57 protein-coding genes and 3 pseudogenes (1 of these 60 running past the window's edge) are annotated in these 55,624 nt (G+C 65.9%); 39 read left to right on the forward strand and 21 right to left on the reverse strand.

From position 1 onward, the window contains the following. Both CDN38_RS17760 and CDN38_RS17765 read left to right on the forward strand, forming a co-directional pair. Positions 1-368 (forward strand): integrase core domain-containing protein (locus tag CDN38_RS17760; protein ID WP_142361360.1); only part of this gene is annotated, 368 nt, incomplete at its 5' end. A 69-nt stretch (positions 369-437) separates the two neighbouring features. Continuing rightward, positions 438-1,472 carry an RDD family protein gene (locus CDN38_RS17765; protein WP_082277264.1) on the forward strand — a complete coding sequence of 345 codons (1,035 nt, stop codon included), beginning with the start codon at positions 438-440 and terminating at the stop codon, positions 1,470-1,472. Positions 1,473-1,490: 18 nt separating this feature from the next. On the opposite strand, the gene CDN38_RS17770 is transcribed toward CDN38_RS17765, so the two are convergent. Both CDN38_RS17770 and CDN38_RS17775 read right to left on the reverse strand, forming a co-directional pair. Next, a complete protein-coding gene (locus tag CDN38_RS17770) occupies positions 1,491-1,811 on the reverse strand; it encodes a DUF4286 family protein (protein WP_075512011.1) in 321 nt (106 codons plus the stop codon). A gap of 20 nt (positions 1,812-1,831) precedes the next feature. Next, the gene (locus tag CDN38_RS17775; protein ID WP_036408797.1) at positions 1,832-2,113 is read right to left on the reverse strand and encodes a 2Fe-2S iron-sulfur cluster-binding protein; all 282 of its coding nucleotides are present in this window, start codon (positions 2,111-2,113) and stop codon (positions 1,832-1,834) included. A gap of 109 nt (positions 2,114-2,222) precedes the next feature. Here CDN38_RS17775 and CDN38_RS17780 point away from each other — a divergent pair, with 109 nt between their 5' ends. Genes CDN38_RS17780 through CDN38_RS17795 form a run of 4 tightly spaced genes read left to right on the forward strand, consistent with a single transcriptional unit; the run spans position 2,223 to position 6,364 of the window. Beyond that, positions 2,223-3,635 (forward strand): class I adenylate-forming enzyme family protein, encoded by a 1,413-nt coding sequence (locus CDN38_RS17780; protein WP_099319099.1) that lies wholly within the window; start codon positions 2,223-2,225, stop codon positions 3,633-3,635. After that, positions 3,613-4,521, forward strand: a complete 909-nt coding sequence (locus CDN38_RS17785) for an acyl-CoA dehydrogenase family protein (RefSeq protein WP_075512132.1) — start codon at positions 3,613-3,615, stop codon at positions 4,519-4,521. The genes CDN38_RS17780 and CDN38_RS17785 overlap by 23 nt, the downstream gene beginning before the upstream one ends. Further along, on the forward strand, positions 4,508-5,596 hold the full coding sequence (locus CDN38_RS17790) for an acyl-CoA dehydrogenase family protein (protein WP_075512013.1): 1,089 nt from the start codon (positions 4,508-4,510) through the stop codon (positions 5,594-5,596). Before CDN38_RS17785 ends, CDN38_RS17790 begins: the two co-directional genes overlap by 14 nt. Next, positions 5,597-6,364: an enoyl-CoA hydratase/isomerase family protein gene (locus CDN38_RS17795; protein ID WP_075512014.1), complete on the forward strand. Its 768-nt coding sequence runs from the start codon at positions 5,597-5,599 to the stop codon at positions 6,362-6,364. A gap of 47 nt (positions 6,365-6,411) precedes the next feature. On the opposite strand, the gene CDN38_RS17800 is transcribed toward CDN38_RS17795, so the two are convergent. Next, entirely contained in the window at positions 6,412-7,290 is an 879-nt protein-coding gene (locus tag CDN38_RS17800) for a proline iminopeptidase-family hydrolase (protein ID WP_180276427.1), read from the reverse strand. 444 nt (positions 7,291-7,734) lie between these two features. Here CDN38_RS17800 and CDN38_RS17805 point away from each other — a divergent pair, with 444 nt between their 5' ends. Then, positions 7,735-8,136, forward strand: a complete 402-nt coding sequence (locus CDN38_RS17805; protein ID WP_075512016.1) for a DUF732 domain-containing protein — start codon at positions 7,735-7,737, stop codon at positions 8,134-8,136. Positions 8,137-8,453: 317 nt separating this feature from the next. On the opposite strand, the gene CDN38_RS17810 is transcribed toward CDN38_RS17805, so the two are convergent. Both CDN38_RS17810 and CDN38_RS17815 read right to left on the reverse strand, forming a co-directional pair. Beyond that, positions 8,454-8,720 (reverse strand): hypothetical protein, encoded by a 267-nt coding sequence (locus CDN38_RS17810; protein WP_075512017.1) that lies wholly within the window; start codon positions 8,718-8,720, stop codon positions 8,454-8,456. A 212-nt stretch (positions 8,721-8,932) separates the two neighbouring features. After that, positions 8,933-9,310, reverse strand: a complete 378-nt coding sequence (locus CDN38_RS17815) for a hypothetical protein (protein WP_075512018.1) — start codon at positions 9,308-9,310, stop codon at positions 8,933-8,935. A gap of 193 nt (positions 9,311-9,503) precedes the next feature. Between CDN38_RS17815 and CDN38_RS17820 the strand changes: the two genes are divergently transcribed. From CDN38_RS17820 to CDN38_RS17850, 7 genes and pseudogenes are all read left to right on the forward strand, one after another. Continuing rightward, complete coding sequence (locus CDN38_RS17820; RefSeq protein ID WP_075512019.1) at positions 9,504-10,655, forward strand: thiolase family protein; 1,152 nt, start codon at positions 9,504-9,506, stop codon at positions 10,653-10,655. 23 nt (positions 10,656-10,678) lie between these two features. Further along, positions 10,679-11,563, forward strand: coding sequence for a methylmalonyl Co-A mutase-associated GTPase MeaB (meaB, locus tag CDN38_RS17825; protein ID WP_075512020.1), 885 nt, complete (start codon positions 10,679-10,681; stop codon positions 11,561-11,563). Between the two features lie 136 nt (positions 11,564-11,699). Next, positions 11,700-11,999 carry a PE family protein gene (locus tag CDN38_RS17830; protein ID WP_075512021.1) on the forward strand — a complete coding sequence of 100 codons (300 nt, stop codon included), beginning with the start codon at positions 11,700-11,702 and terminating at the stop codon, positions 11,997-11,999. 18 nt (positions 12,000-12,017) lie between these two features. Beyond that, positions 12,018-12,131, forward strand: a pseudogene (locus CDN38_RS17835) (PPE domain-containing protein); the annotation flags it as partial. A gap of 65 nt (positions 12,132-12,196) precedes the next feature. After that, a complete protein-coding gene (locus tag CDN38_RS17840) occupies positions 12,197-12,505 on the forward strand; it encodes a PE/PPE C-terminal domain-containing protein (protein ID WP_161951667.1) in 309 nt (102 codons plus the stop codon). Positions 12,506-12,519: 14 nt separating this feature from the next. Continuing rightward, positions 12,520-13,842: an MFS transporter gene (locus CDN38_RS17845; RefSeq protein ID WP_082277267.1), complete on the forward strand. Its 1,323-nt coding sequence runs from the start codon at positions 12,520-12,522 to the stop codon at positions 13,840-13,842. A 139-nt stretch (positions 13,843-13,981) separates the two neighbouring features. Continuing rightward, on the forward strand, positions 13,982-15,202 hold the full coding sequence (locus tag CDN38_RS17850) for a sensor histidine kinase (RefSeq protein ID WP_075512133.1): 1,221 nt from the start codon (positions 13,982-13,984) through the stop codon (positions 15,200-15,202). 46 nt (positions 15,203-15,248) lie between these two features. On the opposite strand, the gene narL is transcribed toward CDN38_RS17850, so the two are convergent. Then, complete coding sequence (gene narL, locus CDN38_RS17855) at positions 15,249-15,893, reverse strand: two-component system response regulator NarL (RefSeq protein ID WP_023367793.1); 645 nt, start codon at positions 15,891-15,893, stop codon at positions 15,249-15,251. A 280-nt stretch (positions 15,894-16,173) separates the two neighbouring features. On the opposite strand from narL, the gene CDN38_RS17860 reads away from it, so the two are divergent. Next, entirely contained in the window at positions 16,174-17,343 is a 1,170-nt protein-coding gene (locus CDN38_RS17860) for a sensor histidine kinase (RefSeq protein WP_201258293.1), read from the forward strand. A gap of 8 nt (positions 17,344-17,351) precedes the next feature. Here the strand turns inward: CDN38_RS17860 and CDN38_RS17865 are convergent, their stop codons facing one another. Next, positions 17,352-18,968 (reverse strand): FAD-dependent oxidoreductase, encoded by a 1,617-nt coding sequence (locus CDN38_RS17865; RefSeq protein WP_075512024.1) that lies wholly within the window; start codon positions 18,966-18,968, stop codon positions 17,352-17,354. A 13-nt stretch (positions 18,969-18,981) separates the two neighbouring features. Then, positions 18,982-19,647, reverse strand: a complete 666-nt coding sequence (locus CDN38_RS17870) for an IclR family transcriptional regulator (RefSeq protein ID WP_036416161.1) — start codon at positions 19,645-19,647, stop codon at positions 18,982-18,984. A gap of 116 nt (positions 19,648-19,763) precedes the next feature. On the opposite strand from CDN38_RS17870, the gene CDN38_RS17875 reads away from it, so the two are divergent. Genes CDN38_RS17875 through CDN38_RS17910 form a run of 8 tightly spaced genes read left to right on the forward strand, consistent with a single transcriptional unit; the run spans position 19,764 to position 28,893 of the window. After that, positions 19,764-20,630, forward strand: coding sequence for an alpha/beta fold hydrolase (locus CDN38_RS17875; RefSeq protein WP_075512025.1), 867 nt, complete (start codon positions 19,764-19,766; stop codon positions 20,628-20,630). Beyond that, the gene (locus tag CDN38_RS17880; protein ID WP_075512026.1) at positions 20,627-22,324 is read left to right on the forward strand and encodes a bifunctional 3-(3-hydroxy-phenyl)propionate/3-hydroxycinnamic acid hydroxylase; all 1,698 of its coding nucleotides are present in this window, start codon (positions 20,627-20,629) and stop codon (positions 22,322-22,324) included. The genes CDN38_RS17875 and CDN38_RS17880 overlap by 4 nt, the downstream gene beginning before the upstream one ends. Then, positions 22,272-23,192 carry a 3-carboxyethylcatechol 2,3-dioxygenase gene (locus tag CDN38_RS17885; protein WP_075512027.1) on the forward strand — a complete coding sequence of 307 codons (921 nt, stop codon included), beginning with the start codon at positions 22,272-22,274 and terminating at the stop codon, positions 23,190-23,192. Before CDN38_RS17880 ends, CDN38_RS17885 begins: the two co-directional genes overlap by 53 nt. Next, positions 23,189-24,919: an FAD-binding protein gene (locus tag CDN38_RS17890; protein ID WP_075512028.1), complete on the forward strand. Its 1,731-nt coding sequence runs from the start codon at positions 23,189-23,191 to the stop codon at positions 24,917-24,919. Before CDN38_RS17885 ends, CDN38_RS17890 begins: the two co-directional genes overlap by 4 nt. A 2-nt stretch (positions 24,920-24,921) precedes the next feature. Next, entirely contained in the window at positions 24,922-26,232 is a 1,311-nt protein-coding gene (locus CDN38_RS17895; protein WP_075512029.1) for an LLM class flavin-dependent oxidoreductase, read from the forward strand. A gap of 20 nt (positions 26,233-26,252) precedes the next feature. Further along, complete coding sequence (locus CDN38_RS17900; RefSeq protein ID WP_075512030.1) at positions 26,253-27,077, forward strand: coniferyl-alcohol dehydrogenase; 825 nt, start codon at positions 26,253-26,255, stop codon at positions 27,075-27,077. After that, positions 27,065-28,054 (forward strand): cyclase family protein, encoded by a 990-nt coding sequence (locus tag CDN38_RS17905; protein ID WP_075512031.1) that lies wholly within the window; start codon positions 27,065-27,067, stop codon positions 28,052-28,054. Before CDN38_RS17900 ends, CDN38_RS17905 begins: the two co-directional genes overlap by 13 nt. Beyond that, positions 28,054-28,893, forward strand: coding sequence for an alpha/beta fold hydrolase (locus CDN38_RS17910; RefSeq protein ID WP_075512032.1), 840 nt, complete (start codon positions 28,054-28,056; stop codon positions 28,891-28,893). The genes CDN38_RS17905 and CDN38_RS17910 overlap by 1 nt, the downstream gene beginning before the upstream one ends. Here the strand turns inward: CDN38_RS17910 and CDN38_RS17915 are convergent. After that, positions 28,881-30,503 carry a multicopper oxidase family protein gene (locus tag CDN38_RS17915; protein ID WP_099319100.1) on the reverse strand — a complete coding sequence of 541 codons (1,623 nt, stop codon included), beginning with the start codon at positions 30,501-30,503 and terminating at the stop codon, positions 28,881-28,883. The two genes, CDN38_RS17910 and CDN38_RS17915, sit on opposite strands and share 13 nt — an antisense overlap. A gap of 432 nt (positions 30,504-30,935) precedes the next feature. Between CDN38_RS17915 and CDN38_RS17920 the strand changes: the two genes are divergently transcribed. Then, entirely contained in the window at positions 30,936-31,847 is a 912-nt protein-coding gene (locus CDN38_RS17920; RefSeq protein ID WP_082277269.1) for a PPE family protein, read from the forward strand. A gap of 32 nt (positions 31,848-31,879) precedes the next feature. After that, entirely contained in the window at positions 31,880-32,689 is an 810-nt protein-coding gene (locus tag CDN38_RS17925) for an SDR family NAD(P)-dependent oxidoreductase (protein ID WP_075512035.1), read from the forward strand. Between the two features lie 33 nt (positions 32,690-32,722). Here the strand turns inward: CDN38_RS17925 and CDN38_RS33080 are convergent. Next, positions 32,723-32,869, reverse strand: a pseudogene (locus CDN38_RS33080) (LuxR C-terminal-related transcriptional regulator); the annotation flags it as partial. 404 nt (positions 32,870-33,273) lie between these two features. Here CDN38_RS33080 and CDN38_RS17935 point away from each other — a divergent pair. Next, positions 33,274-33,480 carry a CopG family transcriptional regulator gene (locus tag CDN38_RS17935; RefSeq protein ID WP_075512037.1) on the forward strand — a complete coding sequence of 69 codons (207 nt, stop codon included), beginning with the start codon at positions 33,274-33,276 and terminating at the stop codon, positions 33,478-33,480. Beyond that, positions 33,477-33,860: a type II toxin-antitoxin system death-on-curing family toxin gene (locus CDN38_RS17940; RefSeq protein WP_075512038.1), complete on the forward strand. Its 384-nt coding sequence runs from the start codon at positions 33,477-33,479 to the stop codon at positions 33,858-33,860. The genes CDN38_RS17935 and CDN38_RS17940 overlap by 4 nt, the downstream gene beginning before the upstream one ends. A gap of 1 nt (position 33,861) precedes the next feature. Here the strand turns inward: CDN38_RS17940 and CDN38_RS33085 are convergent. Beyond that, positions 33,862-34,109 (reverse strand): annotated as a pseudogene (locus tag CDN38_RS33085) (response regulator transcription factor); the annotation flags it as partial. 159 nt (positions 34,110-34,268) lie between these two features. Here CDN38_RS33085 and CDN38_RS17950 point away from each other — a divergent pair. The 9 genes from CDN38_RS17950 to CDN38_RS17990 all read left to right on the forward strand — a co-directional run bounded on the left by CDN38_RS17950 (position 34,269) and on the right by CDN38_RS17990 (position 44,120). Further along, complete coding sequence (locus CDN38_RS17950) at positions 34,269-34,925, forward strand: TetR/AcrR family transcriptional regulator (RefSeq protein WP_075512039.1); 657 nt, start codon at positions 34,269-34,271, stop codon at positions 34,923-34,925. A gap of 11 nt (positions 34,926-34,936) precedes the next feature. Further along, positions 34,937-35,131, forward strand: coding sequence for a ferredoxin (locus tag CDN38_RS17955; RefSeq protein WP_075512134.1), 195 nt, complete (start codon positions 34,937-34,939; stop codon positions 35,129-35,131). A 2-nt stretch (positions 35,132-35,133) separates the two neighbouring features. Continuing rightward, positions 35,134-36,387 carry a cytochrome P450 gene (locus CDN38_RS17960; RefSeq protein WP_075512135.1) on the forward strand — a complete coding sequence of 418 codons (1,254 nt, stop codon included), beginning with the start codon at positions 35,134-35,136 and terminating at the stop codon, positions 36,385-36,387. Positions 36,388-36,530: 143 nt separating this feature from the next. Continuing rightward, positions 36,531-37,592: an amidohydrolase family protein gene (locus tag CDN38_RS17965; protein WP_180276429.1), complete on the forward strand. Its 1,062-nt coding sequence runs from the start codon at positions 36,531-36,533 to the stop codon at positions 37,590-37,592. Positions 37,593-37,645: 53 nt separating this feature from the next. After that, positions 37,646-38,815, forward strand: a complete 1,170-nt coding sequence (locus CDN38_RS17970) for a M24 family metallopeptidase (RefSeq protein WP_082277282.1) — start codon at positions 37,646-37,648, stop codon at positions 38,813-38,815. Next, on the forward strand, positions 38,805-39,914 hold the full coding sequence (locus tag CDN38_RS17975; protein ID WP_036416134.1) for a M24 family metallopeptidase: 1,110 nt from the start codon (positions 38,805-38,807) through the stop codon (positions 39,912-39,914). Before CDN38_RS17970 ends, CDN38_RS17975 begins: the two co-directional genes overlap by 11 nt. A gap of 2 nt (positions 39,915-39,916) precedes the next feature. Beyond that, the gene (locus tag CDN38_RS17980) at positions 39,917-40,885 is read left to right on the forward strand and encodes an enoyl-CoA hydratase/isomerase family protein (protein WP_036416132.1); all 969 of its coding nucleotides are present in this window, start codon (positions 39,917-39,919) and stop codon (positions 40,883-40,885) included. A gap of 41 nt (positions 40,886-40,926) precedes the next feature. Then, on the forward strand, positions 40,927-43,311 hold the full coding sequence (locus CDN38_RS17985) for a CaiB/BaiF CoA transferase family protein (protein ID WP_075512136.1): 2,385 nt from the start codon (positions 40,927-40,929) through the stop codon (positions 43,309-43,311). Between the two features lie 8 nt (positions 43,312-43,319). After that, the gene (locus CDN38_RS17990; protein WP_075512041.1) at positions 43,320-44,120 is read left to right on the forward strand and encodes an SDR family NAD(P)-dependent oxidoreductase; all 801 of its coding nucleotides are present in this window, start codon (positions 43,320-43,322) and stop codon (positions 44,118-44,120) included. Positions 44,121-44,448: 328 nt separating this feature from the next. Here the strand turns inward: CDN38_RS17990 and CDN38_RS17995 are convergent, their stop codons facing one another. The 4 genes from CDN38_RS17995 to CDN38_RS18010 all read right to left on the reverse strand — a co-directional run bounded on the left by CDN38_RS17995 (position 44,449) and on the right by CDN38_RS18010 (position 48,206). Then, on the reverse strand, positions 44,449-45,279 hold the full coding sequence (locus CDN38_RS17995) for an SDR family NAD(P)-dependent oxidoreductase (protein ID WP_075512042.1): 831 nt from the start codon (positions 45,277-45,279) through the stop codon (positions 44,449-44,451). 11 nt (positions 45,280-45,290) lie between these two features. After that, positions 45,291-46,130: a mycofactocin-coupled SDR family oxidoreductase gene (locus CDN38_RS18000; protein WP_036409380.1), complete on the reverse strand. Its 840-nt coding sequence runs from the start codon at positions 46,128-46,130 to the stop codon at positions 45,291-45,293. A 23-nt stretch (positions 46,131-46,153) separates the two neighbouring features. After that, positions 46,154-47,356, reverse strand: coding sequence for a cytochrome P450 (locus CDN38_RS18005; protein WP_036409382.1), 1,203 nt, complete (start codon positions 47,354-47,356; stop codon positions 46,154-46,156). Between the two features lie 196 nt (positions 47,357-47,552). Beyond that, positions 47,553-48,206 (reverse strand): TetR/AcrR family transcriptional regulator, encoded by a 654-nt coding sequence (locus CDN38_RS18010; RefSeq protein ID WP_036409384.1) that lies wholly within the window; start codon positions 48,204-48,206, stop codon positions 47,553-47,555. Between the two features lie 197 nt (positions 48,207-48,403). On the opposite strand from CDN38_RS18010, the gene CDN38_RS18015 reads away from it, so the two are divergent. The 3 genes from CDN38_RS18015 (at position 48,404) to CDN38_RS18025 (ending at position 50,634) form a co-directional block, all read left to right on the forward strand. Further along, positions 48,404-49,579, forward strand: a complete 1,176-nt coding sequence (locus tag CDN38_RS18015) for an acyl-CoA dehydrogenase family protein (protein WP_036409386.1) — start codon at positions 48,404-48,406, stop codon at positions 49,577-49,579. Positions 49,580-49,750: 171 nt separating this feature from the next. Then, on the forward strand, positions 49,751-50,068 hold the full coding sequence (locus CDN38_RS18020; RefSeq protein WP_036409387.1) for a hypothetical protein: 318 nt from the start codon (positions 49,751-49,753) through the stop codon (positions 50,066-50,068). A gap of 131 nt (positions 50,069-50,199) precedes the next feature. Next, positions 50,200-50,634, forward strand: coding sequence for a DUF4189 domain-containing protein (locus CDN38_RS18025; protein WP_420865960.1), 435 nt, complete (start codon positions 50,200-50,202; stop codon positions 50,632-50,634). Between the two features lie 113 nt (positions 50,635-50,747). Here the strand turns inward: CDN38_RS18025 and CDN38_RS18030 are convergent, their stop codons facing one another. The 6 genes in view from CDN38_RS18030 to CDN38_RS18055 are tightly spaced (at most 3 nt apart) and all read right to left on the reverse strand, a layout consistent with a single transcriptional unit that may run on beyond the window. Then, on the reverse strand, positions 50,748-51,542 hold the full coding sequence (locus CDN38_RS18030; RefSeq protein ID WP_075512043.1) for an acyl-CoA dehydrogenase family protein: 795 nt from the start codon (positions 51,540-51,542) through the stop codon (positions 50,748-50,750). Then, positions 51,539-52,627, reverse strand: coding sequence for an acyl-CoA dehydrogenase family protein (locus CDN38_RS18035; protein WP_075512044.1), 1,089 nt, complete (start codon positions 52,625-52,627; stop codon positions 51,539-51,541). Before CDN38_RS18035 ends, CDN38_RS18030 begins: the two co-directional genes overlap by 4 nt. Next, the gene (locus CDN38_RS18040; protein ID WP_036413820.1) at positions 52,624-53,043 is read right to left on the reverse strand and encodes a nuclear transport factor 2 family protein; all 420 of its coding nucleotides are present in this window, start codon (positions 53,041-53,043) and stop codon (positions 52,624-52,626) included. Before CDN38_RS18040 ends, CDN38_RS18035 begins: the two co-directional genes overlap by 4 nt. Position 53,044: 1 nt before the next feature. Then, positions 53,045-54,259, reverse strand: a complete 1,215-nt coding sequence (locus CDN38_RS18045; protein ID WP_036413817.1) for a metal-dependent hydrolase family protein — start codon at positions 54,257-54,259, stop codon at positions 53,045-53,047. Between the two features lie 3 nt (positions 54,260-54,262). Further along, complete coding sequence (locus CDN38_RS18050; RefSeq protein WP_036413814.1) at positions 54,263-54,598, reverse strand: hypothetical protein; 336 nt, start codon at positions 54,596-54,598, stop codon at positions 54,263-54,265. Continuing rightward, on the reverse strand, positions 54,570-55,624 hold the 3' portion of the coding sequence (locus tag CDN38_RS18055) for an aromatic ring-hydroxylating oxygenase subunit alpha (RefSeq protein ID WP_036413812.1). 238 nt of this gene lie beyond the right edge of the window; only the last 1,055 of its 1,293 coding nucleotides appear in the window; its start codon lies off the right edge, out of view; the stop codon is at positions 54,570-54,572. Before CDN38_RS18055 ends, CDN38_RS18050 begins: the two co-directional genes overlap by 29 nt.

Below are 55,624 nucleotides of genomic sequence, written 5' to 3' on the forward strand. Positions count from 1 at the left end.
TGGCAACCCGTGGCGGTAAGGCGGTGATCTGGCGCGAGGAGGAATCTCAGCGGGTGATATTCCACACCGACCGCGGTTCGACTTATACCGCGAACAGCTTCACCACACTGTGCCGGGACATGGGGATCCGGCAGTCGATGGGCCGGGTCGGTTCATGTTTCGACAACGCTGCCGCTGAGGCGTTCTTCTCCTCGCTGGAGTGGGAAGTGTTGTCCCGCAATGTGTTCGACACTATTGTGCAAGCACGTGCTGGCGTGCTTGACTGGTGCTACGGCTTCTACAACCACGTCCGGCGGCACAGCACGATCGGGATGGTCAGCCCCATCAACTACGAGAACGCTGCGGCCACCAACCGGGAAGCCGCATAGAGGAAACCTCCACGATTTGGGGGGAACCACAGGTGAGTTGCATCCACTCGCCAGTGGAAGGCTCGGCAAATGACTGAACAGCCGCCACCCCCGCCCTCCGGTTATCCGCCACCGGCCGGTTGGCCGCCGCCGCCGGCACGCGCGGGATATCCGCCGCCGCCGGCACACGCGGGATATCCGCCGGTCCCGGGCCAGCCGATGGATGGCTTGCCGATGGAAGCCTACGCCTCGTGGATCCGGCGGGTAGCCGCCTATCTCATCGACCACATGCTGGGGTTGGCCATCGGCGTGGCTCTCGGGATCGTCGGCGGGTTGATCGTCGCATGGGCCGGCGGGGGCGCACGCTTGCAGGGCGTCGTCGGATTGATCGTCAATCTGGCGATGCTGGCGTACTGGGTCTGGAATTGGGGCTTCCGCCGAGGGATTACCGGCTCGACCGTGGGCAAGTCGGTGCTGAAGTTCAGGGTGCTCAGTGAGCGGACAGGTGCGCCCATTGGCGTCGGATCGTCGATCGGCCGCTACTTCGCCCACATCCTGGATGCGATCACGTTCGACATCGGCTACCTGCTGCCGTTGTTGACCGCCAAACGGCAGACAATTGCCGACATGGTCATGGATACGGTTTGCTTGCTCGACGAGCCGCCGCAAGTGCCGAGTAGCCGCCAACCAAGACCGAGACCGCGGATGGCGCTCGGTGTCGTGGTGCTCGCAATCGCGGCCATGCTCACCGTGCTGGCTTGTTTGAACACCACCAGCCACTGGGTCTGCACGGGCGGTGGCCGGTATCCGCACTGCGGGCCGCAGGTGTCGGTCGGCCCGATCTCCTACGGCGCCCCAAAGGTTTTCGATCCCTATGTCCAGGCGGCGCTGGTAACCCCGCTGTGGACCGCGGGGATCTTCATCCTGCGGCGGTACTACCGGGCGACCTACGTGCTGGTCCCGATCGCGGGCATCGTCTCGACGACGGTCTTCGCGCAGGGTCGCTACGAATGGGGCTGGCGGCACAATTGGTTCGCGTTCCTGGCGTGCGTTGGCGTGACGACGGCGGTGTGCGTGCTGATCGCGCGAAGCATCACCCGGTCCGTTGCGGCACGCCGGGCTTAGCCACGGATGGCCCGGCGATCAGCCTGCCGGCGGGTACACACTCGTCACCTCCAGCAGCCGCATCACCGGCGGGGGATCGAACTGCAGCGCGTCGGACATGTGCAACCGGCCGGCCGAAGCAACCATGTTGTCCAGGATCGCCTGCAGGTCGTCGCCTTCGATCTCGTAGAGGGCCACATACGGCCCGTCATCATTGACCGGTCTGAGGCGCCGCGCCGAGACGAATCCGTCGAGCGCCACCAGCTCGGGAATGTGGACGTCGTCGTACCAGCTGTGGTACTCCGGTTCGCGTTCGGGTGAGCTGGGACGGGTTTCGACATAGATGATTCCCCTGACCATGGTCGGTGCCTCTCTGCTGACTACTCGTATCTCACGGTGATCGATGCGGTTTCGGGAACGCCCTGGCAGGTCAAAATGTAGCCCTCGGCCACCTCGTCTTCCTCGAGCGCGTCGTTGACCCGCATGGTTGCGCTGCCCTCGACGAGCCTGGCCATGCAGGTTCCGCAGTTGCCGGCCTCGCAGCTGAACGGTGGGTCCAGGCCCGCCCGGCGGGCGCTTTCCAGCAGCGTCTCGCCGGGGACCAGGGGCACCGACACCTTCTTGCGGTCGAGCTGGATCGTCACCATGCCTGGCTCCGTCATGACCGCCTTCTCGGACTAGCTGCACTTGCGTTCTTCACTACAGAGAATACTATTCTCCTGAGAAGATAGTATCTTCTCAAGACGTCAAGGCCCCGGGGAAGGACGAGACGTGACCGAACCGGCCGCGCTCGTGTTCGAGGATCGGTGCTTCAGCCTGCGCACGCTCGACGCGCTGACCGACGGTCTCGGTGCGGCCTTGCGGAAGCGCGGTGTCATCGCCGGCGAACGGGTCGCGGTCATGGCGTCCAACCGGCCGGAGTTCGTCGCCGCATTGCACGCGATCTGGCGGTTGGGGGCGGCGGCGGTGCTGATCAGCCCCGCCTGGAAGCGCGGCGAGGTCGACCACGCGCTGGGAGTGACCAACGCGGCTCACGCCGTCGGCGACCAACCGATGCTGGCCGACCTGATGCCGATGCTGGACCTGGACGACCCGATCGCGCCCGCAGCGCCGTTGACGGGTTCTCCGCCGCCCGGCGACGACGCGGTGCTGGTGTTCAGCTCGGGCACCACGGGTCTGCCAAAAGCCGTGCGGCATACCCATGCATCGCTGGACGCCGCCGTTCGCCAGTGGCGCGACGCGCTGCAGCTGACCGAGCGCGACCGCATCCAGATCGCTACGCCGCCGTCGCACATCCTCGGCCTGCTCAACATCCTCACCGCGTTGCGGACCGGCTCGTGGGTGCGGCTGCATCCGCGCTTCGACGTCGACCGGATGTTGTCACACATCGAAAATGACCGCATCACAATCGAAATGGCGGTTGCGCCCATTGCTCAGGCCCTCGCGTCGCACCCGCGGCTCGAGTCCTACGATCTGTCGTCGCTGCGGTTCATCATGTGGGGCGCCACACCGGTCGCCGCCAGCATCGCCGAGACGGTGACCCGGCGGACCGGTGTCGGATGGGTGCCCGCCTACGGCACCACCGAATTACCGGTCATCGCCTGCAATCCTGTCCAAGGTGCCCGGCTGGACTCGGTGGGGCGCCCGGTTGCCGGTGTGGATTTGCGGATCGTGTCGCCGGACACCGGCGAACCGGTCGACCCGGGGAAGGTCGGCGAGATTCAGGCCCGCTCGGCGTCGCTGATGGCCGGCTACCTTCCGGCCGCGGCCAGCGCTGAGGTGTGCTGCAACGGCTGGTATCGGACCGGGGACGTCGGCTGGCTCGATGGCGAGGGCTGGCTCCGAATTACCGACCGGCTCAAGGAGATGATCAAAGTGCGCGGATTCCAGGTTGCGCCGGCCGAAGTCGAGACCGTGCTGCACGGTCATCCGGCGGTCAAAGACTGCGCGGTGTTCGGTGTTCCCGACGGCGCCAACGGGGAGGCGATCGTCGCCGCGGTCGCCACGCATACGCCCGGCAATGCCGGGGTGGCCGCCGAGCTCACCGAGCGGGTAGCGGCGAGGCTGGCGCCCTACAAACGGCTGAGCCGGGTGGTGTTCGTGCCCGACATCCCGCGCCTGCCCTCGGGCAAGGTGCTGCGCCGAGTGCTCAAGGAGCTTCATGGATGTCCGTCTGACAGCTGAACAACGACAATTGCGCGACGCCGCAACGAAATTGGCCGACGATCTGGGGCCCGGGTCCGTGTCGGACCTGGCCGGTGAGGACCGGATTGCCCGGCTGGACCGCCAGATTGTCGCGACGGGCTGGCGGTCGCTGCGCTCCGATGGGGCATCAGGCATCGAAGTCGCCATTGTCGCAGAGGAATTCGGGCGCCGACTGGTCGATGCCCCGTTTCTCGGGCCGGTGCTTGCCGACGACCTGGCCCGCCACCTGGACACCGAGGCCCGTGGCAAGACGATCGCGGTCGACGACCTCGCATTCGATGCTCGCGGATATCGGCGGGCGCTGCTGCTATTAGGAACCGCGGTGTTCGCGGCTGACATCGATGCCGGCCGGGGCAGCGGCGCGGACCTGACCCGAGTGACGACGGGCATTGTCGAACCGCCGCTGCCCGTCGGCGAGGTATCCGCCGATACCGCCGGACGATGGCTAGCGCTCGCGCTGGTAGCCACCGCGGCGGATCTGGTCGGTGATGCCCGCGGCGCGCACGCGCTGGCCTGTGACTACGCGAAAATCCGTGAGCAGTACGGAAAGACGATCGGTTCGTATCAGGCCGTCGCGCACCTGCTGGCCGAAAGCCTGGCCCTGATCGAAGGGTCCATCAGCATCCTGCGCCACGCCGCCTGGGCGGTCGACGAACTGGAACCGCCGGAAGCTGTCCGCGCTGCCCGGATCGCCAAGCTCTATTGCGCACGAGCCACCCGAACGGTCTGCGAGACCGCGGTGCAGGTACACGGCGGCATCGGCAACACCTGGGATTGCCTGGCACACGTGTACCTGCGCAGGGCCTTGACGTCGACCGAGCTGTGGCCGGTGAGCCTGAAGGAGGTCGGTCGTGGACTTTCGTGATTCCCCGCCGGAGGCCGCTTTCCGGGAACGACTGCGGGCCTGGCTTACCGTGCATGCCAAGGAGTTCTGCGCTATCGGCGACGAATACTGGGCCCGTCAGGCCGATTGGCATCAGACGCTGTACCGAGCCGGGTTCTTCGGATTGTCCTGGCCGCGCGAGTACGGCGGCCAGGAGCTGCCGCCGGTCTACGACGTCATCGTCGACGAAGAGCTGGCGCGCGCCGGCGCTCCGCCGCGCCCCAGCGTGGGCTACCTGGTCTTCGGGATCGGCAGGCACGGCAGCGACGCACTGCGGCAACGCTTCCTGCCCGGCATCATCGACGGCACCCAACGCTGGTGTCAGGGCTTCAGCGAGCCGGGTGCCGGCTCGGATCTGGCGTCACTGACCACCACCGCCACCCGCGAGGGCGACCACTATGTGGTCCACGGACACAAGATCTGGACCAGCTACTCCGATGTGGCCGACTGGTGTCTGCTGCTGGCCCGCACCGATCGGCAGGCACCGCGACATCGCGGCCTGTCGGCGTTCGTCATCGAGATGAAACAGCCCGGCGTGCAACAACGTCCGCTGCGCATGATGAACGGCGTCAGCAACGAATTCGGTCAGGTGTTCTTCGACGGCGCAACCGTTGCGGCGGACCGCATGGTGGGCGATCCCGGCGACGGCTGGGCGGTGGCCATGACCGTGGTCGGGCACGAACGCGAGCCGTCGACGCTGGGCTATGCGGCCCGATACGCCAAGCTGGTACGAGAGTTGCTGGCGCACAACGATAATCCGATAACCGACGAGCTCGTATGGGCGGCAGTCCAGGCGGAGATGTTGACCCACCACGTCCGCCGCCGGCTGTCCGAACAGCTCGACGGGGTCTCGCACGGACCCGAAGGATCGCTGGACAAGCTACTGATGACGTGGGTGGAGCAGTCCGTCGGACACGCCGCACTGGCCGTCGGCGGAACCCGCGACCCGGACCTGCTCAGCGCCTACCTGTACAGCCGCGCGCAAAGCGTGATGGGCGGCACCTCACAGATACAGAAGAACATCATCGCGTCGCGAATCCTGGGACTGGGAGTCTGAATGTACGACATGCCAACAGAAATCGATGTCCGTGCCGACGGAGGCTTGCGGATCATCACCCTCAACCGCCCCGATGCCCTCAACGCCGTCAACGACAATCTGCATGTCGGGCTGGCGCAGCTGTGGCCGCGATTGAGCGACGATCGCACTGCCCGCGCCGCGGTGCTCACCGGCGCCGGCCGGGCGTTCTCGGCGGGCGGCGATTTCACGTATCTGGCCGAATTGGCCCACGACGCCGATCTGCGCGCCAAGACCATCGCGCATGGGCGCGACATCGTGCTGGGTATGGCACGCTGCCGAGTGCCGGTGGTGGCGGCGGTCAATGGCCCGGCCGTAGGTTTGGGCTGCAGCCTGGTCGCACTGAGTGACATCGTCTACATCGCCGAAGACGCCTACCTGGCCGACCCGCATGTTCAGGTGGGATTGGTGGCCGCGGATGGTGGTCCGCTGACCTGGCCGTTGCATATCAGCTTGATGCTGGCAAAGGAATATGCGTTGACAGGTACCCGAATTCGCGCTCAGCGGGCCGTCGAACTCGGGCTGGCCAACCACGTCGTCGCCGACCCGGTCGCCGAGGCGGTGGCTTGCGCCCAGCGGATCATGGAGTTGCCCCAGCAGGCAGTCGAGAGCACCAAGCGGGTGCTCAACATCCATCTGGAACGAGCCGTCCTGGCCAGTCTGGACTATGCCCTGTCGGCCGAACACCAATCCTTCACCACCGAGGATTTCCGGTCGATCATCACCGATCTGACCGCCGGCAAGTACTGACGAGCGTAACGTCACGGCGAAATTTCGGTCCGGTTTTGGCCGTGGCGTTACGCTCGCGGTGAGCCGCCGCGGTCGTGGTGACCCAGGAAGTCCCGCAGCAGCGCGTCGAACCGCTGCGGTTCTTCGATGAAGGGCAGGTGAGCACTTCGCTCGAAGAACTCGAACCGCGAGCCGGCGATACGGCGGTGCATGTCGCGCATGTGTTCCGGCGAACATTCGTCATACCTGCCGGCGATCAGCAGCGTGGGCAGGGTGATCTCAGCCAACCGATCGACGATGTCCCAGGATCGGATGGTGCCGACAATGTGAAAGTCGCTGGGGCCGAACATCGTTTCGAAAATCTCGGTGCCCATGTTGCGGAATGCTTCATAGAGTTCGGCGGGCCAGGGTCGGGTGCGGCACAGATACGTCTCGTTCCAGGTGGTGATCGCGGCCTGGTATTCGACGGAATGCGTGGTGCCGGCGGCTTCGTGGCGCTCGATGGCGGCTTGGGTCGCCGGGTCCAACTGTGACTTCAGTCGGGTCACGTGGTCGGCGAACTGTGGTAGGGACGCGGTGCTGTTCGAGATGATCAGGCTGACGCCACCGGATAAAACGTCAAGGACGTACTGCTGGGCGAGCATCCCGCCCCACGAGTTGCCGAAGATGTGAAAGGCGTTGAGGCCCAGCGCTTGCACCACGGCGTCCATTTCGGCCACCGAGCGTTGCATCGTCCAAAGATCCACATTCGACGGACAGTCGGAGTTCCCGCACCCGAGCTGATCCCAGAAGATGACTTCCCGCTCGTTTGCCAGACGTTCCAGTGAGGTCAAGTAGCAGTGCGGCAGACCCGGGCCGCCGTGCACCACAAGCAGCGGAAGGCCGGGTCCGCCGCCGACCCGCTTGAACCACACGTTTCCGCCCGGGACCGCGATTGTCCCCTCCAGTCGACTCACGCCACCAGCCAACCATCAGCGGCTGCACCTGCCTCTTCGACCCGACGAAGGCTGTGCTGCGCCGGCCCGCCGCCCGCGCTGGGACCGCATTCAGCAGGATCACGCTATATCTGACCATTTAGCCAATCACCGCACGCTGCAGGGAATCACGTACGTAGCCAACAAGTTCATCAGTGCGGATCCGCATTAGACCCCACAGATGGCGGTCGAATTCATCAATACTTCGACGCATTACTCCGAATCATTGAGGCTAGCGGAGCAGCTCAATGCGGTGGCATAGTGCGAGTACGATTTCAGCAAGCGAAGCTAGAGGCCCAAAGACCCTAGTGACCGATCTTGCTCAAGCGGAAAGTCGATTCGACCGTACAAGTCGAGTCCGAGAGAAGGATCCGGCAATGGAGTTTGCTCGTTGAGCAACGGCATGGGGGTGGACCTGTGAAGACCTTCACCAAGATTCTGCTCGCGGTGTTTGTAGCCCTGGCATCATTTCTCCCGGTGTCGTCGGCGATGCCGCTGCTGGCACGGGCCGAGGGCACTGCATGCGAAAGCCGTGGTTTCGACATAGCAACCTGCGATCAGTACTTCCTCGAGGACCTGAGAGACCGCGGTGTCCCGTTTACGGACCCGGGGGCGGCGATCAGGGTCGGTCACGGCACCGCTGACTACCTGGCCCAGCACCCCACGATGAAGGGGATCACAGCCATTGCCAACAGGCTCATCAGGGACAATTCAAATGTGAATTTCACCGTCCAGAATGCGGTCAACTTCATCAAAGTCTCGGTGCATTACTACGGACCACCCGGATTAGAGCAGCAGCTCGAGGCGGCGGCATCGTGAGCAGTCGCTGGCCGATAAGACGGGAACAGACTCCCTGTCCGGGGCGGCAATACCGATCGGGGTCGTCGGTAGCGTGCACGTCCACGTCGCTGATCCCGGTGTACCCATAGGCGGCACCGCCTCGGCCGTCTTGTGTCCACTGGTGTCAAGGTTGTCGATCGCAAAGTGGATCAAGCGGTTATATGCGATTTCTCGTCGAACTGGGCGCAAAACTAAGCTGCATAAGAAATCGCTGGCGTAGTAAAGCGTCCAGTCGCGCGATTCTTGGGAATGGTCTTTTGGGTATGCCCTAAGGCACGGCCGTAAATTTTTTCAGATTACTGCTGGCCTTGGCTCGGATGAAGATCAGAGAAATCGCTCGGACCAGAGAAACCGTTCTTGATTGCCTGGGTCAGCTGTTGCGGGTTCGCAGTCGGTGCGTTGCCGAGGCTGTCGGGCGGGCAAGCCGTGGCGTCGGCACAGTTGAGCGCGAAGGAGCCGATGCCATCGGTGGGGTCCGCGGCAGGGTCGGCCATTGCGGGCGCTGCCACCCCGACGGCGGCACCGAGCACGATAGCCGCGCCGATCAGTACTTTCGTCAACATAGTTTTTCTCCTAGATAGGTTGCTTCGCATCGTACGCTCTGCCGGTCTCGGATGGTGGCGGTCGCAACTGTGCCCAGCCGCACCGCAAATCCGCTTGAACATTTCCGTCCAGGGCCGCGATTGTCTCTGCCAGCTGAGTCATGTCCGCAGCCATTGCCGGTGTGCTTCGTCGATCATTTTTGTACTCGTTCGGACCGTTTGGTCGGCAGTCATCACCCAAAGCTTGCGGGGCCGCCCAGCGAGGATCCGAACGCCATCGCCAGTCCCGCGAGATAGGTCACAATGACAATCGAAAGCCCCAGAGCGGGCCAGGTCCACTTCGTGGTGGCCCTGCGGCGCGCCACGACGAGCCCGGCAATGGCGACGACAACGCCAACCAGGATTCCGGCGAGGGTGACGACGCCGCCCGTGGCTAAGAGGTCGGGGTTGCAGGTCCCCTCGGGTGAGATCTTGTACGAGCAGCGGGCCGCATTGTTGAAGGCGTACGTGCCAAAGTAGGAGCCGATCGCCACCAGCGGCACCAGGACCGTCAGGATCGGCGTTAACACGATGTCGGCGGTGCTTCGCCGGCCGACTTCATCAGGGGGCATCTCTTGCTCCTGTGTGACGTTGGGTGGTTGGCGTTGTCGGAGTTGGCAGCTTGGCCGCGTCCCCATAGTGAACTAGCCATTGCCACCGGCGACAATGTCTATCCGCAGGTCGCGGCGGCCCAATCTCCTTGCAACTCGCACTCTCAGAATGAGAGAATAGTGTTCTCGCCCAACCTGTGGATGGAGAAGACCTGTGCCAGAAGCCGTCATCGTGTCCGCCCTGCGTACGCCCATCGGCACCGCTCGCAAAGGAACCCTGCGCGACACCAGCGCGTTCGATCTGGCCCATCACGTGGTCAGCGAAGCCGCAGTCGGTCTCGACCCGGCACTGGTCGACGACGTGATCCTGGGCGAGGGTCTCTACGGCGGCGGCGTGATCGCCCGCCACGCGGCCATCACCGCCGGCCTGAGCCACGTGCCCGGTCTTGCGAACAATCGGCACTGTGCGGCCGGGCAGGCGGCCGTGCAGAGCGCTGCGGCCGGTGTGCGCGCGGGAATGGATCAGCTCGTCATCGCCGGCGGAGTGAACTCGGCGTCCACCTCGCCGCGGTCTCGGATGCAGGTCGACGGCGAATGGGTCGACTGGTTCCCGCCGACCCACCCCGACCGGCCCGACGCGCCCAACCTGGACATGTCCATCACCGTGGGGTGGAACGCCGCGGTCAAAGCGGGCATCAGCCGCGAGGAGATGGACGCGTGGGCGCTTCGGTCACACCGCAATGCGATTGCCGCGATCGACGAAGGCCGGTTCAAGGAAGAGATTGTGCCCATCGAGACCCCGCACGGGCTGTTCTCGGTCGACGAGCATCCACGCCGCGATACCACTATGGAGAAGCTGGCTGCGCTCAAGCCGTTGCATCCCGAAATAGCGGGCTTCTCGATCACCGCGGGTAATGCCTGCGGCGCCAACGACGGTGCCGCAGTGCTGACCATCGCCAGCGACCGGCTCAGTGACCGGCTGGGACTTCCCGCGTTGGCCCGCATCGTGTCCTGGGCATCCGTCGGTGTGGACCCGGCGGCCACCGGCTTGGCGCCTGTCGAGGTGATCCCGAAAGCCCTTGCCCGCGCAGGGCTTTCGATCTCCGACGTGGATCTGTTCGAAATCAACGAAGCGTTCGCGTCGATGTGTGTGGCCACCGTGAAAATGCTCGACCTCGACCCGGACCGGGTCAACGTCAGCGGCAGCGGCTGCTCGCTGGGCCATCCCGTGGCGGCAACCGGTGCCAGGATGCTGGCGACGCTGGTGCACGAACTGCGCCGCCGCGGCGGGGGAATCGGCATCGCGGCGATGTGTGCCGGCGGCGGCATGGGTTCGACGACGGTCATCGAGGTTGCAGCGGCGTAACGAGCTATAGCGAGCCGTAACGCATGGACATCGCCGATCTGATTGCCCGGGCGCGCAACGGATCTCCCCGCGCGGCAGGTCGGCTGCTGAGCCTCGTCGAGGGCGACCGGCGCGACGAGGTACTGGCCGCCATCGACCCTGCGCCGAAATCGGAGATCCGCGTCGTCGGCATCACCGGACCGCCGGGCGCCGGAAAATCGACGACGATCGCGGCCCTGGTCGGCGCCTACCGGGAGCGCGGCTGCCGGGTGGCGGTACTGGCCGTGGACCCGTCGTCGCCGTTCAGTGGGGGTGCCCTGCTCGGCGATCGGATCCGGATGGCCGCACACATCGACGACTCCGACGTACTGATCCGCTCGGTAGCCAGTCGCGGCCACCTCGGCGGTCTGGCCGCAGCAATTCCCGCCGCCATCCGGCTGCTGCAAGCCATCTGTTACGACGTCGTGCTGCTGGAAACCGTCGGAGTGGGCCAGTCGGAGATCGAGATCGCCGCCGTCGCCGACCCGACCGTCGTCATCCTCAACCCCGGCACGGGCGATGCGGTGCAGGCCGCCAAAGCGGGTCTGCTCGAGGTCGCCGACATCGTGGTGGTCAACAAGGCCGACCGAGACGGTGCCGAGCAGACCGTGCGGGATCTGCGCGCTGAAACCGATGCTCCCATCGTCAAACTCGCAGCCGCACGCGGTGACGGCGTCGCGGACTTGGTGGCCGCGATCGACGCACATCACCGCAACGACAGCCGGAACCGCCGGCTGGTCCGTGCCCGCGCGCTGATCCTGTCATTGGCACACACCCGGCTGCGGGCCCGTGCCGACCTCGATCGGCTCGCCGAGTCGGTGGTCGACGGCCACGACGATCCGTATACGGCGGCCGAACGGTTGTTGCCCCCGCACCCGCGACAGGACTGAAACCCCCGACCGAAGCGCGGCCCAGCGCGCCGGGTGGAGGACACCACCTCCGTCGATCGGTGGACAGCATGATTCCGCCAGCAAAGTGCCCGCTCCCCCGACAGACACCGGAGGGGCGCCACGGCACTGTTATGTCATGTCTTTCGTGACCAGTGAACCCGAGGCGCTGATCTCGGCAGCGGGGAACCTGCAGTCGATCGGTAGCGCCATGAACGCGAGTAATGCGGCCGCGATAGCTCCCATCACCGGCGTCGTACCGGCCGCCGCAGACGAGGTGTCGGCGTTGACCGCAGCACACTTCGCTGCCCACGGCGCTCTCTATCAAGCGGTCAGCGCACAGGCCGCAGCGATTCACGAACTCTTTGTGACCACCCTCGGAGCCAGCGGCGGTTCCTATGCGGCGGCCGAGGCGGCCAACGCGATCGCAGCCCGCTAAGGACGGATTCCGCAGCGAATGGTGTGCGGGGCGCTGCCGCCCGAGGTCAATTCCGGACGCAGGTACGCCGGGCCGGGGGCAGGATCGATACTGGCCGCCGCCGGCGGGTGGGATGGCCTGGCCGCCGAGTTGACCTGAGCATTTTCGGTACCCCGTTCTTCGTCTGCACTTCCTCCGCGGGGCTGATGATGTCGGCGATGTCGGCCTTCAAGGGCCTGTTCCCGGCGGCGGCCGCGGTCGGCAGCCAGATCGCGGCGGCGGCGGAGTCTGCTGCCGCGGGAGCCCTGGGTTCGGTGGGCATGGCAGGCCTGACCGGCGCGGTGTCGGCCGCCCTGGGTGAGGCGGCGACTGTCGGCGGCTTGTCGATGCCAGCGGCGTGGGCCGCCTCCGCTCCCACCCTGAGTCATGCCGCGGTCGCGGCGTTGCCGGGCGCCGTCTCCGCCGGCGCTTCCTCGCTCGGCTCCGGCGCGGCCCCCGGTCTACTGGGCGGGCTGCCGCCGGCCTAGCCCTGCTTCGCCGGATGCCTGATTCGAACACGTCACCCCACTCGTCCGGCGAGCATGGGTTTCCGGGCGTCATTTGGCTGCTGCTGGGCGGCAACCTGGTGGTGCGCGCGGCAGGGTTCGCCTATCCGTTCATGGCGTTTCACGTGGCCGGGCGAGGGCATGCCGCGGGCGCTGTCGGCGCGGTCCTGGCCGCCTTCGGGGTCGGTTGGGCAGTGGGTCAGCTGACATGTGGCTGGCTGGTGGACCGCACCGGGCCGCGCGCGACGCTGGCGTCCACCATGCTGGTGGCGGCCACGGTGCTGGTGCTGATGGCCCAGGCCGGTAGCGTGCCGGCATTGCTGATCGGCGCTCTGGTCACCGGTGTGGTCTACGACGCGCCGCGCCCGGTGCTGGGCGCCGCGATCGCCGAGTTGGTGCCCGATCCCGGGCGGCGGGCCAAGATCGACGCCTGGCGCTTCGGCTGGATCGTCAGCATTGGCCGGGCGATCACCGGCGGTGTGGGTGGTCTGCTCGCCGGCTGGTCGGGCGTGCCCGTGCTGTTCTGGATCAACGCCGTTGCGTGCGCGATGCTGGCGCTGCTGGCGGTCTGCTGCATCCGCGCCAGGGAGCATCGCCGGTCCCCGGCGGTCACCCAGCCGGCTGACATCGGTTACCGCGGAGCGTTTTCGGATGCTCGGCTGGTCCTGCTTCTCGGGTCCAGCCTCGCGACGCTGACGGCGGTCCGTGGTCTTTATGCCGCGGTACCCATGCTGATGGCCGACAGCGGTTTGGGCGCAGGCGAATTCGGCTGGGCGCAACTGGCCAATGCCGTTGCCGGTATTGGACTGACCCCGGTGATGACACCGTGGCTGGGCCGAAAAGCGGCGGCCCGGTTTCGTCCGAGGCTCGACATCCTGGCCGTCGCCGGCGTGTGGACGGCGGTGAGCATGTCGGGCGCCGCGCTGGCACACACCACCCTCGGCTTCACCGTCGCCACAGCGGTCTGCACCCCGGGCGAGATCGCCTGGTTCGTGATCGCCGCCGGCATCGTGCATCGGATCGCTCCGCCCGCCAATGGCGGCCGTTACCACGGCGTCTGGTCCATGACGCTGGCTATCGCTTCAGTGGTAGCCCCAATCCTCGCCTCCTACAGCCTAATTCATGGCGGCCATCGTCTGGTGGCGATCGTCACCGTGACGGTCGGGCTGACCGGCGCCGCGCTGTGTCTACCGCTGGCCCGCACGCTGGGCCGGTCCACTTCAGTTCCGGTCCTGAGTCACCCTGAGGCGGTGCCACTTTGCCGCACACGCCACGTCACCGGCGTCGAGCAGCCGGGCCTCCAAGCCGCGCCGAGGTGACGTCGTGGGCGCACGCGTTCATCACAGCTCGACCCGTGCGGTGTCCCCTGGTCGGAGGAACGGGCGCTCATCAAGCGATGGGCCCGATCGGCGGGCTCCGCATCCGGCGGTGAAGCGCCGCCGTGAGTACGGTGTTCCCGTGGCAATCGCCAGCGACGTGGAACTGGAGCGGGTACGCAGCCTGCACCAGCTGCGCTCGTACCGGATCGTCTCGGTACTTCGCATCGGGGTCCTGGTGTTCGTCATTGCCGCGATGATCGTCGGCACCCCAGAGCGCGAATGGGCCCAGCAATCTGTCTTGGTCGCTTTGTATGGCATTGCCGCACTGTGTGCCCTGGCATTGGCCTTTTCCCGGGTGCGACGACAGCTCGGAGCGGGGGAATCGTCGGGCGTGCGCCGGTGGGAACCTCTGGTGTTCACCGCGGTCGACATCGTGGCGTTGACCGGCCTGCAGCTGCTGTCCGCCCACGGATTCTATCCACTGCTGATCATGACGTTGCTGCCGGTCCTGGCGGGTGTCGATATCTCGTCACGGCGAACTATGACGGTGCTGGCGTTCAGCCTGCTCGGGTTCGTGCTGGCGGGGGTCCACGACGGCGTGCTCTTCGGCCCGTCAGGCTGGCCACATACCGCTTTTCTCTTCTCAATGTATGCATTTCTGTGCGCCACAGCGTTGGTGGTGGTGCGTATCGAGGAGCGCCATATTCGCTCGGTGGCCGGGTTGAGCGCGTTGCGCGAGGAGTTGCTGGCTCAGACCATGACGGCCTCTGAGGTGTTGCAGCGCCGGATATCGGAGTCCATTCACGACGGGCCGCTGCAAGACGTGCTGGCCGCGCGCCAGGAACTTGTCGAGCTGCAGATCGCATGGCCGGGCGACGAGCGGGTGGACCGAGCGTTGGCCGGCTTGCAGGATGCCTCGGAACGGCTGCGCCAGGCCACCTTTGAGCTGCATCCGGCCGTCCTCGAGCAAGTCGGGCTGGGGGCGGCGGTCGAACAGCTGGCCGCCTCCACCGCGGCGCGTTCGGGCATCCAGATCAGCAGCGACATCGACTATCCGGTGCGCAATGAGATCGACCCGATCGTGTTCGGTGTGGCCCGTGAGTTGCTGTCGAACGTGGTGCGCCATTCCCGGGCCCGCACTGCGTCGGTCAGCCTCGGGATCATCGACGACACCTGCGTTTTGGATGTCGCCGACGACGGCGTGGGAATCAGCGGCGACACCATGGCCCGTCGCCTCGGCGAGGGGCACATCGGCCTGGCCTCGCATCGGGCCCGGGTCGACGCCGCCGGGGGCATATTCGTTTTTCTGGATACCCGGGCGGGCACCCACGTCCGCGTGGAAGTACCGCTGAAATCCTGATTGCGGCACGCGATTGCTGGCCAAGAGGCAGTGAGTCGAGCGGCAGTCAGTCGAGCAGGCCCTGCCGCATGGCTTCGGCCACCGCGGCCGCACGGTCGCTGACGCCCAGCTTTTCGTAGAGCCGCTGCACATGGGTCTTGACCGTCGACGGCGCCACATACAGTTCGCCGGCGATCGCGGGGATGCTCTGGCCGCGGGCAATACGATTGAGCACCTCCCGCTCGCGGGCGCTGAGCACCGGAGCCGTCGGGGCCGCTCGCTGGCGGATCTCGCCGGCAAGGCCGCCAACCAAGGAGGGCGCGACGACGTCGCGTCCCTTGGCGCAATCAAGCACGGCTTTGACGATCTCGGTGCGTGTCGAATCCTTCAGCAGGAACCCGGCGGCGCCCTGCTGCAATGCCTGGTAGACGATCGCCGATTCGTCGTGCGCCGAAATCAGCAGCACGCGGGTCGGCAAGTCGTAGCTGCGCACCGCGGCGGCCACCTGGGCACCGTCCATGCCCGGCATCCGGTAGTCGAGCAAGGCAACGTCGGGCAACTCCGTCTTGATCAACTCCAGCGCCGTCGCGCCATCATCGGCCTCACCGACCACGTTGACCGAGCCGCTCAGGGAAAGCGCGCGCACCACGCCCTCGCGGAAAAGCGGGTGGTCATCGCCGACCACCACACGGACTTTCTCGGGCGCCGTCATGTCCGCGTCAAGTCCCTGTCATGTCCGGGTCATGTCCCTGTTATTTCCGGGTCATGTCCGGGTCATGTCCATGTCGGCCGACCATGGCGATGAGTGTAGCCGTTCGCCGCGACCATCTGCCCGCAATTCCTGGACAACTCGCGGGCCCGCTCGACAGTTTGCTCCGGCGGATCGGCGATATTGCCGCGCAACACCCAATCGCATCCGCGGTCATGACTACGGTGTTCTTGTGGTAGAGACCAGCGACGCGGAACTGAAACGGGTGCGCAGGCTGCACCAGATGCGCTCCTACCGAATCGCTTCGGTGCTCCGAATCGGGGTTGTGCTGTTGATGGTCGCCGCCATGCTGGTCGGCACCAACAACTCGGAATGGCTGCAGCAATCCGCGTTGATCGTCGCCTACGCGCTGGCCGCGCTGTGGGCCCTGGCGTTGGCGTTTTCACCGTCGCGACGCGTCATTGTGTTGCACCGATTCGTCAGGATGGCCAGATACGAGCCGTTTGCGTTCACCGCCGTCGACGTATTCGCGTTGACCGGTTTCCAGTTGCTGTCCACCGACGGGATTTATCCGTTGCTGATCATGACCTTGCTGCCGGTGCTGGTGGGCTTGGACGTGTCGTCGCGGCGGGCGGCGGTGGTGCTGGCTTTCACGCTCGTCGGATTTGCCCTCGCGGTGGTCCAAGATCCGGCGATGGTGCGGGCAATCGGATGGCCCGAAGCGATATTCCGATTCGTCCTCTATGCGTTTCTGTGTGCCACCGCATTGATCGTCGTTCGGATCGAGGAGCGCCACGCCCGCTCGGTCGCGGGTCTGAGCGCGTTGCGCGAGGAGCTGCTGGCTCAGACCATGACGGCCTCTGAGGTGTTGCAGCGCCGGATCTCGGAGTCCATTCATGATGGGCCGCTGCAAGATGTGCTGGCCGCCCGTCAGGAGCTCATCGAGTTACAGACGGTTGCGCCCGACGACGAGCGTGTCAACCGGGCCTTGGCCGGTCTGCAGAGCGCATCGGAACGACTGCGGCAGGCCACCTTTGAGCTGCATCCGGCCGTCCTGGAACAGGTTGGCCTCGGCGCGGCCGTCGAACAGCTGGCCACGTCCACCGCGGCGCGTTCGGGCATCAAGGTCAGCACCGACATCGACTATCCGGTGCGCAATGAGATCGACCCGATCATGTTCGGTGTGGCCCGTGAGTTGCTGTCGAACGTGGTGCGCCATTCCCGGGCCCGCACTGCGTCGGTCACCCTCGGGATCACCGACGGCGCGTGCGTTTTGGATGTCGCCGACGACGGCGTGGGAATCAGCGGCGACACGATGGCTCGTCGCCTCGGTGAGGGGCACATCGGACTGGCCTCGCACCGGGCCCGGGTCGACGCCGCCGGCGGGACTTTCGTCTTCCTGGACACCCCGACCGGCACCCACGTCTGCGTCGAGGTCCCGCTGAAGTCCTGAAACGACCGCTACTGCGGGTCGACGGAGGCCCCGGTGGCGGCAGCGTATCCAGCGCGGTACCCGAAAACCATTGCGGGGCCGATGGTTCCGCCTGCCCCGCCGTAGGCTCGGCCGGTAACTCCGGCCATGGCGTTACCCGCCGCGAACAGACCGGGTATCGGGTTGCCGCTGACATGGAGCACCCGTCCGTCGCGGTCGGTGCGCGGTCCGCCCTTGGTGCCCATCGCACCCACACGGATCGGTACCGCATAGTAGGGGGCTGTGTCGAGCGGGCCGAGGGTCTTGCCGGCAAGCGTGGTGGCGCTCTCGTCGCCCCAATAGCCGTCGTAGGCACTGGAACCGCGGCCGAAGTCGGGGTCAGCGCCGGCCGCGACGTTGCGGTTCCATCGCTCGATGGTGCGCGTCAGCCCGTCGGCGTCGATGCCGGCCCTGGCGCCCAATTCGGCCAGGTCTGCCGACTCGCAGAACCAGTCCGGAACCGGTTGCGCGGGAGCGACACCAAGAAACCCGTAGCGCTGCAGGTGAATCGAGTCGAAGATGATCCAGCCGCGGTCGTTGACGTAGCCGTCCCGGGGATCGAGGTAGTGGAAGGCACCGGCCATCGAGTTGTAATCGCATGCCTCGTTGACGAACCGCCGCCCGGCCCGGTTGACGATGATGCTGCGCGGACGGGTGCGCTCCAGGCGCACGCTGCGGCTGCGTTGCCTGCCGGCGATGGTGTCGCCCGGGATCTGCACGATCGGAACCCACCACGCTTCACCCATATTGGCCAGGTCGGCGCCGCGCGCCATCGCCATGCGCAGTCCGTCGCCGGTGTTGTTGGGCGGCGAAACCGCGCCGTGCATGGGTCCGCGCAGGAATGCCCGCACCAGAACCGGATCCCATTCGAACCCGCCCGTTGCCAGGATGACCCCGTGACGGGCCCGAACGCTGATGCTGTGTTCGGGGCGCGAGATTCGCACTCCGGTGACGTCTGCGCCGTCGACCATCAGTTCCTCGGCCGGCGCGTTCGGGAATAGTGCTACCCCGTTGTCCAACAAGCCTTTCAACAGTCCGGAGATCAGCGCGGTGCCGGCCACGCACACGTTGTCCGGTCCGGCGTAGGTGCCGGCGTGCAACCGGGCGCGGGTCTCGGCGTCGAAACCGACGTTGGACCAGTCGGCGGGGAAGGAGGTGATGCGGCCGGCCCACTGACCGAGTCGGTCGAGATCGAACGGCGCCGCGCTGAGCGAGCGCCCACCGGCGGGCTGTCCGCCGGGCAGCTCGGGCCGGTAGTCCGGGAATCCGGCGGCGACCTCGAAGCGCAGGCCGCTGTGCTTCTCGACGAAGTCGAGCATGGCCGGGCCGGTCCGCACGAACGTTTCCACCAGGGTGTCGTCCATCGATCCCCACGATTGCGCGTGCAGGTATTGCAGGGCGTCGGACACCGTCAGCTCCCGGTCGGGGCAGCGGTGATGCGCCGGAATCCAGGCGATGCCGCCCGAGACGGCGGTGGTCCCGCCGATGGTCGGCGCCTTCTCGAACACCGCTGCCGATGCGCCGGTGACCGCCGCGGTCAATGCGGCGGTGAGCCCGGCGCCGCCGCTGCCGAGCACGACGACATCGAATTCCTGATCCCACCGCATGCCTGGTATCCCTTCAGCTCAGCAGTGTGGACAACTGGGCGGCGGCCGTGATGACCGCGTCCTTTCCGCGGCGCACCACGTCTTCGCGGTGGGAGATGAGGTTGATGCACGTCGGCGGGGACGGTGCGACGCGGCGCACGGGCACGGCCAGGCCGTAGGTATTCGGTTCGATCTCCCCGTAGGTCATCACCCAGCCACGCTCACGCGTGGCCGCGACCAGGTCGCGTTCGCCCGGACGCGGCGGCATGCCCGCTAGCAGGGCTATTCCGGCGGCGCCGCGGTCCAGCGGATATCGGCTGCCCTCGTGGAAGGCGAGTTGGTAGGCGACCTGGGTCGGCACGATGACCGCGACCGCCACTTGCTCGTCGCCCTCGGCGACCAGCAACGACACCGTGGTGCCCAGTTCGTCGGCCAATGCCCGCAGCGTCGGCAGACTCAGCTGGCGCAAGTTGTGATCGAAGGACGAGCCGAGCACGGCCAGCGCCGCAGCCGGCCGGTAGCGCCCGTCGTCGCCCTTGGAGATCAGCCGGAACTGGGCCAGCGTCGAGAGCAATCGGTAGGCGATGGTCCGGTGTACGCCAACCTGGTCGGCCACCTGCTGCATGGTGAGCCCGCTGGGTGAGTCCGCGACCAGTTGCAGCGCAGTGAGCCCCCTGGCCAGGGTCTGCGAGCCGGTCACAGTCTTGACAGGCCATCGGACGAGAGCAAAGCTCTATATATATCGCACATTTATGTGCGATATTAGCACATCCGGTATCCGTAAGCGAGAACCGGGCTTCCAGCCGGGAAGGAACCGTGGCGGAGTTCGAGAGCGTGTGGAGCGATCTCCAAGGTGTCCCGTTCGAGCAGGGCTACCTCAACGCCGCGGGGATCCGGACGCGCTACCTGCGCGCCGGCGATCCCGGCAAGCCCGTGCTGCTGCTGTTGCACGGGTCGGGGGGTCACGCCGAGGCCTACGTCCGCAACCTGGCGGCGCACGGCGAACATTTCTGGACCTGGTCGATCGACATGCTGGGTCACGGCTACACCGACAAGCCCGGGCACCCACTCGAAATCCGGCACTACGTCGAGCACCTGATGGCAGTGGTGCGCAGCATCGGGGCCGACCGCATCAAGTTGAGCGGTGAATCGCTGGGTGGCTGGGTGGCCGCCCGCGCCGCGATCGACCACCCCGACGTCGTCGACCGGCTGGTGCTCAACACGGCCGGCGGCTCGCAAGCCGATCCGGAAGTCATGGCGCGCATCGTCGCGCTATCCATGGCCGCCGCGGAGAACCCGACCTGGCAGACCGTGCGGGCGCGGATCAAGTGGCTGATGGCCGACAAGTCCAAGGACTACGACGACCTGGTGTCCGCCCGGCAACGCATCTATCGCCAGCCCGGATTCGTCGCGGCCATGCGCGACATCATGGCTTTACAGGATCCGCAGATCCGGGCCCGCAACCTGCTGGGTCCCGACGACTACGGGGCCATCACCGCGCCGACGCTGGTGCTCTGGACGAGCCACGACCCGACGGCCGATGTGTCGGAGGGCAACCGGATCGCGTCGATGATTCCCGGCGCTCGCTTCGAGGTGATGTCGGGCTGCGGCCACTGGCCGCAGTACGAGGACGCCAAGACGTTCAACCGCCTGCACCTCGACTTTCTGCTGGGCCGCTCATGACCGGGAGCGGACACGAGGTAGACGTGCTGGTGGTCGGCGCCGGTCCGGTCGGGCTGACATTGGCCAATATCCTTGGGCTGCAGGGCGTTCGCACGTTGGTGGCCGAGGAACGAGCCAGTCTGATCGACTATCCTCGCGGGGTCGGACTGGACGACGAGGCGCTGCGCACCTTCCAGTCGATCGGCCTGGTCGACGAGATCCTCCCGCACACGGTGCCCAACCAGATTCTGCGGTTCTTCGACGCCAAGCGCCGCATACTGGCCGAAATCGCGCCTCCCGACGCGTGTTTCGGCTGGCCCAGGCGCAACGGGTTCGTACAGCCGCTGGTCGATGCCGAATTGCTGCGGGGATTGGACAGATTCGACCATGTCGAGGTGTGGTGGAACCATCCGGTGACCTCCTGTGTGCAGAACGGCGATGCGGTGACGGTCGAGTGCGGCGGCCAGGGCGGCGTGTCGCGGGTGCGCGCCGGCTATGTCGTCGGCTGCGATGGCGGGCGCAGCATCGTCCGCCGGACAATGGGTGTGTCCTTCGACGGCACCACCTCGCCCACCCGATGGCTGGTGGTCGATATCGCCAACGATCCACTGGGCCATCCCAACAGCGAGGTCGGCGCCGACCCGCGGCGCCCGTATGCGTCGATCTCGATCGCACATGGGATTCGCCGGTTCGAGTTCATGATTCACGCCGACGAGTCCGACGAGCAGGCGCAGGATCCCGCGTTTTTGACCCGGATGCTGGCCCGCGTGGTCCCATACCCGGGCCGGGTCGAGGTGATCCGCCGGCGCGTCTACACCCATCACTCGCGAATCGCCGGCACCTTCCGCAGCGGCCGCCTGCTGCTGGCCGGGGACGCCGCGCACCTCATGCCGGTATGGCAGGGGCAGGGCTACAACAGCGGCATCCGGGACGCGGCGAACCTGGGATGGAAGCTTGCCGCGGTGGTCAGCGGGCAGGCCGGCGACTGTCTGCTTGATACCTACGACATGGAACGCCGCAAACATGCCCGGGCGATGATCGACCTGTCCACCATGGTGGGCAGGGTGATTTCCCCCACCGACCGCAGGATCGCGGCCGGCCGGAACCTGATTGTGCACGCCGCCTCAATTGTGCCGTCGCTCAAGCGCTATGTGCTCGAGATGCGGTTCAAGCCGATGCCGCGCTACGAACGTGGCGCGGTAGTCCATGCCGAGCCCCGCAAGCCGGGGTCCCCGGTGGGCACGTTGTTCGTTCAACCCCGGGTCAATACCCGCACCCAGCACGACATCTTGCTGGACGACGTGTTGGGCAGCTGGTTCGCGGTGTTGTGCTGGAACAACAACCCGCGGAAAATCCTTGGCGAGCACGCATTTGCGACGTGGCAGGCGTTGGGTGCCCGGTTCGTCGCCGCGCGTCCGGAGGTGCAGCTGCACTGGACCGGACACGACGACCGCGATGTCGTCGTCGTCGGTGACCACACCGGAGACCTCAAGTCCTGGTTCGACGCTCACGACGAGTCGGTGGTGTTCCTGCGTCCCGACCGGTGTGTCGCCGGCGCGTGTATCGCCCAACTCGCTCCCGAGTTGAGCGCATCGCTCGTCAAGGCCCTCACCCTCACTCCGAGAGGCGGTGATTTCCAAAGTGCCACTGGCTCTGTGCTGTATGTCCCACAGCCCGCTGCTGAATCTACCGGGGCCGCCGCGGGACCTGCTTGACGACGTCAATGCCGCGATCGGAAGGGCACGGGAATTCGTCGGCGAGTACGATCCCGAACTCGTCGTCATCTTCTCGCCCGACCACTACAACGGATTCTTCTACAAGGTGATGCCGTCATTTTGTATCGGCTTACACGCCAACGGAGTCGGCGACTACGGTAGCTACGCCGGCCCACTCGACGTTCCCGAGCAGATCGCGCAGCAGTGCGCCAGGGCCGTCCTCGGGGCGGACGTCGACATGGCCGTCTCGGCCAGCATGGACGTCGATCACGGAACGGTCCAGCCCCTGGAGAAGCTCTTCGGCACGGCGACGTCGCGCCCGGTGATACCGATCTTCATCAATGCGATCGCCACGCCGCTGGGACCACTGCGCCGTTGCCGGGCACTGGGTACCGCGGTGGGCGAATTCCTTGCCACGCTGGACAAGCGGGTGCTGGTGATCGGGTCCGGTGGGCTGTCGCACAGCCCGCCGGTGCCGACGCTGGACAACGCCGGGCCGGCCGGTCTGGAGCGGATCGTGCACGGCCAGCCGATGAGCTCCGAGCAACGCCAGGCCCGGCAGACGGCGGTGATCGACGCCGCCAAGAGCTTCGCCGCCGGAGACAGCAACCTACAGCCCCTCAACCCGGCCTGGGATCAGCGCTTCCTGGAGATCGTCGACGGGGGACACCTGGAAGACCTGGATCAGTGGTCGAACTCGTTCGTGATGCACGAGGGCGGTAGCTCCGCACATGAAATCCGCACCTGGATCGCCGCTTTCGCTGCCCTGGCGACGGCAGGCCAGTACCGGACCACACTGCGCTACTACAAACAGGCTCCCGACCTGATCACCGCGTTCGGCATCAGGACGGCGGCGCCGAGCCCATGACCTATACCGGCAGCGAAGGGTTCGACCACGTGGTCGACGTGCTCGTGGTCGGGTCCGGCGCGGGCGGTATGACGGCCGCACTGGCCGCCGATGCCGCCGGCCTACAGACGCTGGTGGTGGAAAAGTCCCGACACTTCGGCGGTTCCACCGCCTTGTCCGGTGGCGGCATCTGGGTGCCCGGCGCGCCGGCGCAGCGCCGAGCGGGCTACACCCCGGCACCCGCTGATGTGATCGAGTACCTGCACCGGGTTACCGACGGCCTGGTCAGTGCGGCGCGGATACGCCAATACGTCGAGTCGGCCCCGCAGATGCTGCAGTTCCTGGAAGGGCTCTCACCGTGGCTGGAATTCGTCTGGAAACCCGGCTACGCCGACTACTACCCGGACCTTCCCGGCGGCTCCACACTGGGCAGCACCATCAACGTGCCACCGATCGATCTGCGCTCGCTGGGCGCCGATGAGGAGAAGCTGCTCGTGCCGCTGTCGCTGGCGCCGAAGGGAATCTGGCTGGGGCCAAACGAATTGCGGTCGTTCTACCGGATCCGCCAGTCGTGGAGCGGAAAGGTGGTGCTGCTGAAGCTGATAGCCCGCATGCTGCGGGCCCGGGTGCTCGGTGAGCGGATCGCGGCGATCGGCCAGTCACTGGCAGCGCGGCTGCGACTGGCGATGAAGGAGCGCGACATTGCGCTGTGGCTGGACTCGCCGATGACCGAATTGCTCACCGACACCGACGGATCGGTGATCGGTGCGCTGGTGGACCGAGCCGGCGTACCGACGCGGATCGGCGCGCGGCACGCGGTGATCCTGGCCTGCGGAGGTTTCGACCACGACCTGGCCTGGCGCAAGGAACACCAGCCGATCGTGGACCGGGACTGGAGCTTCGGCAATCCCGCGGCCACCGGTGACGGGATCCGTGCCGGCCAGCGGCTGGGCGCGGCCACCGAACTGCTCGACGAAGCCTGGTGGTTTCCGGCCATGCAATGGCCGGACGGCCGAATGCAATTCATGCTCAACGAGCGGATGATGCCGTCCCAGTTCATCGTCAACGGCGACGGCAAGCGTTTCATCAACGAGGCCGCGCCCTACATGGACTTGGGTCACGCCATGATCGAAGGCCAGAAGTCCGGGGTCACCCACATCCCCTGTTGGCTCATCACCGATCAGCGGTCCTGGAATCGCTACGTCATCGCCGGGCATCTGCCGATACCGAGGATTCCCGGAGCGCCGGTACCCAGCGGGCGAACGGTCCCCGCGGCGTGGCTGGAGTCCGGCGTCGTCAAAGCCGCGCGGACGTGGGCGGAGCTGGCGGGCCAGATCGGCGTCCCGCCAGTCAAACTCCGTTCAACGGCAACACGTTTCAACGAGCTGGCCCGCAGCGGCCACGATGACGACTTTCGCCGTGGCGACAGTGCCTACGACAACTACTACGGCGATCCCACGCTGCCCAACCCCAACCTGTACCCGCTGGGCGATCCACCCTACTACGCGTTCCGCATCGTTCTCGGCGACCTCGGCACGTCGGGAGGCCTGCGCACCGATGAATACGCGCGAGTCTTGCGCCCCGACGACACCCCGGTGCATGGCCTCTACGCGGTGGGCAACACCGCCGCGCCGGTGATGGGGCGCAGCTATGCCGGCGCCGGGGCGACCATCGGACCCGCCATGGCCTTTGGCTACGTCGCGGCGAAACACATTGCGGCACAGGCACGTAATGCTCATAGGAGGTAAGCATGAAAATTTCGTTGTTCTACGAATTCGCCCTGCCGCGTCCCTGGACCGTCGACGACGAACGCATCCTACTGCAGGATTGCCTCGACGAGGTCGAGGCCGCCGACAAGGCCGGCTTTTCCACCGTCTGGCTCACCGAGCATCACTTCCTCGAGGAATACTGTCATTCCACCGCACCCGAGATATTCCTGGCCGCGGCCAGCCAGCGGACCGATAACATCCGGTTGGGATTCGGCATCATGCACCTGCCGCCCGCGGTCAACCACCCCGCCCGGGTGGCCGAACGCATCGCCACCCTGGACCTGCTGTCCAACGGGCGGGTCGAGTTCGGCACCGGCGAATCATCCTCGGTCGGCGAACTAGGGGGATTCAACATCGATCCCGCCGACAAGCGGGCCCAATGGGAGGAGGCCCTCGAGGTCGCGATTCGGTGCATGATCGAGGAACCGTTCTCCGGTTTCCGCGGCGAGCACATCCAGATGCCGGCGCGCAACGTCATTCCCAAGCCGATGCAAAAGCCGCACCCGCCGGTATGGGTCGCCTGCACCCGGCCGGCCACCGTCCAGATGGCCGCCCAGAAGTGTATCGGCGCGCTGAGTTTCGCCTATACCGGCCCGGGTCCGCTGACCGAGCGGGTGAACGGCTACTACAAGGAATTCGAGGAGAACGGCGTCCCGGTGACGCCGCGGATCAACCCGAACATCCTGGCCATCGGCGGTGACCTGTCGATGATGGTCGCCCGGACAGACGACGAGGCGCTGCGGCGCCTCGGGCAGGGCGGCGGCTTCTTCTCGTTCGGCATCACGCACTACTACATGACCGGCGTGCACACACCCGGGCGCACGGGTGTGTGGACCCGCTATCTCGAAGAGGTGCAGAAGGATCCGACGCTGGCCTACGGGCCGGGACGCGGCGCCATCGGGTCGCCGGCCACCGTGCGCGAGTTCCTGCGCGGCTACGAGGAGAGTGGCGTGGACGAGATCATTCTGCTGCTCAACCCGCGCAGTCACGAGGGCACCATGGAGTCCATCGAAATCATGGGCGCCGACGTGCTGCCGGAGTTCATCGAGCGCGACGCCAAAGCGGTCGCCGACAAGGCCGCCAGGCTCGCTCCCGTCATCGAGCGAATCGAGGCACGCCGGCCGGAAACACGACCCTTTGGCGCGCCCGCCTTCGACGAAAACTACTCATTCGGCGGCCTGCCGACCGGACGCGGCGGTAAGTTCACTGCCAGCGAGATTCCCGAAGCCATGGCGGAGATCAACGAGGGCCGCGTCATGGCGGCGCGCCGCGCAAAGGAGCAGTGTCAATGACACCGGAAGTTGGTTAGGCGTTGGGCCTGAACGACCTGTGGCGCTACGACGGCCGCCGTGCGGTGGTGACCGGATGTTCCTCGGGCATCGGCGCGCAGGTCGTGCATCAACTCGCCGAACTCGGCGCGCACGTGGTCGGCTTGGACAAACATCGACCGGGCGACGAGATCAACGACTTTCACGAGGTCGACCTCGCCGATCCGGATTCCATCGATCGGACCGTCGCAGCTCTCGGCGGACGCGTCGACACGCTGTTCAACGTCGCCGGCGTCTCCTCGGGGATCGGCGACCCGCTACTTGTCGTCACCATCAATTTCCTTGGGCTGCGCCATCTCACCGAGGCGCTGATGCCGATGATGGCCGCGGGCGCGTCGATTGTCAGCGTGTCATCGCTTGCCGCGGCGCACTACCGGGAACATCGGTGGGCAGTGGCTCCGCTGCTGAATACCACGACGATGCAAGAAGGTATCCACTGGTGTCATCGCCACCCCGAGGCGGTGGGCAGCGGCTACCAATTGTCCAAGGAAGCCGTCATCCTCTACACCATGCGACGCACGGCTGACCTTGGTGCGCGCGGTATCCGGATCAACTGCACCGGGCCCGCGGTGACCGACACACCGATACTCGACCAGCTAAGGCGTGCCTATGGGCCGGAATTCCTCGACGACATCGCCAAGCCGCTGGGCCGGGTGGCCGATCCGGCCGAACAGGCCGCGGTGCTGCTCTTCTTGAACAGCCATGCCGCGAGCTATATTTCGGGTCAGGTCGTCTGGGTGGACGGCGGAAACCTGGGCGCCGCAGTCGCCGGTGAACTCGAGAAAGGACGGGCGCCATGGCCAGCCTAACCGAATTCAGGCGGGTGGCAAGCGATCTCAGCAACTGGGGCCGGTGGGGTGACGCGGACGAACTCGGAACGCTGAACTTCATCACCGCCGACACCGTCCGGCACGCCGCCAGCCTGGTCCGGCACGGGAAGGTGTTCCCGCTCGGGGTGGACTTCGGGTCGTCCGGCCCACAGGGCGCTTTCGGGTTCCGGCACAACCCCATACACGTGATGACCGTGGACGGCGGCGATGCGAACACCCTGGGCCGGTACGGGCCGGGCTGGACGCAGAACCCGACGGCCGAACAGATGGGCAACTACCTGGTCGACAATCCGTTCCGGTTCAACGACGACATGGTCATCATGCCGTTGCAGGCGGCCACCCAGTGGGACGCGCTGTCGCACGTCTACTACGACGACCTGCTCTACAACGGCTTCCCGGCAAGTTCGGTGACCAGTCTGGGCGCCTACCACTGCGGCATCGACAAGGTCGACGTCAAGGGCATCACCTCGCGCGGTGTGCTACTGGACCTGGTGCGCCATCGCGGCGCGGAAGTCTTTCTCGAGCATGGCAACCCGATCACCCCGGAAGAACTGGACGACGTCGTCCGCGCCCAGGGCGTCACGGTCGGCCGCGGCGACATCGTGCTGATCCGAACCGGTTGGTGGGCACGGTATCTGATGACCGGTAACAAGACCGAGCGGTACTCCGGGCTGGACTGGCGCTGCGCCCAGTGGTTGCACGATCACGAGATCGCCGCAGTGGCCTCCGACAATCTCCAGGTCGAAGACCCCGTTTCCGGAGTCGACGGCCTGTTCTTGCCGTTTCATCTGCTGTGCCTGCGTGACATGGGGCTGATGCTGGGCGAATACTGGGACCTCACGGCGCTGGCCGCCGACTGCGCCGCCGACGGCGTCTACGAGTTTCAGCTGATCGCGCCGCCGCTGAGATTCGTTGGCGCGGTGGGATCGCCGGTGAATCCCATCGCGATCAAGTGATGCCGATACACCGCCGCACCGCCGTGGTCGACGGTCTGGTCACCAGTTATCTGGAGTCGGGCGCGGGTGACCCGGTGGTGCTGCTGCACGGCGGCGAATTCGGGGCCAGCGCCGAATTGGGCTGGGAACACAACATCGTCGCGCTGGCGAGGCGCTACCGCGTGCTGGCGCCCGACATGCTCGGGTTCGGGCAGTCGGCCAAGGTGGTGGACTTCGTCGACGGCCGCGGAATGCGCATCCGGCATGTGGCACGGTTCTGCGACGTTGTCGGCGTCGACTCCGCGCACTTCGCCGGCAATTCCATGGGCGCCATCATGCTGCTGACCGATGCCACCTCGGATGCGCCCCGGCTGCCGATCCGCACCATGGCGATCATCTGCGGCGGGGGAGAGATCGTCCAGAATCGGCACTTCGAGGCCCTGCAACGCTACGACGCCACGCTGCCGGGGATGCGGCGCATCGTCGAGGCGCTGTTCCACGACGCCCGCTATCCGGCCGATGAGGACTATGTGCGGCGCCGCTACCAGTCCAGCATCGCTCCGGGAGCGTGGGAAGCCCTGGCGGCAGCGCGGTTTCGCCGTCCTGGCGCTGAGCCGGAAGCTGTGCCGGCCTCGAAGCCGTCGAGTACGCGCCGCTATCAGCGCATCACCGTGCCGACGCTCGTGGTCGAGGGGCGCGACGACAAGCTCCTGCCCGCCGGATGGGCCGCACAGCTCGCCGATCAGGTCAAGGATGGACGCGCGGTGGTGATCGACGACGCGGGCCACTGTCCGCAAATCGAGCAATCCCCGATCGTCAACGAACTCCTGCTGGACTTCTTCAGCCGTCAGAAGACGTAATCCAGGCGGGTCATCATGCCGGCCGCCAGGTGATACATGGTGTGGCAGTGCATCACCCACGTACCCGGATTATCGGCGACGAGCACTGCCTGGACCTTCTGCTTGGGCAGGACGATCACGGTGTCCTTGCGGGCGCCGAGGGAACCGTCGGCTTTGATGATCTGATAGGTGTGGCCATGCAGGTGCATGGGGTGCCACATCATGGTGGTGTTGTCGAACACCAGAAGTTGGCGCTGGCCCTGGTGTACCTGCAGCGGCTTGGTCCTGCTGTAGGACTCACCGTTGATCGTCCAGTCGTACTTCGCCATGGTGCCGCCCAACACGACGGGAAGTTCGAGGCCGGGTTCGGCCCGGCCCAGATTAGCCGACGTTGTGGCGGTGAACATCTCGATGGTGCCCACCCTCTTGGTGAGTTCCGCCGGCCGGAACTGCGGATCGGGCGCGCTGCCCGCACCGGTGGACAGCAGCGAACGTGCCACGGCGTTCTTGCCTTCGGCGAGCGCGACGAGCGGGAAGACACCGGATGCTGCCCTCACGATGACGTCGTAACGTTCGCCCATGCCGATCAGCAGCGCGTCGACCGGTGTCGGCAGCACCGGGTAACCGTCGGTGTGGGTGACCGTCATCGAATGTCCGGCCAACGCGACGCGGAACGCCGTATCGGCAGCGGCATTGATGATCCGGATCCGGATTCGCTGTCCCGGTTTGGCATTGAAGGTCGTGGGGGCCGCGGGGATACGGCCGTTGATCAGGTAGTAGGGGTAGGCGACCTCGCCGGCGTCGCCGCCGAGCAAGTCGCTGCTGGCCACGTCGCCGCCGGGCATCCCGGGCATCGGGGACGACGGCGTGGTCTCGGTGGTGGTCGTCGTGCTCGTGGTACTTGTCGTGCTCGTCGTATCTGTCGTGGTTGGCGGGGTCGTGCTTGGCGGGGTGGGCATGGGCATTGCGGTGGGCTTGTTCGGGTCGACCAGGGCGTCGTAAATCTGTTGCGGACTCTTGCCCACGCCGTCGGTCCAATCATCAAGCACAACAATCCATTCCGCGTCGTAGCGTCCCGGTTCGGTCGGATCGTCAATGATGACGGGCAGATAAAGCCCCATGTCCTCTTCGAGGCCGACGTGCGGATGAGCCCAGTAAGTGCCCGGATCAGGGACCGAGAATCGGTAGGTGAAGTCGTGGCCAGCCTCGATGTTCGGGGTGGCGGGCACGGCACCGTCCATGTCGTTGCGCAGCGCGATGCCGTGCCAGTGCACCGACGTCGGATGATCGAGCCGATTCGTCACCGCGACGACAATCTCGTCGCCGACGGCGGCCCGGATCAGCGGTCCCGGGATCGTGTTGCCATAAGCCAGCGTACGGGTGATCGGCCCGCCGAGGTCGACCTCCGCCTGCTGCGGGGTCAGGCTGGCGGTTACGGTTCGCCCGCTGTGCGGCCGGGCCCGCTCGGCCGCGTCGATTGCGGCAGCCATGGCCGTCTCGTCTGCCGAGTGTGTCTGTGAGTGGCCGCAACCGGCCAGCGCCAACCCACCGGCGATTCCGGCGCCGATAAAGCCGCGCCTGCTGAGCTGTACTCCGCCCAGGGGATGACCGCTCGTTGGCAGTACCGGCATGGACAGCTCCTCGTCTCCGTTGATTCGGGCCCGCGCTACTACCCTGCTAGGACATCGACAGTCGCGCAACCCGCAATGCCGCACCTTTAGTATATACCCCCTAGGGGTATATAGCGACCGACGTTAACCTTCGGCAGGCGGTGTGAACGCCGATTGCCGTGTGGGGCGGTTTGATTCCGGTGGGACTCGCCACCGTCGCCGGGCTCTACGCGCTGGACAGATCTTCGCAACGGCACCCCACCCTGCCTTCCTTCGGGCGCTGCCCGGCTCCGACATCACGAATGACAGTAGGACCGATAACGATCCCGGCCGAACCTCGCGCCAGCTCGTCGATACCGCGCAGCCAGGGGTTATGAAGAGCGCCAAGGTAACTGACTTCGGTCCGGATATCGGCTATTCCGAAGCCAGGCGGCGATCCGGAGGTGGGGCGAGGTGGATTTCGGAGCATTACCACCCGAGATCACTTCAGCGAGAATGTATGCGGGTGCTCGGTCGGAGCCGCTGCTACGTGCCGCTGCGGCCTGGAACAAACTGGCTGACGACTTATACGGCACTGCCGCGTCCGTTGGTTCGATCACTTCGGCACTGACCGACGAAGGGTGGCGGGGCCCGGCGTCGGATTCGATGGCTGCCGCGGTAGCTCCCTACCTGCGTTGGCTGACCGGTACCGCCGGAGCGGCCGAACAGATCGCGGGCCAGGCCCGGGCGGCTGCCTGTGCCTTCGAGAACGCCTTCGCCGCCACGGTGCCGCCCCCGGTGATAGCCGCCAACCGCGCTCGGCTGGCATCTCTGATCGCCGCAAATGCGACCGGTCAGGACACACCCGCCATCGCAGCTCTCGAGGCCGACTACAGCGAAATGTGGGCCCGGGATGCCTGTGCGATGTATCGCTACGCCAACGCTTCGGCGGCGGCCGCTACCCTGACGCCGTTGGCTCTCCCGACGCTGGGGGACAACCTGCCCGGGTTCCAGGAGTGGAGTGCCGACGCCGGGATGCCCGATATGTTGGCCCAAACGATGGCGCAAACGATGGCCGGGGTACCTGCTGCGCTGCGCAGCCTCGGGCGGCCGGTGCAACCCGTGTCTGCGGCCTCGACGATCGCGAACATGCTGCGGTTCAAGCCTTTACCGTCGCCGGTGAGTGCCTTCGTGGGGGCGATCAGTGCCCCGTTGGCCATGACGCCGGCTGCGATGGCTACGAAGGTGTCCGGCTCATCACGGCTGGTGGTGTCGGCGGCCTGGAGTCGCGCCGCTTTGGTCGGCAGGATGTCGGTACCGCGCAGTTGGGGTGTGGCCGCGTTGGGTGCAACCGGTGTCCCGTCCACCGCTAAATCAACTGCTTGACTTAAGGTGGCGCGCGCCGATTAACTCGTCGTGTGGTCAAAGAACTGGCCGGAAAGGTCGCCGTCGTCACCGGTGGGGCATCCGGTATCGGCCGTGCCACGGTTGAGCGGTTTGTGGGCGAGGGCGCGCGGGTGGTCATCGCTGACGTCGAAGCGGACATGGGCCAGGCGCTGGCGACCCGCATGGGGCCCGAAACCATGTTCCGGCGCACCGACGTTTCCGACCCGGCACAGGTAGGGGCGGTGGTGGCAGCCGCCGTCGACACGTTCGGCGGCTTGCACATCATGGTGAACAACGCCGGTGTCTCCGGAACCATGCACCGCCGATTCCTCGACGACGACCTGGCCGATTTCCACCGGGTCATGGCCGTCAATGTCCTGGGGGTCATGGCCGGCACCCGCGATGCCGCCCGGCACATGGCCGCGCACGGCGGCGGATCCATCGTCAACCTCTCCTCGATCGGGGGCATCCAGGCCGGCGGCGGGGTAATGACCTACCGCGCGTCGAAGGCGGCGGTCATCCAGTTCACCAAATCGGCGGCAATCGAGTTGGCGCACTATGAAATTCGAGTCAACGCCATCGCCCCGGGCAACATTCCCACGCCGCTCTTGGCGACGTCAGCTGCGGGGATGAGTCGGGAGGAACTCGAGCGGTATACGGCGGCGATTCGCCAGACCATGCGCGACGACCGGCCGCTGAAGCGTGAGGGCACGCCCGAGGACATCGCGGAGGCGGTGTTGTATTTCGCTAGCGAACGGTCCCGCTATGTCACCGGAACCGTGCTCCCGGTGGACGGCGGGACGGTGGCGGGCAAGGTGATTCGATCCGCGCGCCGAACGTGAAGCCACTGCGAACATTTCGCGGAATTGTCGCACTCAGTACACGTTCGGCGAAGGTGTGGCGGGTGCATGGCTATGGCGGGCCGCTTCTTGGGCGAGCTGCACCCGGGAGGTCATACTCAGCTTGGTGTAGACGTGGGTGAGGTGTGACTGCACGGCGCGTGGTGAGACGAAAAGTTTCGCGCAGTACGCGTTGGAGAAGCACGGTCGCCGTCTGCTCTGGTTGGGTTCCCACAGCTGGGTTGATCCCTCGACATCGGCCAACAGCAGCGTCACCGTTCCGGTCGGCAAGGTGCTCATACCCGGCTCACTCCAGTCCGCCAGGGCAAAATCCGCGCCTGGATGCGTGTCGCTCATGCCAGCCAGCATGCGGTTTCGTCGGCGGCGAAACATCAGCGAAAACGCGTAGAACGGCCTGGCTCCGGTGCGGATCTCCCACGGCTCTGCCGCTGGGCGCGATGGCGAGTGGTCACGTGAATCACACGAGTCACTGAGGGTCGGGGTACGCGTTGTGCCCGTCTATCAGCGACAGTGCCGGGCGCAGGTTGGCAACTGAAGCTCTGGTATCAATCAGGTATCATTTCGTCATGGGGATGACGCTACGCACCAGTGCTGAGCAGACGGAAGCGCTGCGCAGGCAGGCGGCCGCCGAGGGACGGTCGATGCAGGCCGTCGCACTGTCGGCCATCGACGAATACATCGCGCGGCGCACGCACAAGGCGAAGGTTGCTGCGGCTCTGCAGCGCGTGGTGCGGGAGGAGGCCGGGGTCCTGCGGCGTCTTAAGGACGCATGACCGAGTATCTGGATCTCGACGATCTGCTCGACATTGCTCGCGAGGCGGTCGGTGCAGATGCCGTGGTCGGGGATTACGGCTTGCTTGAATCCGCTCAGGCGCGCCCACGCGCGTCGGTGTTCGGTCGAGATGCCTACCCGGGTCTGAACCTCAAGGCCGCCGCGCTGCTGCACTCCCTGGCGCGCAACCACGCGCTGGTAGATGGAAACAAGCGACTGGCGTGGACGGCCTGCCGGACTTTCCTCGCCATCAACGGCCAGTGGATCAGCGCCCCCGAGGATGACCGCTTCGAATTCGTCATCCAGGTCGCCACCGGCGCATTGCCCGATCTTCCCAAGATGGTCGAACAACTACAGGCATGGAGCTACGACGAGGGCTGAGTCAACCGTGGCGGGCGGCCTCTTGGGCCAGTTGCACGCGAGAAGTCAGGCCGAGCTTGGTGTAGACGTGGGTGAGGTGGGCCTGCACGGTGCGCGGTGAGACGAATAGGCGGCTGGCGATGTCCTTGTTCGCCAGCCCGTCGGCGACCAGCCGCACGACGTCGAGCTCGGCGGGAGTCAGCGATTCCCACCCTTGGCCGGGCGTCGACGCTCACCGCGGCCCCGCTTCGCATAGGCGAATCGCCTCCTGGATGGACAATTCCATGATGACCGTTTGTGATGTGGCGCTGCGACCATCGCCTACCACGACTCCCGCTAGCGATCGAGGACCTCGATCCGGCAGATCGGCCCGTATCTTCTAAATCAAGCGCTTGACTTAACAGCGGGCCGAGCGGTTGACTGGGCGATATGACCACTGTCGGAAGGGCCGTTCGCAGTGAGCGGGCGAGTTCCACGCAGGAGGCGATTCTGGCGGCCGCCGAGCGGCTGTTCGCTGAGCACGGCGTGTTCGCGGTATCCAATCGGCAGGTCAGCGAGGCCGCCGGGCAGGGCAACAACGCCGCGGTCGGCTATCACTTCGGGACCAAGGCCGACTTGGTGCGTGCCATCGAGCAGAAGCATCGGCTGCCGGTGGAACGGCTTCGTGAGCAGATGGTGGCCGAGCTGGACGAGACCGCCGAAATGCGCGATTGGGTGGCATGCCTGGTGCGCCCGCTCACCGAGCATCTGGAGGCTCTGGGCAATCCCACGTGGTACGCCCGGTTCGCCGCCCAGGCCATGACCGATCCCGCCTATCACAACATCGTCGTCAAGGACGCGCTGAGCTCGCCGTCACTGGTCCGGGTGATCGACGTCATCAACAGTTGCCTTCCCGATCTGCCGGTCGACATCCGCTACCAGCGCAACCTGATGGCGCGAAACCTGTTGATGCACACCTGCGCTGATCTCGAACGTGCGCTGGCGACGGGTACCTCGACGCCCCGGCCTTCGTGGCGGGCCGCGGCTGACGCACTCATCGACGCGATCGTGGGCCTGTGGCTGGCCCCCGTGACATCGCCCGAGTGAAGGGCCGGCAGATGAAAGTGACCGTAGACCAGAATGTTTGCGCCTCGTCCGGGAACTGCGTCAGGCACGCACCGGAGGTGTTCGACCAGCGCGACGAGGACGGCGTCGTCATCCTGCTCACCGCGCACCCGCGCGCAGAGCACGCCGACGCCGCCCGCAAAGCCGCCGCCGCCTGCCCGGCAATGGCCATCCACATCGAGGAGTGACGGTGTCGGACACACTCGCAAGCAGTACCCCGGAGTCGGCCGCGGAGATCCCCGACTATCCGATGGCCAGGGCCGCACGGTGCCCGTTCGCGCCGCCGCCGGACGTGATGGCGCTGGCCAAAGCCGGGCCGCCGTCGCGGGTGCGGATCTGGGACGGCAGCACTCCGTGGCTCATCACGGGCTACGAGCAAGTGCGCGAACTCTTTTCGGATTCGCGGGTCAGCGTCGATGACCGGCTTCCCGGCTTTCCGCACTGGAACGCGGGCATGTTGTCGACGGTCCACAAACGGCCCAGATCGGTGTTCACCGCCGACGGCGAAGAGCACACCCGGTTCCGGCGGATGTTGTCAAAGCCGTTCACGTTCAAGAGGGTTGAGGGGCTGCGCCCGACCATCCAGCAGATCACCGACGACCATATCGACACGATGCTGGCCGGAACCAAGCCGGCCGATCTCGTCGCGGCACTGGCCTTGCCGATGCCGTCGCTGGTGATCAGTCAGCTGCTGGGGGTGCCCTACGAGGACGCGGAGATGTTCCAGCATCACGCGACGGTGGGGCTGGCCCGGTATGCGACCGGCGAGGACACCGTCAAAGGCGCGATGAGTCTGCACAAGTACCTGGCCCGGCTGGTCGAGACCAAAATGGAAAGCCCCCTAAGAGAATCAGCAGACGCGGTGTCCGATCTGGCCGAACGGGTCAAGGCCGGTGAGCTCAGCGTCAAGGAAGCCGCGCAGTTGGCCACCGGTCTGCTGATCGCCGGGCACGAAACCACCGCGAACATGATCGGCCTCGGTGTGCTTGCTCTGCTGGAACATCCGGAGCAGGCGGCGATCCTGCGCGACGCGGACGACCCGAAGGTCGTCGGCAACGCGGTCGAGGAGTTGCTGCGCTATCTCAGCATCATCCAGAACGGTCAGCGCCGGGTGGCGCTCGAAGACATCCACATCGCCGGCGAAACCATCCGCGCCGGTGAGGGCATCATCATCGACCTGGCGCCGGCGAATTGGGATCCGGACGCGTTCACCGAACCGGACCGGTTGTATCTGCACCGCTCGGGGGCCGACCGCAACGTGGCGTTCGGGTACGGCAGGCATCAGTGCGTGGGCCAGCAGCTGGCACGCGCGGAGTTGCAGATCGTCTACCGAACGCTGTTGCGCCGCATTCCCACATTGGCGCTGGCCATCCCCGTCGAAGACGTCCCTTTCAAACACGACCGGCTCGCCTACGGCGTCTACGAACTGCCGGTGACCTGGTGACCACTACCGCCGACCCGAATGGAGGATCAAGGATGTCGGCTCGACCCAGCACGCTCTCGCTGTACCCGCCCGAAGGCTTTGGCGCACCGAAAAACCGGCGGGGCCATGCCGTGGGCACCGATCCCGGCCTTCCCGAAGGCACCGTGGTCTTTTCCGCGGACAACCACATCTCGTTGGCCGCGGACATCTTCTACGAGCGCTTCCCGGATGACCTGAAGGACAAGGCGCCGCGCATCTGGTATGAGGACGGCGCGTATCAGGTGGGGCGCAGGGGCCAATCGTTCTTGCCGGGCGACTTCAGCGCGGTGCTCATGCAGTACGACGACCTGCCGGGTGCGGCCAGCACCAACATCGAGGCCCGGATTCAAGAGCTGCGTGACGACGGCGTCGACAAGGAGCTGGCGTTCCCCAACGCCGTCCTGGCGCTGTTCCACTACCCGGACAAGAAACTTCGCGAGCTGGCGTTCCGCATCTACAACGAGTACATCGCGGATCTACAGGAACGCTCGGGTGGGCATTTCTACGCCGCCGGGCTGATCAACTGGTGGGATCCGGAAGGAACACGGCGCACTCTGGCCGAGCTGAAATCGTTGGGGCTCAAGACCTTCCTGATGCCGCTCAACCCGGGCAAGGACGACGACGGCAACCCGATCGACTATGCCAGCACCTCGATGAGTGCGGTGTGGGGCGAGATCGAGGCCTCCGGTGTTCCGATCAGCCACCACATCGGGGAGACTCCGCCGAAGAGTCCGTGCGAGTTCAACAGCGTGGTCGTCGGGATGATGATCAACGTCGACGGGTTCCGGGAAACGTTCTCCAAGTACATCTTCGGCGGCATCCTCGACCGGCATCCGGGGTTGCGGATCGGCTGGTTCGAAGGCGGCATCGCCTGGGTACCGTGGGCCCTGCAAGATGCCGAGCACCTGGTGGCGTCCTACCGGCACATGTTCAACCGGCCGCTGGAGCACGACATCCGTTATTACTGGGACCGGCACATGAGCGCCTCGTTCATGGTCGACCCGCTGGGGCTGGAGCTGATCGACCGGATCGGCATCGACAAGGTCATGTGGTCGTCGGATTATCCGCACAACGAAAGCACCTACGGCTATTCCGAGAAATCATTGGCTGCCGTGGTGCAAGCCGTCGGACCGGCGAACGCGGCGCGGATCGTCAGCGGCAACATCACCGAATTCCTGGGCCTGTAACGGTGACGACGCTCACGCGGCCGCTGATTCCCGACACCCCGGATCTGACCCGGATGCGCCGGGAAACCGGGGCCCGGCTGCGCACGGCGATGGCCGAACGTGGGGTGGACGCGATGATCCTGCTCGGCAACAGCGCCGTCGTCTACGCCACCGGAACCAGTTGGCCCCTGGGGGACGCCGGATTGTCCTACGTCGAACGGCCGGTGGCGGTGGTGCTCGTCGACGACGAGTGGCCGCATCTGTTTCTGCCCTACCGTGCCGGCGCTTCGCACGAGTCGGAGTTGCCGGCCGATCACCTGCACGGGCCGGTCTATCTTGAATTCGACGAAGGCGTCGAGCTTTTCGCTCGCCAGCTGGCCGGCCTGATTCCCAGCCGCTCGACGATAGCGGTGGACGAGCTGACCGGCGCCATGTCGCGAGCCCGGAATATGTTGTTTCCCAATGGTCCTCCTGAGGATGCGAGCGCCATCGTCAGCGCCGCCAAGGTGATCAAGACTGCAGACGAATTGGCATGCATTCGCGCCGCCGTCCGGATCACCGACGAGGCGATGGTCGAAGTCCATCGCGCGCTGGCGCCTGGCGTACGCCAAATCGATTTGTCCGCGAAGTTTCTGCGCCGGGCCTTCGAATTGGGCGCCACCGCCAGCATGCTCGAACCGATTTGGCAGGTGATGCCGCAGAGTAGGGCCGAGGGAGTGTGGACCACTCACGGAGATCTGGCGCTACCGCTGCTCACCACCGAGCGGGAGCTGCGCGCGGGCGACGTGTTGTGGACCGACGTCAGCATCACCTACCGGGGTTATTGCTCAGACTTCGGGCGGACCTGGATCGTCGGGAGTGACCCGGCGCCGCGGCAGCAGGCGCAGTTCGACAGATGGCGCGAGATCATGGCCGCGGTGGTGGGTGTGGCCCGCGCCGGAGTCACCGCCGCCGAACTGGGCCGGGCTGCGACGGACGCCAACGGCGGCACCAGGCCCTGGCTGCCGCACTTCTACCTGGGGCATGGCATCGGCGTCAACGCCGCCGAAATGCCCATGATCGGAACCGATCTCGGCGACGAGTTCGACGAAAGCTTTGTCCTGCAACCCGGTATGGTGCTGGTCTTGGAGCCGGTGGTGTGGGAGGACGGCACCGGCGGCTACCGCAGCGAAGAGGTGCTGGTGATCACCGAGGAAGGCTCGGCACGATTGACCGACTACCCCTACGACCCTTATGTCGACTGAAGTTCTGCCCGACGATCGGGCGTTGCGCTTGGGACGTCGCCAACGGGCGCTGGAGCAGATGGCCGCGCACGACCTCGACATCCTGGTCCTCGGGCGGCAGGCCAATGTCCGTTACGTCTCGGGCACACCGCAACTGTGGGTCGCCGGGACCCGCCCGTTCGGCCCGACCTGCGTGCTGGTGCGCGCCACCGGCGCCGTTCATCTGCTCAGCACCTGGGACGAAGGCGTCCCCGACGATATCCCGCACGAAAACCTGTATGGGATCTCCTGGAATCCGCTGAATACCATTGCGGTGCTGCAGCGCATCGAGGGCGCCGCGACCGCCCGGCGCGTCGGCACCGATGCGCTGTCACCGGTTTTCGCGCAACTGCTGCCGACGGCCTTTCCCAACGCCGAGCTGGTGGACGGGGAACTCGCCATGCGTGCGGCCCGGCGGATCAAGACCGACCAGGAGGTTGCCGCGCTACGGCACGCCATTGCGGTGGCCGAATCGGGGTTGGCCGCAGCCGTCGCCGAGCTGCGGCCCGGGGTCAGCGAACAGCTCTTGGCCGGAGTGCTGCTGGAAGCCCTGGCCGCCGGCGGAGTGAGTACGCCGTCGAATCAGGACGTCGTGTGGGTGACGTCGCGCGATCACCCGTGGCGACTTGTCGACGGTGACGGTCGCGTGCAGGATGGCGACTTGGTAGCCTTCTCGGCCGGGGTGCTGGCCGACGGTTACATCGGCGAGGTGGGCCGGACCTGGCCGGCCGGCGGCGCCGCGCCTCTTTACCGGCGCTGGGAGGCCCTGTGGCAGAAGCTGATTGCGGCATGTCAACCGGATGCCCGGGCCGGCGAGCTGTTGGTGGCTTACGCCGCGTCGGGTGAGCCGGACCCGCCGATGCCGGTGGCGCGAGGCCTGGGCATGGGCTTCGACCCGCCGGTAATTTCATCACAGCTACCGCGGACAGCAGCCGATGAACGATTGGAGCCGGGAATGGTTCTTGCCGTGACGGGATACGTCTGGGAACGAGGGATCGGCGCGGTATTCGGCCGTGAAGCCGTGCTGATCACCGCCGACGGGCCCGAAGTTCTGACCTCCTGCCCGATGTGGCGGGCATAGCCATGGCTGAATCGGATCCACCGGTGGAGAAGGTCATCCGGTACGAGAAGGATTCCAAAAACCGCATCGCCACCATCACGTTCGACCGCCCAGGCCACCTCAACGCGCCAACGATCGCCGCCCGGCTGCGCTACGCCGACTTGCTGCATCGCGCGAGCATCGATGATGACGTCAAGGTGTTGGTGATTCGCGGTGCCGGGGAGGACCTCGGTTCGGGTGCCGATCTCGAGGAATTCATGGACGTCATGGACTCGGCCGATCAAGGTCGGCGGCTTGCCGAATTCCGCATCGGCGCAGACGAAGTCAAATACCCACCCATCGGTACGTTCCGTCACGGCGCGTCGGTGAGCCAATGGTATGCCAACCCGAACTCGGGGATCCGCGGCCTGCAGGATTTCAAGAAGATCAGCATTCTGGAGGTGAAGGGCTACTGCTACGGCTGGCACTTCTATCAGGCCGCCGACGCTGATTTGGTGATCTCCAGCGACGATGCGCTCTTCGGGCATCCGTCGTTTCGGTACTACGGGTGGGGTCCGCGGATGTGGTGGTGGGCGCAGACCATGGGCATCCGGAAGTTTCAGGAGATGGTGTTCACCGGACGGGCTTTCACCGCCGCGGAGATGTACGACTGCAACTTCCTCAACAGCGTGGTGCCCCGCGACCAACTCGAAGCCGAGGTGGCGAAGTACGCGTTGGCGTGTGCGCGCAACCGGCCCAACGACACCGTTTTCATGCAGAAGGTGTTCTTCGAAATCATGAAGCAGTTTCAGGGCGAGTATATGGGCAGCCTGCTCAGCGGTTTCTTCGAATCGATGGGCAGCGGCGTGCGGGCCGACTCCGACGACCTGATGCTCGACGACGCCATCGAGCAGGGTCTGGGAGCCGCGGTCAAAGACTACGACAGCCGGCTTCCCCCGGAATGGCGTCTGAGCAAGAAGGATCGCCCCGACCGGAAGAAGAAGAAGGGTTAGTGACGGCGAACTCAGCAGCCGAGCCGCCACTGGCCGGCTATATGGTGGTGGAGCTGTCCACCGGCATTGCCGGCGCCTACTGCACCAAACTGCTGGCCGACGGCGGCGCGGACGTCGTCAAAGTCGAACCGCCAGAGGGTGATCCGTTGCGCTCCTGGTCGGCCTCGGGAGCCGTCGTCGAGCCCGGCACCGACGGCGCGCTGTTCAGCTTTCTGGCCGGCGCGAAATACAGTGTCGTTGTCGATCCCGCCAGCGGGGCCGATGTCGAGTTGGTCGAGACGCTGTTGGCCTCGGCCAACGCCGTGGTGTGGTCGGCCGGTTCGGCGGTCGCTGAGCATTTCAGACCCGAGGAGATGCAGCGCCGCCATCCCCACCTCATCGTCACCTCGATCAGCCCCTTCGGACTGCACGGCCCCTGGCACGACCGCCCCGCAACCGAATTCACCCTGCAGGCGTGGTCGGGTGGCATGGTCGGATTGGGGCGCGGCGTCCCGGACCGGGCACCGGTATTCGTCGGCGGACAGGTCGGCGAATATCTCGCCGGGGCCTACGCGAGCGCTGCCACCCTGGCGTCCCGTCACCGCCAAATCAGCAGTGGAGCAGGGCAACTGATCGACCTGTCCATGCTGGAAACCCAGGTCCTCGGTCTGACCTACTATCCCGCGACCTACTTCGAAATGCTCGGGCGGCCCTGGCGCGACGCCCGCAAGCTCACCGTGCCGGGTGTGGCGCAGGCGCAAGACGGATTGGTGGACCTCGGATGCGGCACTGCGCAGCAATGGTTCGACCTGTGCACGATGGTCGGCCACCCGGAGTGGATCGACGAACAATCACCACTGTCGATCACCGAGCAGGCCAACGTCCATGCCGACGAGATCTACGCGTGGGTACGCAGTTACCCGGTCGACGAGATCCGGGAACTCGCCACGGCATTCCGCATTCCCAACGCACCGGTGGCCAACGGCGCCAACATCGCATCGCTGGAGCACTTCCGGGAGCGCGGTTCCTTCGTGGTCAATCCCCGCGACGGGTTCCTGCAGCCGGGCCATCCTTACCGGATGTGGCCCGCGCAGCTTCGCCAACCGGCACCGGCGCCGCGGCTTGGCGAACATACCGAGCGTTACCGGTCCGCGGGCACAGCGCCAAAGACGCCGCCCACCGATGTGCCAACTTCGTTGCCGCTCAGCGGTCTTCGTGTCCTCGACATGACGACCTTCTGGGCCGGCCCCTGCTGCACTCATTTCCTGGCCATGCTCGGCGCCGAGGTCATCCATATCGAGTCCACCCGCCACCCGGACGGGACCCGGCTGATCGCCGACATCGCGGTGACCGAGGATCAGTGGTGGGAGAAGTCGCCGATCTTCGCGGCACTGAACACCAACAAGAAGGACCTCACGCTGGACCTGGCCAGCCCGCGCGGCCGAGAGGTGCTGCATCGGCTCATCGTGACTTGTGATGTGATCACGGAGAATTTCACGCCTCGGGTAATGGACCAGATGGGGTTGGATTTCGCGACCATTCAGTCGATTCGCCCCGATGTGGTGATGCTGCGCATGCCCGGGTTCGGCCTCAACGGGCCGTGGCGGGACAATCCGGCATTCGCCTACGTCATCGAATCCGCGGCCGGAATCAGCTGGCTGACCGGCTATCCCGACATTCCGCCGTTCGAGCCGTATTCGGTCGGTGACCCCAATTCGGGTGTGCACGCGGTCAGCGCATTGCTGCTGGCGCTCGAGCATCGCCGCCGCACCGGCCAGGGCGTGCTGGTGGAGGCGGCTATGGTGGATGCGGCACTGAGCATCGCCGCCGAGCAGACCATCGAATACACCGCTTACGGCGCGGTGCTGCAGCGAGCAGGCAACCGGGGACCCACTGCGGTGCCGCAGAATCTTTACCGCAGTGCCGACATCGACGAGTTCGGCCGCGCTGACAGTTGGGTCGCCATCGCGGTGGCGACCGACGTCCAGTGGCAACACCTGTGCACCGCACTTGGATCACCCTCGTGGGCGACGGACCTCGCGCTGGCCACCGCCAGCGGCCGACGGGCCCACGAGGATGTGATCGATGATCATCTGGCGGCATGGTGCGAGCGGCGCAGCAGCGATGCGATTATCGCGGCGTTGTGGGATGCCGGTGTGCCGGTGGCCAAGGTGATACAGCCGCACCGCCAGCCAGAGCTGGCGCAACTGGTCGCTCGCGGCTTTTTCGAGGTCATCGACCACCCGGTGAATGGCCCGGTTAGGCTCAGCAGCATGCCGATGCGGTTGTCTGGCGGGCCTTGCCGGTTCCACACCGAGCCGGCGCCGCTGCTGGGACAGCACAATCGTGAGTTACTGAACCAACTCGGCCTGTCGGCCGCCGAGATCGCCGAATTGGAAGCCGACGGCGTGATCGGCCAGGCGCCGGTGATGTACTCGGCAACCTGAAGCGCACCATGGCAATTGACCCATCCGACATTCTCCTCAACGGCCGCGTCGCGGTGGTAACCGGCGGTGGATCGGGGATCGGGCGCGGTATCGCCGCCGGCCTGGCGGCCTTCGGCGCTTCGGTGGCCATCTGGGAGCGCGACCCCGAAAAATGTTCGCAAACTGCGGAATCCCTCAAAGTACTAGGCGTCACCACCGATGTTCGGGACAGCGGCCAAGTCGACGCCGCGCTGCAGCGCACCGAAAGCGGATTGGGGCCAGTGAGCATCCTGGTCAACAACGCCGGCGGCGTGTTCTCGTCGCCGCTGCTGGAGACCAGCGAAAACGGTTGGGATGCGCTCTACCGCGCCAACTTACGCCATGTGCTGTTGTGTACGCAGCGCATCGCGCGGCGCTTGGTGACTGCGAGCGTGCCTGGCAGCATCATCAACGTGACCTCGATCGAAGGCGTGCGGGCCGCACCGGGTTACGCGGTCTACGCCGCGGCCAAAGCCGGTGTGATCAGCTACACCAAGACCGCGGCTCTGGAACTGGCGCCGCACCGCATCCGAGTCAACGCGATCGCACCGGATATCACGCTGACCGAAGGCCTGGAGCGCCTCGGCAGTGGCACCGAGATGGCCGGCATCGGCACCGTGGTGCCGTTGGGGCGCCCCGGGTCTGTCGACGAAATCGCCGGCTTTGCAGCCTTTCTCGCCTCTGATATGTCGAGCTACCTCACCGGCGAAACGCTGCACGTGGACGGTGGTACGCACGCCGCGGGCGGTTGGCATCACGGCTCCCGGACCGGGGAATACCGGCTGGGCTAGCGAGGCTGCCGGCGTGGCGCGGTAGTCGTTGGACGTGACAATGAGTCCCCGGGTCGAGTGTCATGCCCCCGTATCGAGTGTGCGCCGACGGCTTTGGGCGTGCGCGTAGGGCGGAAATATCACGATCGGCCCGCCCTGACGGCACGCTCAAAGCCGTCAGCGCACAGTCGATACTGTCAGAGCACGCTCGACACCGTGAGCGCAGGCTCGACACCGTCAACCCCGACGACAACGCACCCCCACCACGCGCCAGCTTGTCGCTGTGAGGTGGGCGAATCGCGTGTTCCCCCGGTCAGTGACTGGTGTGGCTGAAGGGATTGGCGCGGCCCTAGTGGCGCCAACCCTCGGCGGCCTGCTCGTCGAAGGTTCGATCGATACGTTCGAACCTGCGCCGGATCGAGGTCCGAGAGGCCTGGTGCGGCAGCGCATAGAGACGGTTGGCCAGAATCGCGTCGGCCGTCAACCGTGCGGCGTCGTCAACGGTGAGGCTGTCATCCTGCGCCGGCAGTGGACCCGCCGCGCCCGTCATGTCCGGCGCCGATGACAACCCGTAGTCAGCACCGCGGATTCGTTCGGAGTTGGACACCAGTTTGGTGTCAACTACCATGGGGCACAGCACCGTAACGCCGACACCACGGTCCTTGACCTCGCGGGCCAGGGTTTCGGCCAGGCCGACGACGCCGTACTTGGCAACGCCGTACGCCCCGAGGCCGACATTGGGCACCAGCCCGGCGAAGGATGCGGTGAACGCGATGTGACCGCCATGTTCGAGCAGCCCCGGCAAGAATGCCTCGACGGCATGAATCGAGCCCCACAGGTCGATATCGATCACCCAGCGCCAGTCGTCGTGCGTCATGTCGGCGATCGGACCCGCGACGACAATGCCGGCGTTGCTGAAGACGATGTCGACGCGCCCCAGCCGGCGGGTAGCTTCGTCGGCGAGACGGGTGACTTCGCGCAGATGGCGGACGTCGCACATGACACCGTGCACCTCGAAGCCACCGGCACGCAGGTGCGTGACGGCCTGTTCGAGCCCGGGCTTGTCGATGTCGGCGAGCACGACACTGGCGCCGCGACGGGCGAACTCGGTGGCCGTGGCCAAACCGATGCCACTCGCGCCGCCAGTGATGACCGCCCCGCGCCCGGTGAATCCGTCCATACGACGCAACCCTATTTCAGGCAGCTTCCCGCGTCGACGGGCAGGGTGACTCCGGTGATGTACCGGGATTCGTCGGAGGCCAGGAACAGCACGGCATTACTGATATCCTCGGCCTCGACCCACGGAATCGGCAGCGTGTGGAACAGCTGACAGACCGGCGCCATGTCGTCGGCACCCGGATTCTCCAGGTCCGGGCGGAACAGCTTCCACGTCCCCTCGTTCATGATCATCGCGGTGCTGACATGCGTCGGATGCACCGAATTGACCCGAATCATGTGCTTTCCCAACTCAACTGCGAAGGACCGCATCAGGCCCACCACGCCATGTTTGGCCGCCACATAATTGCCGCAATGGGGGTAGGCCTTCAGTCCGCCCACCGAACTGGTCAGGATGATCGACCCGCCGCTGCCGCCGGCAATCAGATGGGGCACACCGGCTTTGACAGTCTTCCAGACACCCGACAGGTTGACGTCGATCATCTCCTGCCAGTCGTGTTCGGTGGTCTTGTCCAGGGTGTCGCCGCCGTTGCCGATCCCGGCGTTCGCCACGATGATGTCCAGCCGGCCCAATTGCTCCACGCCGGTATCCACCGCGGCTTTGAGCGCGTCGTAGTCGCGCACGTCGACCTCGGCCGTGAAGATTCTGCGGTTGTGGCCCTTGACGAGATCGGCTGTCTGGGCAAGGTCCTCGGGGGTCGAGGCCGGGATGGTGGTGTTGGCGACGATGGGTTTGCACACGTCGACGGCGATGATGTCGGCGCCTTCCTGCGCCAATCGCACCGCGTGGCTGCGGCCCTGACCGCGTGCCGCCCCGGTGATGAAGGCGACTTTCCCGTCGACACGTCCAGCCATGATTACCTCATTTCTCAAGCAGCTCAGCCGATTACGGCCGGCATGGTCTCCCAGCCCCGCACCGTAGAGGTGGGGGACAGCTTTGCGTTGGCGAGGTCCACGTCCCATGCCGGGAAGCGCTTCAGGATCTCCTCGAGCGCGATCCGTCCCTCCAGCCGCGCCAGCGCCGAGCCCAGACAGTAGTGGGTACCGACGCTGAACGTCAGGTGCTGACGCGGCTCGCGCCGGATATCGAAAACATCGCCATCGGGCGGGAATTGGCGGTGGTCGCGGTTGGCCGCCCCGATGAGCATCATCATGACGCTGCCCTCGGGCACCTGCCGGCCGTAGTACTCGACGCCTCGGGTCACATACCTGGCCACGTGCGGAGCTGGCGGCTCGTACCGCAGCAACTCCTCGACGGCCTGCGGAATCAACGACGGGTCGTCGACCAGCGCGCGGCGCTGATCCGGATGCTCGGCCAGCACTTTGCCCGCCCAGCCGATCAGCCGGGTGGTGGTTTCGTTGCCCGCTCCGGACACGACGCTGACATAGGTGAGCAGTTCGTCGCGTCTGAGCCGGCGCACCGTTGCGGTCTCGTCCTCGAACTCGACGTTGAGCAGTTCGGTCATGATGTCGTCCGAGGGATGCTCGGCGCGCCAATCGAGGTAGCGGGCGAAGAAGTCGCCGCTGGCCATGCCGTAGGCGGAAGCCTTCATCGGCTTGCCGGCCTCGGTCCGCAGCTGAGCGTTGGCGAAATCGCGTGCGGCTTCTTGGTCTTCCTCGGGCACGCCCAGCAGCATGCCGATGACCCGCATCGGCATCTGCGCTCCGAGGTCGGCGACGAAGTCGAACTTGCCGGTTCCGACCAGCGGATCCAAACTGCGCGAACAGAATTCGCGGATCTGCGGCTCAAGATCGCTGATCTTGCGCGGGGTGAACATGCGCGACAACAACTTACGGTGAACGTCGTGAATGGGCGGGTCCTCGAATACCAGCACGCCCGGCGGGATGTCGATGTTGGCCTTGATGATTTCCAGGATCGCGCCCTTGGCTGAGCTGAACGTCTGATAATCGACGATCGCCCGTTCGACGTCGGCGAACCTGCTCAGCGCGTAGAAGTCGTGCCGGTCGTTGTAGTACAGCGGTGCCTCGTCCCGGAGCCGGCGGAACATCGGATAGGGGTCGGCGTTGAGCGCTACGTCGTACGGATCGAAATACACGTCGCTAGCTGCGGTGACTGTCACGGGTTATCGCCTCTCGCCGGAACGCGCTCACCCGTTTCCCCCACGGGAGCGCGAATCGTGCCGCATCTGAACTCTGTCATCATTCGCCAATATGTGTCAACGGCGGATTCGTTTTTGCTATTTATCAATCTCAATGGCGGAGAATCAAGTTCTCAACGGCTCGGCTCGATACGACTCGGTGCGATATTTGGAACCGCTACGCGCCGGCGAAGCCGCGTGAGCAGAAGTCCCATACCTCCTCGGCGGTGATGGGATGGGCCGTCGCCTCGTCTTTGCCGCCGCTTGACTGCGCAATGAACATGACGGTCTGCATGGTCATCGCGGCCATCCGCCGGGGATTGACGTCGACGCGCAGCTTGCCGGCTTTACCGGCATCCTCCATGAGCTCGGTCAGCAACGCCAGCAGGGGTGCGTGAGCGATCTTGACCTCGGCCGGATGCGTAACGAGCAGGCGCGGCGCGAAGTCGGTGAACAGGGGTCGCTGGGCCGTGGGGTCGGGCCGTGAGGCCTCGTACAACAGCTCGATGGCGACTTTCAGCCGCTCCAGCGGGTCGGTGTGTCCGTCCGTAGCGGCCCGGATCTGGTCGGCCGAACGGCTCAGCGCATCCTCGAACAACGCAAGCAGCAGCTCGTGCTTGCCGTCGAACTGTAGATAGAAGCTCCGCAACGACTGGCGGGAGCGGTCCACGACTTCCTGGACGGTGAAATCCGTGCTGCCCTTTTCGATGATGATCGCCTGCGCGGCGTCCAGGAAACGCTGAACCCGCTGTGCCGCCCGCAATTTCGCGGTCTTGATGGACCGCTCGACGGCACGCTGCTTCCAGGCCGGTTCTTCGCTGGGATTAGTCACGGGCGGCTCGGGCGACTGCCGCGGGGACAAAACATGGTTGGACTGTACCGGAGAACGCCGTGGCATCGCTGCGCTCGACCTCCTCACGGGCTCGTCGACGATGTCTTGGAGATTGTAACTTCCTCAGAGTGAGAATACTATTCTCTTACCCGCGTGTTTGGGAAGCACGATCAAAAGAGCGGGCGTCCAGGAGTGCCGTGCAGCTGACCTTTGATGCCGACGTCGAGGCCTTTCGCCGCGAGTTCGTCGCGTTCCTCGACCATCATCTGCCCGACGAGGCTGCGGGGATGCAGCGGCCGCGTTCGTGCTCGCACCTCCCGCAGTGGGCGCGCCGGTGGCAGCGGCTGCTGTTCGACAACGGGTGGCTGCTGCCGGGCAATCCGGCGGAGTTCGGCGGCCGCAACGCCTCGCTATTGCAGCAGTACGTGTACTTGGAGGAATTGGCCCGGCGGCGCATTTACCGCAGCTTCAACCCGCAGGGTGTGGGGATCATCGCCGAATCGTTGCTGTCGTTCGGGACCGCGGAGCAGAAGCGGCGCTGGGCCGTGCCGATCCTGCGCGCCGAGCTGACCGCGTCGCTGGGCATGAGCGAACCCGGCGCCGGTTCGGATCTGGCGTCATTGACGACGCGGGCGGTGCCCGATGGTGACCACTTCGTCGTCAACGGACAGAAGGTGTGGACGTCGGGCGCCCATGACGCCGATGTGTTGCTGACGTTCGTGCGCACCGACCCCCAAGCCCCGAAACACCAGGGCATCAGTGTCTTGCTGATTCCCACGGATACCCCCGGTGTGGTGCGACGACCGTTTCCGTCGGTGTGCGGTCACGACGACGTCGAGTTCAACGAGGTGTTCTTCACCGATGTGCGGGTACCGGTCGAGAATCTGGTGGGAGAGCTCAACGAAGGCTGGCGGGTGGCAACCGGCTCACTGGGCCACGAACGCGTCATGCTGTGGCTGGGATACGCAAACCTGTTGGGCGAGTTGACAATCGACTTCGCTCCGACGGGAATTCTGCAACGCGATCGTTACGCCACGCTGGTGATGGATACCCACGCGATGCGGCTGCTGGGGTCTGCGGCCCTGGCCCGGGCCGCGCGCGGAGACGAAGATGTGCCCGCCCAGTCCGTGCTCAAGCTGCTCGGTTCGGAGGCCTTGCAGCGTGCCTCGGAAGATGCGCTGAACGCCGCGGAAGCCGACGGGCTGGTGCACCCCTGCGTGAGCGCCCCATTCGCGCCGCTGAACCTCGACGCCCACTACGGCAGCTGGTTCGACCGGTATGCGCGCAGCTTCGCCGGCACCATCGCCGGCGGCACCTCGGAAATCCAGCGAAACATCATCGCCGAGCGCATCCTCGGCCTCCCGCGCGACTAGGCCCCGTCGGCGCAGCCGCCGGCTGACACCGTCACGGCGAAACGTACCCACCCTAGAGGGGTGTGTATACCCAGATAGGGCTTCCTTTGCTGGTCAGTGTGAACGATTACGCGCTATTTAGGGTCTAAAGACCATACCCGTGTAGGGTACTTATGTGGCATCATTCCACGCATGACGCATACACCAGAATCTGCCGAACCGACCACCGGCGCGGAGCAGCGCCGGTATGACGATCGATCTGGCCGGCCCGGTTGGCTAGATCAACTGTTGACCTGGGTGGGCATCATCGCCGGTGTCGTGTTCATCGTTGCTCTGATCTTCTTCTCCGGGTTCTTCTTGGGTCGGGCTACACACGGCCCTTACGGCGGGCGTGACGGCGGCTGCTCGATGATGGATTCCGGCGGACGGATGGGACCCGGAATGGGTCCGGGCGGAATGATGGGTCCTCAGCAAATGCCCAGCACGACAACACCAGCGCCGCACCCGTAGTCGGAGACCTAGGGCCGCGCCAGAACTAGCAGCGCCCAGCCTCTCATCTTTCGACACAGTTGTTTACGTATGTCATCTGGACCTACTCACACCGCTGGATTGCAGACCGCAGAAAGGGGTCGGGAAAAATGATGACAACACGACGTCGGATCACGCTTGCAGCAGCCACCGTGGGGGCTACCGTTGGGCTGATGGTTGTAGCGCTCCCGCTGGTTCCGCCGCTAGATGCCCATATCGATAGCGCTGTGCTGTCCGAAATGGGCATGGTGCCCGAAATGCCTATCCCGCCGAGGATCCACTATGGCGCCATCGCCTATGCCCCGACCGGCGAGTGGGGTAAATCGCGGAATTACTTGACCCCGGCAAAAGCGGAGCAAGTCGCATTGGACCAGTGCGGCCTCGACACCTGCAAGGTGCTCATTGGCTTCAAACGATGCGGAGCGGTCGCCTATGACGGCTCGACCTACCAAGGCGGAAGCGGCGTCACGCTCAGCGAGGCAATGGCGGACGCCGTCAACAGGCTCGGCGCCGGGCAGATCGTCAACTGGCTGTGTAACGGGTTGTGATTCCGCGCGGCTAGCCCTCGGCTAGCCCCCGGCTAGCCCCGCCGCGAGTGTGAATTGCTCGACGCCGCGTCTGGGTGTCGCGTCGTGAGATTCACTGTCGCGGCTCAGCTGTACTAGAGATGAGCCAGCCGAGGAGCAAATCCCTTGGCTCGCAAAGCAACTCCGGCCTCCAGCACGAGCTCTTGTGAGCTGCCCAGCAGTCCGTCGAGCACCAGCGACCGCTTGACGTGGCGGTGCAACGCGTGTTCGGCGGTGAAGCCGATGCCGCCGAGCACCTGCTGGCAATGTCGGGCGACGGTCAGCGCGGCCTGGCCGGCGGCGGCCTTGGCCAGCAAGCACGCGAGCTCGTCGGGTTCGTCGGTGGCGGCCTGCACGGCGGCTTCGGCGCCCTCGAGGGCGACGAGCGCCTCGGCCAGCCGGTGCCGGACCGCCTGGAAAGACGCGATCGGCCTCCCGAACTGGACGCGGTCCAGCGCATGCCGGCGTGCCAGCGCCAACATCGCCCGGCCGGTGCCGACCAGCCACCAGCCCACCGCGCGCCGGCCCGCGGCGAGCGGTACCGGATCGCCCTCTGGCACGCGATGTATCGGCAATTCGCCCAGCGTTGAGTTGGCCCCGTCGTCGCGTTCCCACACCACCCACGAACCCCCCGCGAACGGCAACGGTACGGTACCGCCGTCCGCCCGTCCGGCCGCGCGCAGCACCACATCGTTGAGCACGGGAGCGTGCCCGCCGGTCTCGCCGAGCAGCCGGAACACCAAAGGGATTGCAACATAAGGTATTTCATCGAGCATGTCGTGCCAGCCGAGATCGGACAACGCCGCGTCGAGCTTGGCGCCCCTGGCCGCGGTCATCGTGGCGCGCAGGGAGTCGGCCAGCAAGCGCAGTGCCTCGGGCTCCACCGTCATTCCTTCCCGAGACCGAGCAGCCGACGGGCGATGATGTTGCGCTGAATCTCGGCGGTACCGCCATAGATGGTCGCCGCGCGCGAGTACAGGTATTCCGGTCGCCACGCTGTGTCGTCGAGCTCGAGCGTTCCGGGCAGCAGGTCGCGAACGGTGTCGTAGAGGCGTTGCTCGGCGGTTGCCAACAGCACCTTGTCAATTGAGGTCTCCGCCCCGAGGCGGGCGCCGCCGGCCAATCGGTGCTGGGTGGCGCGGGAGCGGCACCGTAGCGTGTGCAACGCGAGATAGGTTGCGCCAAGCGCACCTTCGTCGGGGTCGTCAGCCTCGGCGATCAGCGCGTCGAATCGGGAATACAGATACGCGATCCGTTGCCAAAAGCAGGTCGAGCGCTCATACGGCAACAGGTCCATCGCCAGCCGCCAGCCGTCTCCCGGGCGGCCCAGCATCCGGCTGGCCGGGATCACCACGTTGTCGTAGTAGACCTCGCAGAATTCGTCGACACCGTGCATGGTGCGCAGCGGGCGAATCGTGATGCCGGGCGTGTCCAGGTCGACGACGAACGCGGTGAGTCCGTCATGCCCCGGCCCGGTGCGGGTGAGCAGGATGCATCGGGTGGCGAACTGCGCGAAGCTGGTCCACACCTTCTGCCCGTTGACAATCCAGTCGTCCTCGTGGGGGGCGGCGCGGGTGGACAACGACGCCAGGTCACTGCCCGAACCCGGTTCCGAAAAGCCCTGACACCAGTGCTCGCGACCGCTGAGCAGCCGCGGCACCAGCCGCGCCGCGAGTTCTGCCGGCGCGTAGTCGATCATCGTGGGCGCGAGCACCTCGACCATCGAGTAGGGGCCCGGTTCGGCCAGCCGGCGGCCGACCACCTCCTCGCCGACGATCGCTCGCAGCAGCGCGGGCCCGCCCAGTCCGCCGACCTCGACCGGCCAGCCGTAGCGCATCCAACCGGCGTCGTACAACGCCCGGTGGACACGCGCGAGCTGCTGCATCTGACCGCGCAGCGAATGGTCGGGTCCGGGCGTCAGATCGTGCTCGTCGAGCCATGCGCGCAGGTCGGCCCGGAACTGTTCGACATTCACGGGGCGGGACGCCCGACGGCGTGCGGGCGCCCGGAGTCATGCGCGCCGCTGCGCCGGATGAACGTCATCGCGCGGGTTTTCAGCCGCCAGCCATCGGACGTGCGCAGGTAGGTGTCGCGGTAGTAGCCGATTCGCATGTCGTGGGTGGTGTGTTCAATAAAGCACAGCGGCTGGGTGCCGGTTGCCGAATCACCGTCGAGATCCACCAGCGCGGTTCCGGTGAGAAACAAGCCCTTTGGGGCCGCGGCCACCAATTGCGGAAACCTGTCGAGGTGATAGGTGTCGCCGAAGGCGCTGTATGTCCCGTCGGGCGTGAAGACACTCAGCAGCCCCTCGATGTCTTCCTGGGTGATGGTGACGGCATAGCGTGCCAGCAACTGCTGGATCTCGACCAGGTCGTCAGTTCTGCTGGGCATGTTATCGGACAAAGACCTTGCCGCCTTTCATGACAAAGCTGACGTTGCGGGTAACGGTGATGTCTTCCAACGGGTTTCCCGGCACGGCGATGATGTCCGCCAACTGGCCAGCGGCAAGCCGGCCCCGGTCGGCGACGTTGATCAGCTCGGCGGCGGTCACCGTGGCTGCCCGCAGCACGGCCAGCGGCGGGATACCCCACTCGACGAGGGTGACCAGCTCGTCGGCGTTGCGGCCGTGCGGTATCGCGGGAGCGTCAGTGCCGACGGCGATCTTCACGCCGGCCCGGTAAGCGGCCAGCATCGAGGTGCGCGCCCGCGGGAACATCTCGGCGGCCTTGGCCTGCAACTCGGGCGCGGCATGGGAGACGTCCATCGCATCGCCGTCGGCCAGGCGGCGGGTCGACACCAGAAACGTGCCGTGCGCCACCATCGTCGCGATCGCCTCGTCGTCGACGAGGAAGCCGTGCTCGATGCAGTCGATGCCGGCGGCGACGGCGTGCCGGACCGCGTCGGCGCCGTGTGTGTGCGCGGCGACCCGCAGCCCGCGCCGGTGCGCCTCGTCGACGATAGCGCGCAGCTCTTCGTCGGAATAGTGTTGCGCGCCAGGCGGTCCCGTCAGCGACATCACTCCGCCGGAGCAGCAGACCTTGATCAGCTGAGCGCCGTGCTTGATCTGGTAGCGCACCGCCTTGCGTATCTCGTCGATGCCGTTGGCTATGCCTTCCTCGACGGTGAGGTCCAGCACGTGCGGTGCGAAGGCGGCGAACATGGTGGGGTCGAGATGCCCGCCGGTGGGTGTAATGGCATGTCCCGCAGGCACTATCCGGGGTCCGTCGATCCAGCCGGCATCGATGGCCCTGCCCAGCGCGACATCGAGTAGGTACCCGCCGGTCTTGACGAACAAGCCCAGATTGCGCACCGTGGTGAACCCGGCGCGCAGCGTGCGGCGGGCATTGCCGACCGCACGCAACACCCGCGTCGGCGGGTCATCCTGCACCTGCGACAAACCGGGCTTCTCCCCGCGCCCGCCCATCAGCAGATTGACTTCCATGTCCATCAGCCCGGGCAGCAGGATCTGGTCGCCCAGATCGATCACGTCACCCTCGGAAGCGCCACCGATGCCGACGATCCGGTCGCCGTCCACCCGCACCACGCCGGGCCGGACGATCTCGCCGGCGTCAATGTCGAGCAGCCCGGCGGCCTTGACCGTAATCACCTGTCAGATCACCGGCTCCTTGATCAGCTCCACCCAGGCCGCGCCGCTGTCGGGTACCCGCGGCTGCTTCCAGGCCTCCACCGGAAACGACACCATGATCAGCGACTGCATCACGTGCATCAGCGTCCGTGCGTCCTCGGGCAGATCGTCGAGCGGATACTTGTCACAGTAGGCGATCGCGTCGTTCAGGCGGGGGAATGCCGCGTCGTAAAACGCCTGCATCTCCGACATGGAAGAGGCCAACCGCTTGGCGTAGCGCTCGGGCTCGGTGGCCAGGTCCCAGTCCAGATAGGGCTCGAGGTCGGCGAATTCAGCGGGCAGCTTGCTTGGCGTGGCCATTGTTGCGGTACTCCTTGACGTAGTCCCCGGTCATCTTGTGCAGATGCCGAAGCAGAATTTCCTGATCGCACAACGGAAATTCGGTGACCACCTTGGTGCCGATCATGGTCTGGGTGGCTTCCAGGGTGTTGGCGTCCTGCAGCGCGTATTCCTTGAACGTGACGGCGGCCAGCTCTTGGGCCAACCGCTCCCGCGCGTTTCGCGGCGGCACGAAATACAGGCTGGTCTCAAAGATGTGCCTGTCCACCGCGGTCGGCCAGTAGTGGTAGGTGAGATACCAGCCGGGCGCCCAGATCAGCAGCATGAAGTTCGGGAAGAACAGAAACGAGTCGATGCCCCACTGCTTTGCCTTGCACGGGTTGATGCCCGGCGGCAGCTCATCGAGTTGACTGATCAAGTCGGGACGGTCCCAGGGGCCGAACAGCCCACTGCGCAGCACCCGGTCCATGGGCTTGACCATGCTCAGGTCGGCGGGTGGCGACTGACCGCCCCAGACCGAGATCATCGCGTGCGGGCCCGTCAGCTCATAGTGCAGCGCCTCGAAGCCGTATTTCATCATCTTGGCGGCTTCATCCTTGGTGTACTGGCCCTGGTGCAGTACCGGCGCGTGGTAGAACTCCGCGAACGCGTCGATGAACAGCTTCCAGTTGCTGCCGACGTCGGCCTTGTAGGAATACACCTCGGTCATCTCGTGGAAGGGGTAACCCTCGATGCCTTTGGCCATCGGGCCCAGGTATTCGGTAAGCGGCGTCGCGTTTGGGTCGAGGTTGACGAAGACGAACCCCTCCCACACCTCGCAGCGCACCGGCTTGAGGCCGTACTGGCTTTTGTCGACGTCGAAGAACTCGTCCTCCTGTTGGATGAAGGTCAGCTCGCCGTCGAGGCTGTAGCGCCAGGCATGGTATTTGCAGGTGAACTGCCGACAGGTGCCCGCGGTCTCTTCGTGCGGAAAGTCGTTCCATACCAGCTTGTTTCCGCGGTGACGGCAGATGTTGTGGAAGGCCCGGATCACGCCGTCCTTGCCTT

This window comes from Mycobacterium ostraviense, assembly GCF_002705925.1.
Classification (GTDB): Bacteria; Actinomycetota; Actinomycetes; order Mycobacteriales; family Mycobacteriaceae; genus Mycobacterium; species Mycobacterium ostraviense.

What these genes read in the sequence shown, in the direction of transcription:
- CDN38_RS17765 (WP_082277264.1), top strand. Translation starts at nt 438, where the DNA reads ATGACTGAACAGCCGCCACCCCCGCCCTCCGGTTATCCGCCACCGGCC.
- CDN38_RS17770 (WP_075512011.1), bottom strand. Translation starts at nt 1,811, where the DNA reads ATGGTCAGGGGAATCATCTATGTCGAAACCCGTCCCAGCTCACCCGAA.
- CDN38_RS17775 (WP_036408797.1), bottom strand. Translation starts at nt 2,113, where the DNA reads ATGACGGAGCCAGGCATGGTGACGATCCAGCTCGACCGCAAGAAGGTG.
- CDN38_RS17785 (WP_075512132.1), top strand. Translation starts at nt 3,613, where the DNA reads ATGGATGTCCGTCTGACAGCTGAACAACGACAATTGCGCGACGCCGCA.
- CDN38_RS17795 (WP_075512014.1), top strand. Translation starts at nt 5,597, where the DNA reads ATGTACGACATGCCAACAGAAATCGATGTCCGTGCCGACGGAGGCTTG.
- CDN38_RS17810 (WP_075512017.1), bottom strand. Translation starts at nt 8,720, where the DNA reads ATGTTGACGAAAGTACTGATCGGCGCGGCTATCGTGCTCGGTGCCGCC.
- CDN38_RS17815 (WP_075512018.1), bottom strand. Translation starts at nt 9,310, where the DNA reads ATGCCCCCTGATGAAGTCGGCCGGCGAAGCACCGCCGACATCGTGTTA.
- meaB (WP_075512020.1), top strand. Translation starts at nt 10,679, where the DNA reads ATGGACATCGCCGATCTGATTGCCCGGGCGCGCAACGGATCTCCCCGC.
- CDN38_RS17830 (WP_075512021.1), top strand. Translation starts at nt 11,700, where the DNA reads ATGTCTTTCGTGACCAGTGAACCCGAGGCGCTGATCTCGGCAGCGGGG.
- CDN38_RS17840 (WP_161951667.1), top strand. Translation starts at nt 12,197, where the DNA reads ATGTCGGCCTTCAAGGGCCTGTTCCCGGCGGCGGCCGCGGTCGGCAGC.
- CDN38_RS17845 (WP_082277267.1), top strand. Translation starts at nt 12,520, where the DNA reads ATGCCTGATTCGAACACGTCACCCCACTCGTCCGGCGAGCATGGGTTT.
- narL (WP_023367793.1), bottom strand. Translation starts at nt 15,893, where the DNA reads ATGACGGCGCCCGAGAAAGTCCGTGTGGTGGTCGGCGATGACCACCCG.
- CDN38_RS17860 (WP_201258293.1), top strand. Translation starts at nt 16,174, where the DNA reads ATGCGCTCCTACCGAATCGCTTCGGTGCTCCGAATCGGGGTTGTGCTG.
- CDN38_RS17865 (WP_075512024.1), bottom strand. Translation starts at nt 18,968, where the DNA reads ATGCGGTGGGATCAGGAATTCGATGTCGTCGTGCTCGGCAGCGGCGGC.
- CDN38_RS17880 (WP_075512026.1), top strand. Translation starts at nt 20,627, where the DNA reads ATGACCGGGAGCGGACACGAGGTAGACGTGCTGGTGGTCGGCGCCGGT.
- CDN38_RS17885 (WP_075512027.1), top strand. Translation starts at nt 22,272, where the DNA reads ATGTCCCACAGCCCGCTGCTGAATCTACCGGGGCCGCCGCGGGACCTG.
- CDN38_RS17890 (WP_075512028.1), top strand. Translation starts at nt 23,189, where the DNA reads ATGACCTATACCGGCAGCGAAGGGTTCGACCACGTGGTCGACGTGCTC.
- CDN38_RS17895 (WP_075512029.1), top strand. Translation starts at nt 24,922, where the DNA reads ATGAAAATTTCGTTGTTCTACGAATTCGCCCTGCCGCGTCCCTGGACC.
- CDN38_RS17905 (WP_075512031.1), top strand. Translation starts at nt 27,065, where the DNA reads ATGGCCAGCCTAACCGAATTCAGGCGGGTGGCAAGCGATCTCAGCAAC.
- CDN38_RS17910 (WP_075512032.1), top strand. Translation starts at nt 28,054, where the DNA reads ATGCCGATACACCGCCGCACCGCCGTGGTCGACGGTCTGGTCACCAGT.
- CDN38_RS17915 (WP_099319100.1), bottom strand. Translation starts at nt 30,503, where the DNA reads ATGCCGGTACTGCCAACGAGCGGTCATCCCCTGGGCGGAGTACAGCTC.
- CDN38_RS17935 (WP_075512037.1), top strand. Translation starts at nt 33,274, where the DNA reads ATGGGGATGACGCTACGCACCAGTGCTGAGCAGACGGAAGCGCTGCGC.
- CDN38_RS17940 (WP_075512038.1), top strand. Translation starts at nt 33,477, where the DNA reads ATGACCGAGTATCTGGATCTCGACGATCTGCTCGACATTGCTCGCGAG.
- CDN38_RS17950 (WP_075512039.1), top strand. Translation starts at nt 34,269, where the DNA reads ATGACCACTGTCGGAAGGGCCGTTCGCAGTGAGCGGGCGAGTTCCACG.
- CDN38_RS17955 (WP_075512134.1), top strand. Translation starts at nt 34,937, where the DNA reads ATGAAAGTGACCGTAGACCAGAATGTTTGCGCCTCGTCCGGGAACTGC.
- CDN38_RS17970 (WP_082277282.1), top strand. Translation starts at nt 37,646, where the DNA reads ATGCGCCGGGAAACCGGGGCCCGGCTGCGCACGGCGATGGCCGAACGT.
- CDN38_RS17975 (WP_036416134.1), top strand. Translation starts at nt 38,805, where the DNA reads ATGTCGACTGAAGTTCTGCCCGACGATCGGGCGTTGCGCTTGGGACGT.
- CDN38_RS17980 (WP_036416132.1), top strand. Translation starts at nt 39,917, where the DNA reads ATGGCTGAATCGGATCCACCGGTGGAGAAGGTCATCCGGTACGAGAAG.
- CDN38_RS17985 (WP_075512136.1), top strand. Translation starts at nt 40,927, where the DNA reads ATGGTGGTGGAGCTGTCCACCGGCATTGCCGGCGCCTACTGCACCAAA.
- CDN38_RS17990 (WP_075512041.1), top strand. Translation starts at nt 43,320, where the DNA reads ATGGCAATTGACCCATCCGACATTCTCCTCAACGGCCGCGTCGCGGTG.
- CDN38_RS17995 (WP_075512042.1), bottom strand. Translation starts at nt 45,279, where the DNA reads ATGGACGGATTCACCGGGCGCGGGGCGGTCATCACTGGCGGCGCGAGT.
- CDN38_RS18000 (WP_036409380.1), bottom strand. Translation starts at nt 46,130, where the DNA reads ATGGCTGGACGTGTCGACGGGAAAGTCGCCTTCATCACCGGGGCGGCA.
- CDN38_RS18020 (WP_036409387.1), top strand. Translation starts at nt 49,751, where the DNA reads ATGACGCATACACCAGAATCTGCCGAACCGACCACCGGCGCGGAGCAG.
- CDN38_RS18025 (WP_420865960.1), top strand. Translation starts at nt 50,200, where the DNA reads ATGACAACACGACGTCGGATCACGCTTGCAGCAGCCACCGTGGGGGCT.
- CDN38_RS18030 (WP_075512043.1), bottom strand. Translation starts at nt 51,542, where the DNA reads ATGACGGTGGAGCCCGAGGCACTGCGCTTGCTGGCCGACTCCCTGCGC.
- CDN38_RS18040 (WP_036413820.1), bottom strand. Translation starts at nt 53,043, where the DNA reads ATGCCCAGCAGAACTGACGACCTGGTCGAGATCCAGCAGTTGCTGGCA.
- CDN38_RS18050 (WP_036413814.1), bottom strand. Translation starts at nt 54,598, where the DNA reads ATGGCCACGCCAAGCAAGCTGCCCGCTGAATTCGCCGACCTCGAGCCC.